We start from the raw sequence: 56861 nt of genomic DNA on the forward strand, positions 1-56861 counted from the left end.
ACAGTGAACGCCAGAAAATAGTTTTCGGTGTCCATGTACAACTGCGCAAAAAGGGCCGAGGTCACAAACAGGATCGCCCCCACCGAAATATCAATTCCAGCAGTCAGGATGATAAACGTCATGCCAGTTGCCATAATTGCTGTAACGCTTGACTGAACTAATATCGCTTGGAAATTCGAAAGCGTTAGAAAGGCAGGTGAAACCACTGCGAGCACACCCGCCAAGACAATCGTCGCCATTGCAATCGCGACCCACTTTTGGCGAGACATCAGAGATCTAATTCTTTGCAACACTACTGCGCCTCCGCTGAGGCACTGGCGGCCAACGAGATTATCTTCACTGCGTCATAATTCTCTCTTTTGAACTCCCCGACCATTCGCCCTTTTCGCATGACCAACATGCGATGCGTTGTGTGCAAAAGTTCAGGAAGATCGGATGAGACAATGACAATTGTTTTGCCCATTCGTGCGAGTTCGGCAATCGCTGCGTGGATGTCAAATTTGGCACCAATATCAACGCCCTTAGTCGGCTCATCAAACAGCAAAATCTCTGGTTCCGTCGCCAGCCAGCGCCCGAGAAGCACCTTTTGCTGATTGCCTCCCGATAGGTCACTGACATCATTTTCGATATGTGGCACCGCAACATTCATCTGCTCGACAACTTCAGCAGACTTTTTCCGTTCACCACCGAAACCAAGCCCCAAAAAGCGTTTTTTCACAAACGCCTCGATTGCAGATGCGGAAAGGTTCTCTCGCACTGGGCGGTTCAAAAACAATCCATTTGTGCGACGATCCTCGGTAATATAGCAAAGCCCCTTGGCCTTCATCGCTGCGACGGAACGGTTCTTGATCACATTTCCACCAATCCGAATCTCGCCAGTTGCAGGCCGCAAACCAAATATTGCCTCAGCAACCTCGGTACGCCCAGCACCCATAAGCCCCGAAATCCCCAAAATCTCGCCGCGATGCACAGTGAAATTTATCTCGCTGAAATCCGCAGAGGACAGGCCAATAACTTCAAGTTCCGGCAGATCGGTTGGTTCCGGTAACTCAACTTGCGCATCTTTCAGAGTTCGTCCGACCATCAATTCTTCAAGCGAGCGCTGCGGTACATCGGCCAGAAGTCCGCGCCCTACTTGTTGTCCATCACGCAAAACAAGAAAACTGTCACAGACGCGGTAAATTTCTTCCATGAAGTGGGAAATAAATATAATCCCCAGCCCGCGAGCCTTGAGCTTGTCGATTATTGCAAAGAGTTTTTCGCGCTCAACCGCTGTCAAAGAAGTCGTCGGCTCATCCAAAATCAAAACTTTGTTCGCATGCAGCAATGCTTTGGCGATTTCGACCACTTGTTGCTTACCTGCGCCAAGAGTTTCGATCAAAGCCCGCGGATCTATTTCGATACCCAGAAAGTCGATCTGCTCTCGGGCAATATTTTCTGCCGCAGCCCAATTCACGTATGCCGAATGGCCAGGTAACTCAGATACACAGATATTCTCGGCCACGGTCAAAGACCCAAACAAAGAGAGTTCCTGATGCACTGCAGAGACCCCGTGATCAGCTGCGTTAATGCGCTCTACAGGCTTACCCTCAACCAATATCTCGCCTTCAGTTGGCGTCAAAAGCCCGCAAAGCATATTTTTGGTCGTAGACTTTCCGGCTCCATTTTCACCGACCAGGGCCAAGGCTTCCCCTGGATAAAGGTCAAATTCGACGCCATCGACTACAACTTTACCGGAAAATGCTTTCTTAAGGCCCCGCACTGAAATCGCAGGGTTGATCGCTTGCTTCTGCATTATGCGCTCCTCGCAGAACCAAGCCGCATGGCCAACCAAGTCCCCAAGAAAATCAATACGCCCTGAATGATCAATTGGTCATAGAATGGTATGCCAACTAGGTTCAGACCGTTGGTTAGAATTGCCAGGATCGCAACCCCGAGCAGCGTGCGTTCGACAGAACCTTCTCCGCCATTCATACCGGTTCCACCCAGTACAACCGCACCGATGATAATCAATAAAAGCGTATCGCCGACACCCGGAATAGCGTTGCCCAAGTTTGCGATAGAAATGAAACCTGCAACGCCCGCAAGAGCGCCAGCAAAGAGATACACGCTAAATTGGATAAATTGCGTGTTGATACCTGCGTGTCTTGCCGCTTCGACATTCGACCCAACCAGCATCACATGGCGGCCCCATTTTGTTTGCGACATAGCAATGCCTGACGCAAGAACGACACCCAAGGCAACAAGTGTAACAGCTGGAATCCCCACCCAAACCATAAATCCAAAATCAAGCATCCAATACGGCGTGCCCTTCACAGCGATGCCATGGCTCAACACAAAAGCAATGCCCCTTGCGATCAATTGCGTTGCCATTGTCGTAATAAAAGGCGTCAATCGGAAATAGCCGATGAGCACGCCATTCAGCGCGCCAAAAGAAATTCCGACGATGACAGCCGTGATTAGGCCCAAGGTCACATTATCAGTCTCTGCCATAACGATACCTGCGATCACCGCACTGGCGCTAATAACCGTAGAAATTGACAGATCGATTCCACCTGCCAAAAACACTACTGTCATGCCAATAGCGGCGATCAAGACCACAGCATTCGCGCCAAGCATGGCTTCGAAATTGCCGGTCGTCAGGAAATAGGGCGACAATAGCGAAAACCCTACCAGCAATACCGCGATCATTTGTAGTGCCGGGTAGGACTTCAAAAACTTCTGAAACGACTGCACAGGCTCAAACCTTCAGGGAATGGCAATGCGCCAATATCTGGCACATTGCTTGATTGGGAGAATTTACTTAGGGGCACCCCAAATTTTAGCTTTGTTCGCTTCTGCATCGGCGGCCGTGTAAAGATTGCCACCAACATAGTTTAGGCGCTCGACGGCGACCCCAGCCAGTATATTGGCGGCCAAATCGACAGCTTTGCGGCCCGTAGCCTCTGTCCCCATAACCACGAAAGCATCAGCAGTACCCGACAATACCGCTTGATAGCCATCATTTGAACCGTTCACACCGGTAATTACAACATGCCCGTCATCACTCATCGGTGCCAGTTTACCGAGATCCGCAAGAACAGTTTCAACCGCGGGAATATGAGTGTCAGTCGCAGCAAATACAGCAGCAACTTCTGGATTCGCTTGGAATGCGTTTTGAGTGCCGGATAGAGCCCGCGCGGAATCCCAATCTGTTGGAACTTCAATTAAATTAACATTTTCTAGTTTTGCAATGCCTTCGCGAAATCCTTTAGAGCGGTCAATGCCATTCTGGTCGTTCAATGCACCTATCAGTTCCACAATTGTGATCTGACCGGTTTTTCCGGAAAGCGCCTTTGCGGTATATTCCCCTGCCAATCGGCCATCTATCAAACTATCCGGACCCACAAAGGCTTGTACCACCCGGCTGTCGGGCAGATCACGGTCATATGCCACGACAGGAATGTCGGCGCGCTTTGCTGCCAGCAGGGCCCGTTCGATTGTGTTCTGGTCTACAGCACAAACGAGAATCGCGTCGACACCCTGAGCGATCAAAGATTGGATCTGGGCATTCTGCTGTTGTGCATCACCGTCTGCGACGACCTCGATGACATCATACCCACGATCTGATGCTTCAGCTTTGATGCCGTCATTCACTGCCACGCGGCTTTCAAAAAGTTGGTCTACCGAAAGGCCAATTGTGATGTCTGCATAGACTGCACTTGCAGTCATCATTGCGCTGGTTACCACCGCGCCGAAAATCTTCTTCATGATCTGTATTCCTCCAAAAAAGATCAACCGCAAAGAACTTGCTTTGCGGATTTTGCCAAACTCAATCATTAGTTGGCCCATTTTCATTAAAGCAAGTAATTTTTATATATGCAATAGTCGATCCACACCTACATAACTTCAACGCTATTTTCTGGGTCCCCTGGTCAAAATCGTTCACGTGCAAAACGGAAACCGAACTTGAATTTCTGCGCACAAATTTGAGCCCATGACTGTCAATATTCCGTGCCTAAGCCCCAATTTCAGCAACGGGTCTATCTATCTGAAAGTGTTATGAAAGTTTAGGAGTTAAAGCTTTAGATTATTGCTCATGAGGATGTTCTTGGTCTGCTGGTAATCATCTACCACCATCTTATGGCTATAAGTCCGTGCGATACTCGATTGGCTTGTTCATTTCCAGGTATGGTGATCGATCGTTGTGCATCCTCAGGCGCACGGTGGCTTAAGGGATTCTTAATCCATGCAGTACCCACTGGGATGAATGCTGAGGCAACGACACATCGCACGCACCGAAAACTACGGGCGATGCTCCGGCACGAACGCGTACTTTACCTTGCATCCCTTGCGAAGTATGCGGCCGCTTTTTTAGAATGTCGCGCTCCTCCGTCATCCGTGCCGGCTCACGCGTGAGCCGTCGGTTCTCGGCTTCATGCTCCACAGATGATGCCTTTGACGCGGCCTTGGCGTACACCTTCATCCATTTGTATAGCGAGTAGATGCTAACGCCTAACCGCTCTGAAACCTCCCGAACTGGATATCCACGTACCGAGATTTGATGCACCGCATCACGCTTGAAATCTTCCCTGAAATTTGGCTTCCCCATAACGGCCTCCTTGCCTCAAAATTTGGGAAGAAAGCGTCTATAATACTAGGGGCTATTCACCTTGAACGTAGCATGGTTGCAAGCGGAACCTAAAAACTCGCTTAAAGCGCAGTAAAACAACAATTTATTCAAGAATTTAACTCAATTCTGTAGTTTAACCCATTTCAAGCCCGATAATTGTGCTCAATATCTTGGTCGCATACGCAAAGTTTTAACATTGATCCGCTAATCCGTGCCGCCACTTAGAGAGGACCTTGGTGCGCCATCGCTGTCTTAATCGGCGGTGATGTCGTCCGGAGCACCTGGTCGACGGGGCGGCGGCAGATAACAAGCGCGACGAATGGGACTACTGGAGTAACGGTGTTGACGATCGCCTACGATGACCTGTGGCGCAGGCCTTCAGGGGCCTCGGAAGGTCTTACGTAGCACCCCTGACACCCGCACCGTCAACAACTGGGGCATAAACCAGGGCATTCCGGGGCCCGCTGTGGCCCATGGCGTCTTATTCTGCAATGTCTGTGATTAATGGCTGGGGTGGTAGGAGGCGCGAAAAGCACATCATTTTGGGGCAGAATTGGTAATCAAAACACCCTAACACGAACAGCCTTAACTTTATGCTCTACCCGAGCTCCCGACTCCGCTCTGCAGCAGCTGAAAGGCATCTCTTAAACATCTCAGCCAATCCGTTGCCTTGCGCCAAGAGGACCTCAAGTCCGGCTGCCGTCGTGCCATTCGGGGACGTAACTGTCTCGCGAAGGTGGCTTGGGTGCTCATTCAGCTCTTTCATAAGCGCACCGGCTCCAGTGACAGTAGAGGTGGCAAGGCGATTACTGATATCTGTTGAAAGGCCCAGACCTATCCCTGCCGCAATCAATGCCTCAGTCATGGCAAACACATAGGCCGGACCGGAACCACTTAGGGCCGTGACTGCATGTAGTTGCTCTTCGTCTTGCAACAACACGGTGTCACCCACCGTTGCAAAGATCATTTCTGCCGCATTCAACTGCGAGGCAAGCACATTACCATTTGGCACAAGCACAGTGATGCCCTTCCCAACGGCTGCTGGTGTGTTTGGCATGGCACGGACGATTGGCGTTTCTGCGCCAAGTAGGGTTTCAAAGGTTTCTATCAATGTGCCCGCGGCGATTGATATGAATAGTGTCGCGCCATTCCCATAAGCTTTCACATCTGGGATTGCCTCGCTCATAATTTGTGGTTTTGTCGCGATAACGGCGACGCTTGGGGCATTCGCGGGGAGTTGATTTAAAGTCACCCCCATGTCTTGAAGGCCCAAGAGCCAATCAGAGGGGCGTGGATCCATGACCGTGACTTGGTCGCAAGGCAAGCCCGCGTCGAGCCACCCGCGCAAAAGAGCGCTGCCCATTTTGCCACAGCCAAACAATAAAACGCCGTTATCGCCTACATTCATGCCTGCGCTGCCTTTTGCGCTGCAACGTCTTCAGCGACCAATTTTTTATAAAGTTCGCGAATTCTCAGCGTCATCGGTCCGGCCCCAACCTTGGTGCCAATTGGCTTGCCATCAATTTCTGCAATTGGCGTTTGCGCGCCAAACGTTCCAGTCAAAAACGCTTCGTCCGCACCATAGGTTTCATACAGAGAATAGTTCTTTTCTTTGACGGGAATATCGTTTTCCAGGCACAGATTGATGACCTTTTGGCGCGTCACACCGTTCATGCAATAGTCACCGGTAGAGGTCCAAACCTCACCGCGCCGAACGATGAAGAAGTTGCACGCATTCGTCGTGTTCACAAAACCATGCGGGTCTAGCATCAACGCTTCGTCTGCGCCGGCTTGCTCAGCTTGAAGGCTTCCAATCACGCAATTCAATTTGGAGTGGCTGTTGTACTTGGCGTCTTGGCTCATCGGCAGACCACGAACTTGCGGGACAGAAGCCAAGCGGATACCGCTGTTTAGCAGTGTTTCTGCAGGTTTGGAATGCTCGATGATCGCAACCACGGTTGGGCCAAATTTGCTAAGACCAGGATGCTGAAACGGCTTAGTTTTACGGCCCCGCGTGATCATCAACCGACAATGCGCATCAGAGGTCATTTCATTTGCTGCTGCCGTACGATTGAGCAAATCTTTGATGTCGTCAGGCGTCATATCCAATTGGATCGACACGGATTTAAGCGAGTTAAACAGGCGGTCCATGTGTTCATCAAAGAATGCCCACTGCCCATCATACAGTCGGATCCCTTCCCACATGCCATCGCCCAACATGAAACCGCTATCATATACCGATACCACGGCTTCGGCCTTGGGCACGATTTGCCCGTTTACATAGATCTTGATGTTGTCATTGCGCGTGTCGTGTTCGGCATCATGCGTTGAATGGCTCGGGGCTTGTTCGTCTATCATACGTCTCTCAAGTTTGGTTAATGCCCGATGACTTGCTCAAGGAATGTCTTGGCGCGATCATGCTGGGGGGTGTCAAAAAATGTGTCAGGTTTGGCCTCTTCGAGGATTTCCCCGTCAGCCATAAAGATAACGCGATCAGCGACTTCTCGCGCAAAACCCATTTCATGGGTCACGCAAAGCATCGTGATGCCTTCTTCGGCAAGGCTTACCATCACGTCGAGAACTTCAGCGATCATCTCAGGATCAAGGGCCGATGTTGGTTCGTCAAACAAAAGGATTTCTGGGTCCATGCAAAGCGCTCGGGCGATGGCAACACGTTGCTGCTGGCCGCCCGAAAGCTCTCCGGGATATTTCTGCGCTTGGTCCAGAATGCGCACCTTTTCCAAATGCTTAAGCGCGGTCGCTTCTGCCTCTGGGCGGGGGACGTTGCGCACGATCATTGGGGCGAGAACGCAGTTTTCCAAGATCGACATGTGGGGGAATAGATTAAAGTGCTGAAACACCATTCCCGCTTCTCGACGGATCGCTTCGATGTTTTCCAAGTCGTCATCAAGCTCTGTGCCCAGAACGTTGACGGACCCAATCTGAAACTCTTCGAGTGCATTGATACAGCGGATAAGCGTCGACTTACCCGAGCCTGAGGGGCCACAGATCACCAAGCGTTCGCCCTTGGCTACACTTAGATTGATGTCTTTCAGTGCGTGAAATGTACCGTAAAATTTGTGCATTCCAGCAATTTTCACGGCAGGTTCTTGTTGAGAATTTCCTGACATATTTGCTCCCTTCAGATCGCGCCAAGAATGGCGTCGGCCGTCATTACATCAAGGTGAGCACCGCCACCGTTTTTGAAAATTGTAACTTCCTTTTCAGACGTTCGCCCGGAATGGCCAGCAGCAAAATCGTAGAAGTCCGCAAGGACGTCTGATTCAGAAATGACACCTGCAGCAATCGGGATTATCAATTCCCCGATGTGGTGGATGGTGGTCTCGCGGCTGTCGACAAATATGCGACCCTTTTGTAGCAATGCATCATCTGCCTCCCGCATTTCAGCGCGGAATGCGCCGATCAGATCGACATGTGTGCCGGGTTGCACCCACTCCCCCATAAGTACGGGAGTGTTGGACATGGTCGCGGTGACAATGATGTCAGATTGCGATGCGGCTAAAGGCAGATCCTGGATGGCCCTCACACTAACCTGATCACTTTCAAAAGATTGCGCCAGCGCTTCGGCTTTTGAGTGTGTGCGGTTCCATATCAAAACCTGCCGCAGGGATGGGAACAATTGCGAATAGGCTGAGATCACATTACGAGCCACAGCACCTGCGCCGACCACCAGCAAAGTTTCACTGTCTGGCCGCGCCAAGTAACGTGCGCCGAGTGCGCTATCAGCAGCAGTTTTCAGATCAGTGACCAGACCGCTATCGATAACAGCGCGAAGGCCACCGTTGGAATGATCAAACAACAGCATGGCCCCTTGGACTGAGGGCAAACCCTGCGCAGGGTTTTGCGCAAAAACCGTTACACTTTTCACGCCATAGCCAAGGCCTTCGATCCAGGCTGATCGACTAAGCAAAGAGCTACCGGGCTCTCCCAAGAAAACGTCCTCGACCTTCGCCTTGGGCAGGCGGTGGCCTGCCTTCAGTGCCTCGGTCAAATTCAGCCAGTCCACCGGCGTGCTAAAATCGGTACGAGAGACATAGCGTGGCTGATTAGAGTGGGTCATTTCTTCACCACATCCATGAACTGGCGTGTGACGGCATGCTGGGGGTTGTTGAACATTTGATCGGGTATGCCCTGTTCGACAATTTCACCATCGGCCATCAGCAAAACAGAATCCGCAACGGCTTGGGCAAACCCCATTTCATGGGTCACACAGACAATGGTCATTTTTTCTTTGGCGAGCTCCTGCATGACATCCAACACCTCAGAGATCATTTCAGGGTCAAGTGCCGAAGTCGGTTCGTCAAACAGCATCACTTCAGGCTTCAGGCAAAGAGCCCGCGCCAAAGCGACACGTTGTTTTTGACCGCCTGACAATTGATCGGGATACTTGTCAGCATGAATATCGACATGCATCTTTTTCAACTGATCCATGGCTTCGACTGTGGCCGCCGCCCGGCCACGCCCAACAGAACGCATCTGAGGAAGAACACAATTCTCCAAGATTGTTAGATGCGGGAAGAGATTAAAATTTTGAAACACCATACCAACCTTTTTGCGCACGGCTTCCAGGTTTCTCGTGTCATCAGCGATATCTAAGCCAAGGACTTCGAGCTGCCCCGAAGCGATACTTTCAAGGCCGTTCATTGTCCGGATCAGAGTCGATTTCCCCGATCCAGAAGGCCCGCAAACCACCAGAGTTTGACCTTTTGGTATATCAAGGTTGATCTCTTTTAGGGCATGATGCGTGCCGTAGTATTTGTTTACGGATTTAACCGAAATCGCGGTATCAAGCATGACCAACCCTCATTCTGTTTTCCAGCCAAGCGCCATAGCGCGACAGACCAAAGACGAAGACGAAATATACCAAGGCTAAAAAGACGTAGACCTCTACAAATTGTTCGGTCCATTCCCCACCGCCAATGGCGGCATTGCCCGACGCCATGACCTCAAAGAACCCGATGATTGTTACGATCGAGGTTTCTTTAAAGGTGATAACCGCTTGGTTGATGGTTGATGGCAACGTGTTGCGAAACGCTTGCGGCAGCAGGATGTCTACCACCAGCGACCAGTATGGCATGCCCAAAGCAGCAGCGGCTTCTTCCTGACCTTGCGACGTAGACTGTAAACCTGCACGAATGATTTCAGCTTGGTAAACAGCAAAGAAGACAGCAAAGGCAATCACAACACGCCCAAGTTTGTTGCCCTCAAGCCAATCGGGCACGAGCAATGGCACAACTACAGCAGCAGCGAACAAGACAGCCAAGAGTGGCAACGACCGAACCAAATCGATAAATAGCCCAGCTCCCTTTGCGATCACTGGCAAGCTAGAGCGTCGGGCCAATGCGAAGACAACAGCCAGCGGCATGCCGAGAACGAAAACCGCAGAGAAGATAAAGATCGTAAGTGACAATCCACCCCACTGTTCCGAAGTCACCAGCGGCAAACCAGCAAAGCCACCACGCATCAGCAGAACAAAAGCGCCGAACCCGATAACCCAAAGGGCTGGTAGCTTTTTAATTGACCATAAGGATGGCAGGCACGAAAGGCCAATTGTCAGGATCACGACCAAGCAGGCCAAGGTTGACCGCCACTGTTCATCGTAAGGATAGAGGCCAAACATTATCAAACGGCCTCGATCTTGGATAACGGCCCAACAGGCACCTGCGCCGTGACCGCAGTGTTCTTTGTCATCGACGGACCAGATGGCATCCAAGACGGCCCAATTGGAAAGCTTTACACAAATCCAGATAAGCAGGGCGCCAAAGAGGACGGAAAACACTGAGTTGAGCCAAGTGGAGAAGAAGTGTTTCTTCAACCAATTGCCAAAACCCTGTTTTGGTAACGGAGGGACAACTGAAGTAGACATGCTAGCTTCTCCCTTTGAGTTTTAGGCGTGAGTTCAACAGGTTCATTGCAAAACCGATGGAGTAGTTCACAACAATGAAGCCCCCCATTAACAGAGCCAAAAGCTCCATGGTTTGGCCGGACTGGTTGATCGACGTAGATACAATGGCAAAGTAGTCTGGATATCCGATGGCAATGCCAACGGTCGTCCCTTTCATGAGCCAAACATACTGGTTGGACAGCGATGGCAGCATCGCACGGAAAGCCAGCGGAATACGGATATAACGGTTGATCTGGAACGACGACATGCCCAGCGCAGACCCGGCTTCCAGCTTGCCCTTATCAACGGAGATAAGCCCGCCACGGATGATCTCACCAATGTAAGACGCGCCGAATAGAGTCAGACCAATCAAAAGCGCAGAAAATTCAGGTTTCAGGGAAACGCCACCGACAAAACGTAGACCTTTTAGCTCCGGCACAGACCACAAAGCAACATCAGCTTCCCGTCCGGTCATTAGCAAAACTACAAAAAGCGCGACAGCAGCCAGTATCGCAAGCGGTAGGCGCAATCCGGTTTTTTTGAATTTAAAAGACTTCAGTCCAAATCCGATCGCAACACAGCCGATCAAGAAAAGAACGATATCCAAACCAGACAAGCTAGGGGCCGGTAGCATTAAACCCCGATTGGAAAAGAACGCCATGTCTGCAAGTGAATATGCCTGACGTGGCCCTGGCAAATGCGTTAAAATAGCGTACCAGAAAAAGACTTGCAGAATGACCGGCACGTTGCGGAACACTTCAACATAAGTGGTGCCAACCAGCTTCATCAAACTGTTGCTCGAGATGCGCATCAACGCCAAAAACAAACCAAGCAGCGTTGCGAAAAATAGGGTCATGAACCCGACAAGCAGCGTATTCAGCAAACCAGCGAAAAGCACTTGCGTGTATGTGGATCTCGGTCCGACATCGGTTAGGGAAAAACTAACAGGCCATCCTGTGGTTTGGTTTAGAAACCCAAATCCGGTCGCAATACCCTGATCGGCGATATTCGTGCGCCCAACGATGATCATTGCGAGAATGAGCAATACCACTACAGTAACGAACATTACTTGCACTGCAGTTCTTCTGAATTTTTGTGAGGTAAAGAGCGTGGTCATGATGGCCCCTTTTTCTGGAAAAAAAAGGGCGCGCACGGAGCGCGCCCAATCGGGGATTAGTCAAGAACCAGCGGGTAAAGCAGACCGCCATTGTTCCAGAGGTTGTTCAAGCCACGTGGTAGTTTGTAGCGAGAGCCGTCGCCGACGGTACGGTCGTAAATTTGACCATAGTTACCAACGGTTTTAATCACGTTGTAAGCCCAGTCATCTTGCAGACCAAGACGCGTGCCCACGCCAGGTGTCACACCCAGCAAACGCTCAACCGTTGCCGACGGTGGGTTGGCTTTCATTTCGTCAACGTTTTCAGACGTGATACCGTTTTCTTCTGCCAGCAGCAGAGCAGTTACCATCCAGTTGATGACATCAAGGAAATCATCCTCGCCTTGGCGAACAACAATGCCTTCTGGCTCTAGCTTGATAACATCGCCAATGATTGTGAAATCATCCGGGTTTGGTGCATTTACGCGCGTTGACGACAGGAACGGGCCAAAGCCAGCTATCGCATCACAACGTCCAGCATATAGGGCAGCACGCAACTCTTCGCCTTTTTCAAACGACAGCGGTTGATATTCGATGCCGTTGGTTTCCATGTAGTCAGCCAGAACGCGTTCTACCGTTGTCCCCGCATTGACGCAGAATACGCCGCCTGCGAGATCAGAGATGCTTTCTGCACTCAAATCAGACCGGGACATCACATAGAAGGGGCCGATGAAGTATGGGCGGGAGTATTGCAGGCCCAGCTCGGTATCCCGTGTCATAGTCCAACCGGTCACTTTGATAATGACATCAATATCACCAGATTGGATCGCTGGGAAACGCTGCGCCCAGCTGATTGGAATGATTTGTGCTTTGTCAGGGCTGCCCAAGATGGCGGTTGCCAGCGCACGACACATTTCGATGTCAAAACCCTGCCATTCGCCCTGCGCGTCAACTTCGGCAAATCCAAGATAGCTGCCGTTGTGGCCCGTGCAAAGCAGGCTGTCGCGTGCTTTGATCTCGCCCAACACACCTTCATCTTGTGCCTGCGCAGAGGTTGCACCGGCAAATGCCAGCGATGCAACAGTTGCAAGTTTCATTAGTTTATTAAGCATGTAACTCTCCGTTGGTATTTTGAATTTTAGGATGGCCTTGTTGGCTCTTGGACAAATTGTCAGTGAGTGGTTTCAAAATGCACCGTCACCTGATCCTTAGGCAGGAAGCACCCAAGTCCTGAAATTTTCGGAAGTGAAAACTGACCAGGCGAGCCAGATGACGATACAAAGTTGAGCTGCTCGAAGAACACCTGATGAACGTAGTGACGTTCAACATGCGCAATGTCTTTGCTAGCCGCTGCCAAATGGCAGGCAGCGATCAGAGCAACTGAGGTCGACGAAACTTCGAGCGTTAAGCGAGTTTCACTATTGGCGATAAGGCGCTGCAATTCTTGAACACGGGAGATCCCTCCCACTGCAACCGGGGCCGTCTGAAGAAACGGAACCATAACCTCCTCGACTAATTTTTGGTGGAGCTCATCACGATATTCAGCCTCGGTGGCCATCAACGGGACTCCATTCTTAACCAGCGTTGTCATGCCTGCGTAATCATGTGCCGCGACAGGCGATTGAAATGCCTCGATGCGATCGCGCGGCAACGCATCAAAGAGCCGCAAAGCTTGGTCAGCAGAGTACTTGTAAACCCCATCGACAATGAGCTTGTAAGGTTCAGGCAGCGCTGCCAACGCGGCCATCACCCGCTGGACGTCATCCTCAATGGGCAGCGCACCAACCTTCATCTTCAAAACCTGAAAACCCGCATCAGCCATAGATCGCATTTCGGCCTGTAAATCTTGCAGGGTTTTCTGCTGACCATAGAGGCCACCACTGCCATACAGTTGGAACTCACCAGCCGCGTTCGGATCAATAGCTTGCCAAAGGGGTACGTCTGAACTTTGCGCTTTCAGATCCCAGATTGCGATATCAATGCCTGACAATGCGGACATCAACATGCCATGACGCGCCGTCAAAGTGGCGCGGACAATTTGTTGCTGCGCCACATCAAACGCGTCTTCAACAGCAATGCCAACGAAATGAGGAATAACTTCTGTGCGCAAGAACGCCATAAGCGCGTCGGGTGCTGTGTCAAAACACCAACACTCACCCAATCCCACCTGCCCATTGCTATCAACAATCTCGACAAAGACCGCATACTTTTGGGTCCAGCGGATTGCAGGATTCCAGATTTTACCACCCAGATCATTGCAATGAGAAGAGACTCGAATTTGACTGATCGTGGTCACGGGCGTGTCCTTGCGCCACGGGAATCGGTCGTTTCGAACTGAAAGTCATCGTCAGATCTATATTGCAAAGCCTTCAGAAAGCGGTCGTGGAATTGAAGCGTGTGTTCGTGCGCAATGCGATCTGCCAAGGCAACATCTTGCGCTTCGATGGCATCAACAAAGTCGTCATGTTGATCATCCAAGACATCCCAACGCCCCTGTGCATCCAAAAAGTTAATGTGGATGTGCAACAAACGTCGCGCCTCCGATAAGAGCTCGCCATACTGGCGCACGACGTATGGATTTTTTCCCGCAAGAGCGACAGCGTTGTGAAACTCAAAGTTCGCCTGAAGGGTTTCAAACGCTTTCGCAGAGTGAACAGCGTCACGATATTGGTCTGATAACTTACGCAAGTTGACCAAGTCACCTGCGCTGCGATTGCGAGCTGCAAGGCGGGTTGCATAGCGCTGTTGTAAATCCAACGCCTCTATGAAGTTTGAGAAGTTCATCAAATCAACAGGGGCAACGATGGTCGTTCGGTTTGGCAATGCCTCCACCAAACGTTCCGCCAGCAACCGATTGAGAACTTCGCGAATGGGCGACCGAGAAACGTTGAAACGCTTGGAAAGCCCTGTCTCATCAAGAGGCGTACCTGGTTCCAACGCCAACGTTAGAATCTCGCGACGCAGCACATTGCAAATCTCAGTCGCGGCCGAGCCACGTTGATAAGACTTGGTTTCAGTCATGTGTTTTCCACCCTCAAAGTAAAAATAAGCACGCGCTCGAATCATTGCATACAATCTGCATGCAATATGACAAGGCAGAGAACTTGTGTCTACCCAAGTTCAAATAAGAATTATTAGTTATTACTTACAGTAAGTTAAAGTAAAATCCCCCGTCTCTTTATATAGATAAGGCTTAGATCCACTCTTCAGCCGCGTTAATGAGTTCATCGATTCTTTACGATGAAGTTGCCGTTTAAACTTGAAATGCCTGCTTACTAGGATAGGCGAGCAAAGAGCATCGCCGACAGACAGCTGGTGGAAACAACAGTAGCAAAAGTAACTTCGCTCAATGCCCCCTTTGGGCCGACTACATCAACTTTCAAAAGGTAGAGACGGCTATTATTTGAATTCCGCTTCTTAGCGCGGAACTGAAACCGATGCGAAACGCAGCGAAAGTCAGCTATCCGCCCGTTGTGAAATTCGTTTGTGATCGCTTTGTGCTGGCATCGGCAGAGGAGAAGATCCGCATTGTGCTGGCTGGGATGCGCGGTGAAGAAAGCATATCAGCGCTGTGCCGTCGGGAAGGCATCGCGGAGAGCCTGTATTACAATTGGTTGAAAGAGTTACTCAAAGCAGGCAAACGCCGCCGATCTGACGCTTGAGAACCGCCTTCTCAAAATTTCACAAAGTTACTAAGTGCGCTTCGATAAGTGGTTTCAAGTCCGTGAGAGTGACCCCGAGAGTTTTCCAGCTGAAACCAGGGCTTGCACTTCGACGATCATTGTCTCGCGCACAGCCTGCACGGCCTCAGACATGACCCGATCAGGCAACCAGCACAACGAATGCACGCGGGAAACCGACGGCTCGATGACAGGCCGGGCCCATAAATGCCGCGCGGCGATCCGATCAAGCCAATATGTTGTCGGCACGATGCTACACGCAAGTCCCTTTTCGACCAGAGCCCCAATGACGTTGATACTGCCGGTTTGATATTTGACATTCAAAGTGGTGCCGATGCCACGTGCCGTATCTTCCAACCGGCGTCGCAAATCGTGGCTGTGAAATGGCAGGACAAGCGGTTGCGCTGCGGCCTCCGAGAAAGAAATGGGCTTGGAGCTTTCGCCTTGATTCGCGCGGCTAACAAAGTGGAATGACTCCTCAAACAACGGCACAGATTGGACTTCGGGCAGGTCCGTGGCGGCATTGGGGATGACAGCCAGATCGGCCGCCTCGCGCATCAAAGCAACCCCTGCCGACTCGGAAGAATGGTCGCCGATATGCAACGCAACCTTGGGATATTCTTTCTCTATGCGTGGATAGAGGTCCACGGCGAGCGCCGGTGCGAGCGACGCAACCACTGCGAGTTCTACACTTCCTGAAACGTCATCATCCCCGTATTGAATAGCTGTTTTTATGGCCTCGATACGACGAATAACTTCTGCCGCTTCGACGCGCAGTTTCTTGCCGGCTGTGGTAAGGGTGACACCCCGAGAGTGTCGCTCAAATAACGACACCTGAAGTTCGTGTTCAAGTTGCTGGATCTGCTTGCTGAGCGCGGGTTGTGCAATGCCCAACTCCAGCGCTGCGCCAGACATCGACCCTTCGCGGCAGATTGATAAAAACTGGTAGAGTTGGCGCGGACGCAAGTGACTTCTCCTATAACCAAAAGGGAATATCTAATATAGTAAAGTAATATTTCCAGGTCTATCTACTATTTAATAACGTCGGGTTTGTTCAACGTCGTTGAGCGAAAGGGAGGAACTATGAAAACGCTTTTATCTGCCGCCGCTGCGGCCATTCTAACCGTGTCATCAGCTTATGCCGACTGGGCACCGGAGGGACCTGTCAAGGTGCTCATCGGTTTCCGAGCAGGTGGCGGAGCAGATACCATGGCACGCCTGATCGCCGAGGATCTCAATACGGAATTTGGCTGGAGCGTCCTGCCAGAAAATGTCACCGGTGCGGGTGGCGCTGTGATGGCTCGTCAGCTCAGTGCATCGCCTGCCGACGGGTTGACCATCGGGATCGGAATTACGGACACATTTGCCTATGGCATGCTCGCGGCGCGTGATGCCGGGTATGAATTGGACGATTTCACTTATCTTTCAACGCTCGCCGGTACACAGATGGGGATCGTGGCCAAATCGGATCGAGGCTGGACGTCGATGTCCGACGTCATCTCTGCCGTCAATTCTGGCGAAGAAATCTCTTTTGGGACGATGACACCCCGTCTTGCTGATGGTGCCTATTTCATCGGCTTAACCAATGATGTCGAGTTTAACATTGTTTCTAGCTATACTGGCGGGCGGGATGTGTTGAACGCAATCAACGCGGATGATGTCGACATTGGCTGGGTGGCAGGTCCACAGGCGGCTGGCGTCACTTCAGGTGATCTTGTCAACTTGGCAAACGGCGAAGATCAACCGCTCAAAGCGTCTCCTGAGGCCCAGACTTTGGCAGACATTGGCGTGGATTACTTTTTTGGGGCGACGTTTGTCGCTGTCGCACCGGCGGGATTACCCGAGGATGCACAAACGGCCCTCAGCGAGGCGATTGCTCGGGTCGTTCAGCAAGAAGGCACCAAGTCCAATGAGTTTATCACGCGGGTATTTGCGCTAAAGGTCCGGACGGGTTCTGACGCATATGACTATGTGAGCGGTGAGCTCAGCGATGCAGAAGCATTGTTGGAAGCCACAGCAAACTAATTCAAACAATAGGGCGGCGAGGTCATGAACCAGTCAAAAAAACGCTATGATTTTTTTATCAGTCTTGTTGGAATTGTTCTCGCCCTCCTTACTCTCTTCGTGTGGATTCCCACCGACATCGACACAGGAGTAATCGACGTCTGGCGCCGCTCCGTGCGGATCGGCGATGCGATGCTGCCAACTTTTGCCGCCGTTGTGATTTTGGGATCAAGCACCGTGATTGGCTTACGTGCATTGCATGGTCGTGCCACTGGTGGCGCGCGCGCCATGTCATTGGAATTTATGGCGATGGTCTTGGCGGTCTTTATCGTCAGCATTGCCGTCATGTGGCACGCAGGACCTGCCTTGGTCAGCCTATGGTTCTCCGGCGACACGTCTTATCGGTCGCTGATTGATACGGTGCCATGGAATTTTACCGGCTTTGTCCTGGGGGGCGCACTGATGATCTTTGGCTTTATCGCTATCGCGCGCCATCGCGTTGAAAGGCGAGATCTAGGCATCGCGCTCGTGGCGACAATTTTTATTGCCCTGCTCTATGCTGTGCCCTTCGACAACCTGTACCTGCCACCGAACGGTGACTTCTAATGGGGGTCTTTGAGTATATTTTCGCAGGGGTGATCGAAGCCTTCTTTGGCAATCCAGCGATTGTTCTGGGGCCAATTGTCCTGTCTTGGCCGATCATACTTGTGGCGCTTGGCTTCTTTATCGGTGTTCTGATCGGTGCGACGCCCGGCCTGTCCGGCCCGTTTGCGATGGCGTTGGCGCTGCCTATTCTCATCTCGATTTTCGGATTTTCGCCCGACGCTCTGTTACCAGTTCTAGGGTTTCTGGTGGGTGTCATGAAAGGCGCAACAGTTGGTGGGGCCGTGCCCGCAATCCTGTTCAATACACCGGGCACGCCTGATGCGTTCATGACCACACTCGATGGATATCCAATGGCCAAAAACGCCCAAGGCGGCAAGGCGCTGCGGGTGGCGCATTTCGCCTCTGTCAGCGGGGATACTTTCTCGGACATCGTGTTGTTTGTCTGCGCCCCATTTCTCGCCATCACCATCGAAGTTTATTTGGGTTTGCCGGAAAAAGCCGCGCTCATGATTTTGTCCTTATCCTTTGTCGCCGTTGTTGTTGGAAACGATACATATAAGGGTCTTTTGGCCGCCTGCTTTGGTCTTTTGGTCGCGTCAATTGCCACGGGTTCTGACAACTACCCGCGCCTGTCTATGGGCAGCGATGTCCTCGCCTCTGGCTTGTCAACAATTGCGGTTGTGATCGGCGTTTTGGTTGTCGGCGAGATCTTTGTCAGTCTTGAAGACATGTGGCGTTCGGCGCGTGAAAAACGTGCAGAACTCGCGGCCCAAGATCCCGGTGATAGCACCCTTTCCATGGCAGAGCGGCGCAAACTTTTGCCCTTCATTGGCATTTCGATGACGATCGGAACAATTGTTGGCGCGCTGCCGGGTATTGGCACCACGCTTGCCGCCGCGCTTGGCTATACGACGGGGCGTAAAATATACAAAGGGACACCTGCGTTTGGTGAAGGAGCCCCAGAGGGCATCGCCGCGACTGAGGCCGCCAATTCTGCGGTCTCCGGTGCCAATCTTATTCCGGCCCTGAGCCTTGGCATTCCGGGCAACGTCGCCGCCGTCTTTATCATTCTGGCCGCAGACACCATCGGCGGGTTCAATCCAGGGCCATCCGTCTTTCGGTTCACCCAAGACAGTGTGAACCCTGAACTCGTGATCGCCTTTGCTTTGTTTACACTGATGGTTGTCGCAAATCTGTTGAACTGGACCACAGGGGCTTGGTTTATGCGGATGTTGAGCGGCTTGATCCGTATTCCAAAGCAGGTCCTGCTGCCTATTGTTCTGCTCCTGACCATCACATCTATCTATGTGCAGGGCAGCAATATGAACGACGTTTGTGTGCTGCTGGTTTTCGGGGCCATTGGATATCTGATGCGTTCCAGTGGGATCCCCGTCCTACCCTTCGTGATCGCCTATATCCTAGCGCGACCGTTGGAATCCACGATCCGCAACGCCTTTGAAGCGACCGGCAGCGATCCTTGGTTCCTCTTTCATGGCTTTATTGCCCCGACGTTACTCGTTCTGGCTGCCGCGATTGTCCTTGGCGCGGGCTGGTTGCGCGGCGGATCAAACAAAAAACAATAACAAAGGCCGCTGTGTAGCGCCCAACGGTGGAGACCCAAATGACTGAAACAAAATCCAAACCCAACATTCTATTTATTACCTCCGATCAACAGCGCGGAGATTGCTACGGGTTTCGTGGGCGCAATGTGTACACGCCCCATTTGGATATGCTCGCCAGCGAAGGCACCAGTCTTGAAACCGTGGTCACCCCCTGCGTTGTCTGTCAGCCCGCACGCGCTTCCATTCTGACGGGTCTTCTTCCTCGCACCCATGGGGTACATGATAACGGGATCGACCTTGATGCAGAGATTGGTGAGAAAGGGTTTGCTGGCTCTTTGTCCGCCGCCGGCTATCACACGGGTAAAATCGGCAAGGCTCATTTTGCGACCTATCATGTTTACGGTGATTCCGAAAAATACGAGAGCATCCCGGGTTCTGAAAACGCACCCTTCGGTTGGCGTGGGCCGTATATGGGCTTTGACCATGCCGAACTTGTGCACATTGGGCACAATTGGTGGCTACCCGAAAAGCCGCCAAAGGGATTGGCCTATGAGGAATGGTACTATGGCGACGGCCGCGGTGAGCAGAAGAACAAGCTGCTGTGGGAAAGCCATCGCGACCACAAAGGCGCTGCTCAGGTCTGGTCATCGAAACTGCCTGTCGCGTGGCACAATTCCACGTGGATTGCGGATCGCGCCATCGAATTTATAAAGCAAGATCATGACAAGCCTTTCTGTTTGTGGGTGTCATTCCCAGATCCGCATCATCCATTTGACTGCCCCGAACCATGGGCCTCATTGCACAAACCCGAAGACGTCGATTTGCCCGAACATAGAACACGTGACTTTGAGGGCCGACCTTGGTGGCACCAAGCAGCCGTCGAGACCAAGATCGAAGGTCAGGGTGCTGAAGTCCGAACCAACTATTCCCGCCTGCCAGAAGTGTCGGACGACCACTTGCGTGAAATCATCGCCAACACGTACGGCCAGCTCGCGCTGATTGACCACTCTGTCGGGCGCATCATCACGGAACTGGAAGCGCAGGGTCTCGACGATAATACCTATATTGTCTACACCGCCGACCACGGAGACTGGTTGGGCGATCATGGTTTGGTTCTTAAAGGACCCATGCCCTTTGAAGGCCTTTTGAACGTACGTGCCATCGTCAAGGGCCCCGATGTTCCCGTCGGCAAAGTCAGCCACGAGCCGCTTTCCACCCTCGATCTGGGGGCGACCTTCATGGATTGGGCCGGGGCCGATAGTTTGATGGACATTCACGGCACTTCGATGCGCGATGTTATTTCGGGCAACGGAACGCGCGAAGGCGCACTGAGTGAATGGGAGCTATTGCCCGGACGCGTTGGTGTTGGATTGTCTCTGCGCACGGTGCGCAGCAAAACGGCCAAGCTGACAATGGATCTGAAATCAGGCGCGGGTGAAATGTATGATCTGGCAACCGATCCCAACGAGTTAACGAACGTTTTCGACGACCCTGCTTATGCCACGTTGAAAGCCGACCTGACCGAAATCTTGATGTCTCGGCCCGATGACATGCGCCCAAATCAGACGCAAGTCGGTATGGCGTAAGGAGAAACAGAATGCCACCAATCACCTGCGTTGAGGACCTTCGCCAATTGTATAAGCGCCGCGTCCCAAAGATGTTTTATGACTATGCGGAAAGCGGCTCTTACACAGAGACTACATTTCACCGGAACGAAGACGACTTTAAGCAGATCAAGATCCGGCAACGTGTTGGTGTCGACATCTCTAATGTTGACACGTCCGCGACTTTGGCAGGCAAGGCCGCAAGCCTACCGGTGGCGTTTGCACCGGTAGGCATGCTGGGCATCCAGAATGCGGGCGGAGAGATAAAGGTCGCCAAAGCTGCCCGGGATTTTGGCGTTCCATTCATCCTGTCTACGATGTCGATATGTTCAATCGAACAGGTGGCCGAAGCGACCGGCGCTCCCTTTTGGTTTCAACTCTACGTGGTCAAAGATCGCGACTACATCCGTAACCTGATCCACCGCGCCAAAGCGGCAGGATGTTCGCAGCTGGTCGTGACGATGGACCTGTCAATGCTCGGTCAGCGGCACAGAGACGTCAAAAACCAGCTTTCGATCCGGCCAAATTTGAAAAACCTCATCAACATTGCAACCAAGCCCGCCTGGGCATTGGACATGGTGCGCACGCCCTACAAGACCTTTGGAAACGTCATCGGCCACGCCAAGGGTGTTGATGATCTAAGCAGCCTGTTGGTTTGGGCTGCTGAAATGGTCGATCCGGCGCTGGACTGGGATGACATCGCGTGGATCCGCAAGGAATGGGGCGGTCCGATCATCCTCAAGGGGATCATGGACGTGGATGACGCAAGGATCGCGGCACAGATGGGGATTGAAACAATTGTGGTGTCCAACCATGGCGGGCGACAACTGGACGGGGCCGCAAGCTCGATCAGCATGCTTCCTGAGATCGCGGATGCCGTCGGGGACCAGATGGAGCTGATGCTGGATTCTGGTGTGCGAACCGGCATGGATATCTTCCGCGCACGCGCATTGGGCGCATCGGGCGTGTTGCTTGGCCGGGCGATGGTTTATGCGCTTGGGGCGATGGGGCAGCCCGGTATCGCAAAGCTGCTCGACATTTTGCAAAAAGAGATGAAGACGACGATGGGGCTTGCGGGCAAAACAGAAACTGCTTCGATCGGCCCAGAAGACGTTTGGCGCTAAGTGCAGCCCAATTTGGGCATCGCTGAAATGGATGTTTCTCCTGTTGCATTCCACCTAGGGGCGGCACCGCGCCAGCGGTTCATCCAGCTCAAACGACAAACCATGTGTTTTTGAATGCATCCAGTACCTCCGCGCGCATTCCGGGCGAGCTTGCCTTGGTCGGGACCAATACGCCTTGGACCTGTCCCGTTTTCGTGCCGCCCCAAGTGCTCGTTTAGGCCACTTTCCGTTCGAATGCGAGGGGGCTTTTCCATCCGAGTGCTGAGTGACGGCGACGCGGAGTTTAGAAGCCGTTTATGTATTCCACCGCACGGCAGTTGATACGCAGTATCAATGAGAGTGGGAGATCGCCATTTCAGCCTTTCGCCGCGTATCCCAAGGGTGTTTCCAGATCAGTTCAACTTTGATGGTTTTAAAGAACGTTTCGACGGCAGCGTTGAAGCTCCTATATTCATCATGCGGCGATTTGAGCTGATTTGGGCAAGCGTGACCAGATCAGACCGTTGTCTGCGACTGGCGGGGCGACTACAGAAAGCACGAAGACCGCGCGTGCTGACGCCGACAACATCGCACAACCGATTGGCCGGGAAATGGGCCCTGTGTTCCTCTATTAACCTAAATCTCATGGCTTTAGGCCCGCAAAGAACTGCCCTCTTTGCAGATTACTGCTTAATCGCCTGATGGGTAATAGGTGGCCTTTTTTAAGATCGCCCTCTCCTCCTTGAGGAGCCGGTTCTCCCGTCGAAGTCGAGCATTCTCTTGAGCCAGGCTCAACTCCTCTTTGGAAACCACGTCTGTATCTCGGTGCGCGGTGATCCATTTGTTCAGAGTCGACTATCGACACGCAGGTCGTCAGCCACCTGCTTGGGTGTAAGACTGCCGGTCAGTGCAATACGCAACGCATCTTGGCGCAACTCGTCCGTCCGTTTCAGTCCCATAGTCAGTCTCCCTTGGTGCAGTAAATGCTATCAAAGGAGCGGCATCAAACCGCGATAGGTCCAGAACGCTACGGCGACCTATCCACCCTGTGGCATCACGTCTGCGAGGTTTGTTTCGCGAACGATGACTTTTACTTGTGCCAAATCAAGGATGCCCATGATGTCGTCCGTATGAATGCATGTCCAAGGTTTCTCAGCAGACAATGTTATTGCACTTTGGAACCTAGAATACCCAAAACACATTGCTGGTCTTGAAAAGCTGAGAGACAAGCACGGCATTGAGGACTTGCATACCGAAATTGTCGAACAAAAGGGACTGTCATTAAGGAATGGCTTAGCACCCGTCAGATTATCCTTGAAAGCCTGGGACCGGCTAACCGCTCCACCCCTGACACCCGTACTGGGGCATAAACCGGGGCATTCCGGGGCCCGTTGTGGCCCATGGCGTCTTATTCTGCAATGTCAGTGATGAATGGCTGGGGTGGTAGGAATCCTTGCCGAGCGTTGACAACCATCGAAAAACCCCGGCCACCACCGAAACTGGGGCGAAAGCTGGGGCAAAACGAGGGGGGCCGGGGCGGTTGGCAGTTGTCTTGGAGGACGTCAACCGCAACGACATGCAGAACTGTCAGCTATGCGCAGAAAGCTGACTTTGCAAAGTCGAGCGAACGGCCCAAACCTGCCACTCGTCTAGCGCAACTGATGCTGCGGCGCGGCCCGTCAGAGCCGCCGTTCGCCTCTGATGCAAGATTCAGCTCATTTTGAACTCACGATGGCTTGTTTCAGATTGTTCGCTCATTCTGCCCACAAACAGTTGAGACCGGGATAGTTTTGCGACCCCCGGATATTCGATCCAGAGGTCGCATTGGGCTCAATTGCTTGGCAAACATAGAACCCTAGAGGCTTAGGCCAGCAGCGATGGCTTCGATCAGTTGGTCGTGCACGGCGGCGCGATCCGTACCTTCAGGATCAGTGCAAATTGGGTCGTCTCTCTCCTCTTCCAGCAAATCTGCCGCACCGGGCTTGCAAGTGCCCAGAAAGGTGAAGTGGTTGGCGGGTGCAATCTCGATATAGCGCGCATCCGGCAGACGGTTTGCTAGATCATTGCCAGCCGGACCGACATCTGCCGCGCCAAGACGGTCAGCACCACCCAGATTGATGAGTGTTATTCCCTCAAGAACATCCTCAAGACTATCTGGATCAGCGGACCCTCCGAAACCCGGATCCACGATCACGGCCTCAGTGATACGTGCATCCAGCGCATCGGCCTCATAACCGGGGTAATCCGCAAAGCGAACGCCACCAAGCCGGAAAAACACGCAATCCGCTGCGTCCGGCCCTGCGGAACAGTTGAAATCCTGAACCTCACCGTCAAAGCGCAGACCGGCCATGCCAAGCGCCGTCGCGCCGCCTAGCGAAAACCCGACAACGCCGATGCGATCTTCGTCAATGAAAGGCACAAAGGCAGGGTCCGCAAGCACCATGTCCAGTGCTGCCGACAGATCATTGGCCCGGGCTTCAAGATCAACCGAGCGCCGCGGGGAGCTATCTCCGCTGGTTGATCCGGGGTGATTAACCGCGAGCACAATTGCCCCCTCGGCAACAAGTCCGCTGGTCAGCCAGCCGAGACTATCCGCATTGCCGCCTGAACCATGCGACAGAAGCACGAGCGGGTGCTCTCCATCGGCAACGGCCGGTCCAATGAACGCAAAAGTCGGATCAAAGATCGGCCCGTCCCCGACAGGCGCACGGTATGTCGGGTTCGCCGCCGGATACCAGATCGAGGCGGCAATAGGCCGTGCCCGATGATCCGCCGATAAATCAATCCGATCATAACCGGGAAGCAAATCCGCCGCTGCGGGAACAGCATGAGACAGTACGAGAATGGAAAGAAGAGCAAGACGTTGCATGGGAATCTCCGTTTGTGAACGCTGCCCGATCGATGCAGCAAAGGAGCACGTGCCCGCGTCCTGTTTTCGGGATTCAGGTCGTCACGATCCGGATTTCGTACAATAGTAGCGCCATGCCTATGCTTCCGATTCCCGCCTTTATCGCCCTCATCCTCGGCTATACTGCCCTGCGCACTTTTCTGTCCGGCGGCAAGCCACTTCTGGTGGCTTTTCTCACCGCATGTGCGTTGCAATCTATGCTTGTCACGCTGGTGATGGGCTACGGCGTTGAAGCGTTACGCCCCATCCTGCCTGTCACTGCGGCCATCATCCCACCGCTGGCGTGGGTCACGTTTCAGGACGCGCTGGTCAGCCGCCTTTCAGTGCGGGCAATGGCCGTCCATGGGATTGCTCCGCTGTTCGCTGCGTTCTGTCGCCTCTTTGCGCCTGAGACTACAGACTTCGTCATACCCATCGTCTTTGCGGGGTATGGAGGCGCGATACTCCTCCAACTGCGCGGTGCATCAGACATGCCGCTGGCGCGTTTGGATGCAGGGCCCGTTCCAGCGGTGATCTGGAAGGCTCTCGGTTGGGCCCTGATTGCATCAGCGATCAGCGACGTGTTGATTGCCGTGGCCTTCGCTACAGGCAATGCGGAATGGACCGGCTGGCTGATCACCGTGTCCTCATCACTGGTGCTGCTCTTTATTGGATTGCTCAGCGGCAGCCCGTCAGCTTCTGGTCCCGAAGGCGACGATGCTCGGGACATAGCCTCTCCTCCCCCTCAAACCAGCCTGGAAGATGTCGAGATTGTTGCGAACCTGGAAGCGTTCCTGAGGCGCGAGCCAATGCATCTCGATCCCAACTTGACTTTGGTGCGCCTCGCACGTCGGTTACGTCTGCCAGAAAAACGGCTGTCTTCTGCAGTCAACCGAGCCACCGGAGCCAATGTCTCGCGGTACATCAACTCCTGGCGTATCCGGCATGCCTGCGCATTGATTGAGAACGGGACAAGCGTAACCGAAGCGATGCTGGAAAGCGGTTTCAACACCAAATCCAACTTCAACCGCGAGTTCCTGCGTGAAAAAGGTGTTGCACCCAGCAAATGGCGGGGTGAAGAAAAAGAGGTTTCGAATGTGGCCTCTATGGCGAAGGCAGGTAGCCCACCTTGAGCCGATGCTGGCTCGAAAATAGTCTTCGGATCAGCTGAGTCGGCCCAAAGCCGACGATCGACCAATAGATTTGGAACGTCTGCTTTAAGCTTTTAGTGATCGATGCAGTAAAGAGCGCTTTTCCAGTGCTAGTCTGTAAGGCGTCACATCTTGGGTACGCCTGCCGAGGTGTTTGAACGTTAGGTTTGCTTCTTTCTTGTCAACAGAACCAAGACGCAAACAGTTGCGACTAACAGTGCAACCGCAACAGGGCTTTTGAACAGAAAGTACGGGTCGCCTCCCGAAGCGCTAAAGGCCTGACGAGCGGTATTCTCAAGTGGCCCCGCCAAAATGAACGCGATCACAAAAGGTAGAATGGATACCTGCATGATCCGAAGGAAAAACCCGAGGAACCCAAACAAGATTGCAATCCAAAGGGCGGCCAGACTGGTCTCTTGAACGTATATCGCAGTAATCGTGACCAGTAGGACAACAGGCAAAAGTATTTGGTTCGGTATTCGCGCCATAACACCCATCGATCTCATGACATACCCGCCGACAGTCCAGTTCAATAGGTTCCCAACCGCCATTAAAGTGAATATCCCAAAGGCAACAACAAGTTCTGGGTTGATTTCTGGTGAGGTGAAATTGAACACCGAAGGCCCCGGATTAAAGCCACCTATGCTATCGGCTGCTAGGATCAAGAATACCGCAGCCGCGTTTCCGGGGATGCCGAGGGAAAGCACCGGGATTAGGTTGGCTCCCGATACGGCAGAGTTTGCCGCCTCAGTGGCAGCAATACCTTCAGGAATACCGTCACCGAAGGTTTTTCCAGAAGGAGAGTTTCCGCTGTCGTGAACCTTCTTACCGATGGAATACCCAAGTGTCGCAGCGAGCGTCGATCCGACGCCCGGCAACGCTCCGACAACGCAGCCGATCAGAGATGATCTGCCAATAAAGGGCAAAATCCGGCGGATATCTCCGGGACGCAAACCATCTTCTTCACTCTCAAGTGATGCCTCACTCTTGGTTTTCTCGGCGTGATTGATCCACATATCGAATATCGCTTTGAAGACTTCACCCAGGATCAGAACACCTAAGACCGCAGCGATCAGTGGGAAGCCTTCAGACAATGCATCAAGGCCAATAGTCAAACGCGGATGAAACGTATTTCCGGTCGCCACAAAAGCGGCAATCAGGCCAAGGCTAACTGAAATAAGCCCCTTCGCGACTGATCCACCGATCACCGCTGCGATAAACGAAAGCGATAATATGATCAGCGCCGTTTTTTCTGGGAGATCCAGAACGGACTCGACCATGACCGCAAGAAAAGGCGCGCATACAAAAAGCACAATGTCAGAGATGGTGTCACCCGAAACAGACGAGAAATGAGCGATCTTCAGAGCTCTTTTCGGTGTGCCCCGCTTTGTCATCGGGTGCCCATCTAAGGTCGTCATAAATGCGTCGGGGGTTCCGGGCGTATTAAACAAGATGGCTGGAACCGCCCCACCAACTGTTGCGCCCTTCATAATTCCGATAAGAAACGCAAAGACTGGTAAAAGCGCATCTGCCGAAACCCCAAAAACGGAAATAAGGATCGGCAGTGACACAGCCATGGCCATTGGCCCAGCAAGGCCCGGCGTCGCGCCAACTGCGATCCCAGTCAAAAGCCCGAAAAATAGCATCGCCAAGGCCGTCGGAATCCCGAGGCCCGCGATTTCGAACATGACCGGGCCATTAAAGACAGAAAGGACCCCCAGCCAAATGTAATTTAAAACTTCGGTCATACGTCACCATTCGGGGGGAGTAGCAGATCTTCAAATGGAAGATCGTAAACGAGGATCATGGCAGCAGCGACACCCAGCCCAATAAGGAAGTGTCGAAGGCGCATTTTGCGTGTCGAAAGGCTGATAAAGGTGCCAACGAGTAAGCTACCACCAGCCAAATATCCTAGGTATTTCCAAGGCAAGGTATCGCGCAGTTCGCGATATCCCTGTCCGCTTTCGGCAAACAAGGCCACTGCCAATGGCCCAACCCACCTCATTGCCAACAGAGAGCATAAGAAGGTCAAAAAGGCGATCAGGCCAAAGGCAATGTGGCTGCGTTCGATTGACGCTTCTTGTTTCTTTGACCAGCTTTCGATGATCAAAAGCAGGCCAGAGGTTATGAGAAGAAGGAAACCAATCGTTGGTGCAAAGGCGTCACCAATGCTGAACTTACCGCGCGATTTGACGACAAATCCTGAGCCTGTATCAGCGGGTACCCACCAGAGAATGGCGACCACACCGAACAGAATGGCTAGGAGACCGAGAATAACATCCGGCTTTAGTTTGCGATGCATGACTGAGCCTCCCTGCAACTAGGTAGCTTATTCAGCCGCAGCTTTTAAAAGTTCTGCTGAGTCCGCAACTGCTTGAGACACCAAAGCATCCAGATCATCGCCGGTATAGATTGTGGCGCCACCGAAGGCTTTGCTCACAAGCTTCGCCGCATCTGTCTCAGGGTCATTCAAAACGTCAGAAATGGCACCTGAAATCTTATCCCGCGCAGCTGGGTCCATGTCGCCTGGAGCAATAAACATAAAGTAGCCATCCATATAGTATGGGCTGCCAAGATCAGTGATGGATGGGGCATCTGGGCTTTCGCGCAGCGGCGTTTGAATCGCGGTTGCGATATTGACCATTTCACCCTGTGCGACGAATTTCGCCTGTGCGCCTGCCACCCACCCGATGTCGATGTCACCTGCGCGCATGCCATTCATGATGGCTTTACCGCCTTTGACCGATACGATGTTGAAATCAATGCCAGCGTTCTTGCCGAAGACATATGCCAGATCACCCTGACGCGTTGTCGCGACGCCGATCCGGATCGACTTACCTGCATCATTTGCCGCTTTGACTTTGTCCCAACTATCAAAATCTCCGCCCGCCATGGCGACAAGACCCATTTGAAAAGCCGCAGTTGTGGCAATTGGCGTAAAGTCGTCGGCAGTCAGCCCAGATCCTGGTGCTGCCAGAAGATTATATGACAGAGTTTCGGAGATACCCATGCCAAAAGCCGTGCCATCACCTGGCTCTTTTTTGAGCGCAGTTAGCAGGTTCAGACCGCTGTTCCCGGTCACTTGCTCAGGTAGAATGGTCCATCCTGTTTTTTCTTCGATGGCTTCGGCAATCAGTCGCGCCTGCGTGTCTGCACCGCCACCTGCCGCAAAACCGACCATCATCTTAATCGGGCCTGGTGGCGTCCAGTCGGCCGCCATTGCAGTTGCAGGAATGGAAAGTGCAAGAGCCGCGGCCCAGCAAATTTTCAAGAATCGTTTCATGGTTTCCTCCTCTGTTGATCATCAATTCGCAGTATTTGGTGGAAAAGTCAACGAAAAGGTTGACAAGTCCACTAAAGTGCGCAAACTAGAACGGCAAGAAGAGGTCTCAAATGTCTAAGTTTACACGCGATAGTGCGATCGATTTGGATCTGCCATTATCATTTCAAATTGCTCAACTGCACTCTGCGCTGAATGCGCAAGCCAAAGCGATTATCGCCCGGCATGGCAATTTGAACATCGCGCAATGGCGCATTATCCGACTGGTTGCTTGGGACATAGCGAACACGACCACAACTGTCAGAAAAGCTGCTGGCATAGATAAGAGCCAGTTCAGCAAGACGCTAAGTGTTCTGGAAAGGGAAGGTTTCGTTGAAATCCTGCCTTATGAGGACGATAAACGGCAGCATTTAATCGTGCTGACAACCAAAGGCGTCGAAGCCCACGATCGTTTGGGCCCCGAATTGGATGCGCGGCATCAATATTTGCTTGCATCTTTAAATGACGACCAACGCGAAATGATCCACGAAGCAATCAAAGCGCTTTCTGAAGCGGCTGAAACAACCGATTTTTCAAATGTCTAAATTCTCGCAACACCATAGTTCTTCAAGGAGCTTCATCCTGTGAAACGCCCGCCCAATCTTCTTGTGATCTTATCGGATCAACATCAGGCCAAAGCGATGTCTTGCGAAGGTCATCCGGTCGTACAAACGCCAAATCTTGATTCTCTTGCAGAGCGTGGAACGCGTTTCACAAATGCGTATACTCCCTCGCCGATTTGCGTCCCGGCACGCGCGGCCTTCGCAACAGGTCGACATGTGCATGACATTCGCAACTGGGACAACGCAATGCCATATGTGGGTAATCCGAGAGGCTGGGGACACGCACTGCAAGAAAAAGGCGTGCGCGTTGAGTCGATAGGGAAGCTGCATTACCGCAAAGATGATGACGACGCAGGTTTTGATGTTCAGCATATCCCGATGCATGTCGTCGATGGAGTTGGGATGGTCTGGGGTTCAATCCGCAAAGAAGAAGACCGCGTTTTCCACGAAGGTGTCCGAATGATGGGCGACTACATTGGCCCCGGCGAAAGCTCCTACACAAAGTATGATCGCGCGGTCACGGAACGCACATGCGATTGGCTGAAATCGTCTGCAAACGATGAGGAACCCTGGTGCCTCTATGTTGGCCTTGTGGCACCGCACCACCCGCTGGTTGCACCGCAGGAGTTCTTTGATCTCTATTCGCTCGACAATCTCCCAGAAGACAAACTGCATCCACGTGACGGTTACAAACAGCACCCATGGATCATGAAGCAAGCGGCTTCGATGATCGGCGAGGAAGGCTGGACAAGCGAAGAAGAACGCAAAACAGCGATTGCTGCTTACCTTGGATTGACCAGTTGGATGGACCACAACGTTGGTCAAATCGTGCAATCTCTCAAAGAGAACGGCCTATATGATGACACGACCATCATCTACTCCAGCGACCATGGTGAAAACCTCGGCACACGCGGTTTATGGGGCAAAATGAATATGTATGAGGAGTCGGCAAAGATTCCGATGATCGTTGCGCCAGCGCCTCGTTTGGATCTGACTGAGCCTAAGCAAGTTAGAACCACTGCGACGTTGCTTGACGTTTCAGAGACCATTCTCGATCATTTTGACGCCAATTTGGCAGGTGAACGTCCGGGGGCATCTTTGTATGAGCTCGCTCAGAAACCAGATGATCGTGACCGAGCGGTGATCAGCGAATATCATGCGATCGGGTCCGTAAGTGCCTCTTTCATGTTGCGTAAAGGTGCTTGGAAGCTGATTGAATACGTCGGCTTTGAACCAGAGCTTTTCAACCTTGAAAATGACCCTGAGGAACTGGTGAACTTGGGCAGTGATCCTGAGTTCGCCCACATTTTAGCCGACCTAAAATCCGAGCTTAGTAAGATCTGCGATCCAGAAGAAGCAAATGCAATGGCATTTGCAGACCAAGAAGCAATGATTGAATCTTATGGAGGGACAGCCGTTGCTGCCACCTTGGGTGCGCCATCTGCTACGCCTCCTCCAAAACTCTAAACAACCTCAAAACAAGGCCTTCCTATGACACATGCAAAGCTTGCAGAGGCTCTGGCAGAGCTGAAAGACCTCTTGGGTAATCGTTTTTCACAGGGCGATACCATCCGCGAAATGCATGGCCGAGATGAAGCTCATACCAAGCCTGCGCTTCCAGATGCCGTAGTTTTCCCTGAGAATACCGAAGAGGTATCTGAGGTTGTGAAAATCTGCTCGAAATACGAGATCCCAATGATCCCGTTTGGCATTGGTACATCGCTTGAGGGCCATGTAATTCCGACAAACGGCGGTATCAGCATAGATACCAGCAAGATGCACAAGATCTTGGCCGTCAATGAAAGCGATCTCGATGCAATCGTTGAACCTGGCGTGTCCAGAATGCGCTTGAATGAAGAGCTGCGCGCAACAGGGCTCATGTTTACCGTCGATCCTGGTGCAGATGCCACTTTGGGCGGCATGGCAGCAACGCGCGCATCTGGTACGAATACCGTCCGCTATGGAACGATGCGGGAAAACGTACTGGCCTTGGAAGTGGTTTTACCGGATGGCACAATCATTGAAACCGGGTCCCGCGCGCGTAAATCATCGTCAGGATATGACCTCACACATCTATTTGTGGGCTCTGAGGGAACGTTGGGGATTATCACCAAACTTACGGTGAAATTACATGGCCAGCCAGAGAGGATTCTGTCGGCCACATGCGCCTTCGACACGGTTGATGCGGCTGTGAATACCGTGATCATGGCCATCCAAATGGGCATACCAATGGCACGCATTGAGCTGCTGGATGATGTTCAGATGAAGGGTATGAATAACTTTCACCCCGACATGAACTTGCCTGAAAAACCCCATTTGTTTCTTGAGTTTCATGGTTCTGAGAACGGCGTCCAGGAACAGGGCGAGCTTTTTAAGGGTGTCGGTGAGGAATTCGGAGTTTCTGACTTTAGGTGGGCCACGAAACTAGAAGAACGCAATGAACTTTGGGCAGCGAGGCATGAGGCTTATTATGCAGGAAAGTCGCTTCGGAAAGGCTGCGAAGGTGTTGTGACGGACTGTTGCGTGCCTATTTCGGCATTGGCGGACTGCATTGCTCAAACGAAAGATCTGATCGAGGAAGCCGGAATGATCGCTCCCATCGTAGGGCATGTTGGGGACGGCAACTTTCATCTGCTGATCTTATTTGATCCGAATGATGAAGAAGACCTCACAAAAGCCAAAGCACTCGCCTCTGCTGTCAACCGCGTCGCGTTATCTTACGGTGGCACCGTTACAGGTGAGCACGGAGTAGGTACAGGCAAGAAAAAGTACATGCGCGACGAGCATGGCGCGGCTTACGATCTTATGGGAACAATAAAGCGCTCCATTGACTCCGGCAATCTGATGAACCCCGGCAAGCTCGTTGACGTGGTCTAAACTGAAGTTTTTCTTCGCTCTTGAAGACTTTCAACAATATAGCAGCCTTTGCTGGCCGGAAAACGGATTGCGGACAGTTTTCGCCATTGCAGCGAAAGTCAGCTTTCCGCCCGTCGTGCTATTCGTTTATGACCGCTTTGGGCTGGCACCGGTCGTCTCTGAGCCGCTCACCCCCTACCCCTGATACCCGAATAGCTGAACTTCCTTCGGCTTGATTACTGACTTCAAATTGTCAAATGCGTCCCGATCAACAAACTGGTGCGCTGCAAGCAACGGCTGGAAGTCGGAGGGCAACCAGTCGGAATTCCAGATCTGAAGCTCTCGGTCATGCAATGCCAAGCACAGTGGCTCGTTGAAATCATCACTCAATCCCATTGGAGCAACAAACCTATTAAGCCAAATATGCAGGTGACCCGAGTACGGCACCCTTTCGAACTTCTTCAGAATACGACCAAGCAGCTCCTCGCTCTCGTCGAATGTGGTCAGAGAAAGAAGCTTGCTCAAGATTGCTGCATAAAGTGGATAGATCCGAGGGTTCTCAAGGGCAACGTCTGTGAGCGCAGCCACAATTGAGTGAATGGACTCGTCGGTTTCCTTTAGCTTGTGTATGCGTTTTTGGAATTTGGATAGCGCAACAGCGATACTGCCGGAATTTGGGTGGGCCTTGGCAAGCTCATGGATAAGCAACATGTGCTTCACTAGGCTCTTCTTTTTCTTTTCCTTACCAATCCAAAACAATTTATCTTCCTTGACCGAAGATTGGATGATCTCGCGGGAAGCCGAGGTTTTATCGACACTTAACTTCATGCCAAGGTCTCGCAGAACATCCGTGAGCAACCGGGCGATGGTCTCGGCATCAGACGAGCTGTTGGTGAATATCCGGTAGTCATCGCGGTATCGCAGAATTTTGAAGTCAGAAACCCCGACCTGAGAAATCGCCTTGGATAGCTGCGTATCAGCGTAGCCCAAGATAATTTCCGCGATAAGGTTCATGGAATTTGAGCCCTGCGGAATCCCATTGGTCTGATTGTGCATGCAGCTTCTGATTAGGAAATCCAGTTGATTGCCCAACAGCATCTTGTCGTGGCGGCCTTCCTTGCTCTTTGCCAACTCTTTGCCGTGTAGCGCCCAAGCGATCGAGTGGGTGTAAATTGAGCCATAGCAGTCGGCGACGTCTGTGTTCAGCACAAAGGAGTAGTCGAGGCTTAAATCAATAGACCGCTGCTCCATGGCCTGCCACCACGAGAACACCTGAGCGGCCTTATCCTTCTGTTCATTGTTTGACTCAACGGGAAGACTAACACACTCTATCCGGGGGTCCTGGGCAAACTCGCTGAACTTCGACCGGACTAAATCCCAACCTTCAGGCTCGGTGATCGCATTGACCAGCGCGACATAGATTACCGGATGAATAATCTGTTGTGGTCGCCATGCGTATTTACCATCTTTGTTGTGCAAAAATAACGTGATTTAAGCCCTCAAGGTCACCCGGTTTCTGCGTCCAAATACCGTTGATGTGCCTTCCGTCGAGCTTCCAGTCGATCGCTGTGAGCAGGGCATCGAAATTGTAATACTTGGGCAGATCGAAGTCGAAATAGTTTTCGGACTTCAGAAGGAAGCTTCGCGCCTGACCACAGGTCATTTCAGTCAACTGTTTCGGTTTAGCGCTGCCCATAGTTTCAATCCATTTTTTGATAATCCAGAGCTATATAGGACTGGCCAGGGCAGTTATCACCCTCGAGGCCGAATGTTTTGGCTCAGGGCATCAAGGCGGCGACGCGATCCAAGCCCATGTGACATCCGCCCTCGCCAGAAAACCGAGCTCTTTTCCGTATCTAAATCGGAAACAACAAAGGAGTTCCGTTATGACCACGCCAGCCAATCTTGGGAGGTTTCTCTCCCGCACACCCCCGAAGTCAGTCCTGACAACCATGCTCTGGATCGGCTCCCGCAGCCACCCAGCCGTTACCACTCTCGTCACCCTTGTTGTCCTTGTGTCCTGGATCCGAGGAGCCCGTGATGACTGAGTTTAAACCCGGTGACATCGTTGTCCTTGCCGCCACCGACGACTGGCCAGAGCATCGCTTCAGGGTCGACTACGTCTTTGATGACTGCCTTGGCGGCTACTCGCTGACCGGGCCTTTCGCGGGACAATACGGCGAGCCAGAGTGCGCTCTCGTGATCCGCACAGACAACCCACAAACCAAGGAGTGATCCATGTCAGCACAGATTAAATATGCCTACCTCAAGGGTCACACGTGGCTCTATCGACGAAACTACCCGCGTGACGTGGCCGTCGCCCTTGGGTCACAGGCCCTGAAGCAGTCGCTAAAGACCGGGGACCCCGCCACCGCTCGAGTGAGGGCCGCCGAGGTCAACTCTCGCTGGGAGACCCAGGTTGCCCAGGTGCGTCAGGTGTCTGAAGAGGCGCTGTCTGATGCACAGGCGACCGCTCAGCAACGTCCATGGGAGCAGGATACAACCACTGCCCTCGCGCACCTACGGAGCACTCTGGAAGCCTCTGGCGTTGCTAAGCAGCGAGACTTCTCAGCCGTTCGAAAGACGCCCAAGACAGCCATCGGAGCCTCCAGTAGGGTATACCTTCGACGGCGCAGCAACGAGCTACGTCCCGGTGGCTATAAGTCCGTGCGATACTCGATTGGCTTGTTCGTTTCCAGGTATGGTGATCGATCGTTGTGCAGCCTAACGCGCAAGGATGGGCAGGAGTTTCTGGGGCTGATTGGTCAGCTGTCTCCGGTCATCGGCAAGTCGGAGACAACACGTGGGCTGGGGCTGGATCAACTGGTGCGGTTCTCGGCGCAGGGGTCGGCTCGCATCACCGCTCGGACGCAGAAGCGCATCTGGGCGCAGGTCAATCACTGGCTGGACTGGGTGGTCTATGAGGGGCAGCTGGAGGTCAACCCCTTCCGGTCTGTTCGCTTTGAGCCTCGGGTGCGCCCCAAGCCCTATGCCGTTCCCACCGACGAAGAGGTCAGCACTCTGCTCAGGACCGAAGACCAGGTGCTGCGACCGGTGATGTTGACTTGCCTGTTGTCAGGAATGCGTGCCGGAGAGGCGGCTGGGCTGTTGCGGCGGGATCTGGTCCACAAGGGCAACCTCGGGACCTTTGTGCACGTCAGGCCCAATGAGTTGCGATTGCTCAAGACCGACGCTGCTGAGCGATTGGTGCCGGTCCATCCCCTGCTTGAGGAGTTGTTCCTTGGGTTGCCATCGAGAGGCCCGCTGTTCCCTGACGTCTCAGTCAATCTGGTCACCAAGGCCTTCACCAAGCTCAGGGCGCGTCAGAAGCTCAAGCGTCCCGGTCTGGTGTTTCACTCAACAAGGAAGTGGTTTGTAACCCAGTGCGAGCGTACGGGCGTCCCAGAGCATTGGACGGCATCGCTGGTGGGCCATCAGTCGGCGCGGTCTGAGAACGGGCTCACCTACGGCATCTACAGCGCTGGCATTAGCGACGCCCAGAAGCGCGGCATCGTGGACCAGATACGGTTGCCTTGCGTTGTCTAGGGTGGACAAGAAACAGACCCCCGGCTGGCGTCGTGCTGGCCGGGAGACACTTTGCTTTTTTTATCGTGGTGAATGAAACTTTTGAGTCCATTTTGACCAATGTTGCAAAGTGTTTGAATGTCGGCTTTGGCACGAGTTGACCTCGTATTGAGCGAGAGTAAATTGTTCTGTATTGTCCGCTTATGGCAATGCTAATCCGGCGATACTTTTCGCGACTTTTCCTTCTATCTCTCAGGCATCAACGCTAGCCCGCTCCGCCAAAATAGACGCGAGGTATCAAACTTGCGACTTTGCTGTACGAAAACACTGCGAAGTGAATTCAATAAAGGCATCTACCTTTCGTGAATCCTTGAGGTTCGAGAGACGTAAAGTTGAAATCGGAGCTTCGTTTGATTTCAAGACGTTGGGCAATACCTCTACTAACTGTCCGGACGCTAGTTCATCTGCGACCGCGAGCTCGGATTTCACCGCTATCCCAACTCCGCACTTGGCAGCATCTGTCAGTGTATCTGAGTTAGAGACCATCACGCTAATCTTGGGCATGTGCTTGCCTAATCCCCAATCCCTTTGCCAGGGGAGGCAAACCGATAGGTGGTTGGCCAAATCTGCTGACACCTCGGGCCTTCCGTGAAGCTTCAAATAGTTTGGAGAGGCACATAAAATGCGCCGATTGTCAGCCAATTTCTTTGACAGAAAACTGCTATCATTCAAAGCCCCAACCCGAATGGCGCAGTCTTGTCCCTCTTCAGCCAGATTCACAAAACGGTCGACCGCAAGAAATTCGAATGTCAGACCTGGTTCGGCTAGTTGAAGTTTAGTTAATTTGGGCAGAATGAACCGCGACAGAATCCACGGTGCCATTGTGACACGCAGGTGCCCTCGCAATTTTCCACCGTGACTGCCTATGTCTAGTTCGGCTTCGGCTAAGTCTTCCAAAATGCTTTCGACTTTGTCGAAAAAAGCGTTCCCTTCTGAACTCAGCATGACAGTCCGACTGTTGCGGTGAAACAGTGTCACTCCAAGATACTTTTCAAGTTTGTTCAGTCGATGGCTGACTGTCGCGGGAGACAGCCCCTGACTAGAGGCAGCCGCCGTAATGCCACCGCGCTGCGCAATTTCGACAAAAGTTTGGAGATCTTCGATGCTATACATTTGAAATATTCGAACGATGGTTTCGATTTATGCCCTATTATATACATTTTTTTCCAATGCTACAGCCTCAAGTCATCAAAACGGTCATGATGGAGGAAAACATGTCCAGATCACTCTTTGCAGCTACGATTCTAGCTTCGGCACTTAGCACCGCGGCGATTGCCGAAATTGAAACCTACGCCACGTTTGACGCCGATATGCCTCCGGGCAATCTAGCAATTGCGCCGAATGGGCGGATTTTCATGTCAGTACATGAATTTTATGGCAAAGACTTGCGCATTGTAGAAGTCATGCCGGACGGAACAACGACCCCTTACCCCAACACAGAATGGGCAAATGCACCTGTAGGTGACGGACCCGGCTTAAAGGGTGTTCTTGGATTACGGGCAGATCGTGAAGGCATCCTGTGGATGCTTGACGGGCAGGCGGAAGGACAAACAGGGCGCGTTGTCGGATGGAACACCAATACCGAAACGTTGCATGCGATCCACTATCTGGGCCAGCCTGCAGCAAAACCGACCAGCTTTCTGAACGACCTTGCCGTTGATCGCGAACATAACGCGATTTACATCACAGATACTGCAAACGCTGAAACGACGGCGTTGATCGTCCTTAATCTCGACACTGGCCGTGCACGCCGCGTTTTGGAAGCCTCCACATTCACCGTGCCGGAAGACACTGACATGGTGATTGACGGCAAAGTCGTGAACCTTGGAGGCTCTCCCGCCAAGATTGGCGCTAACCCCATTACCATCGATCCGACAAATGAGTGGGTCTATTTTGCGCCGATGACTGCAAGTGCGATGTATCGTGTACGCACCACAGATCTGCTGGACGAAGGCTTGTCCGATGCTGAGCTGAGCGCGCGTGTCGAGCGCTATGGTGACAAGCCGATTTCGGATGGATCCACCGTAGATGCGGCGGGCAACGTCTACATTACTTCTATCACTGAAGACGCGGTTGGCGTCACGAAACCAGATGGCACTTATGAGATACTTTATCAGGCTGACAACATGTCCTGGCCCGATGGTTTTGCTATGGGCGCTGATGGCTATGTCTACGTCACCATCAACGAATTGCATCGCTCGCCGGTCCTCAACGGCGGTGAAGACGCAACGCAGGGCGAATTCAGCATCATGCGTTTTCCAGCTTTGGGCGGTGCGGTTTCTGGGAGATAGCATCATGCTATATCGCTTGGATTTCACAGTCGAGTATGACGCGACCATGCAGCAACAAGGACTATTGGGCATCTGGGCTGAAGAGGCTGACCCCGCACTTGGGGCCAAATCAGCAGGAGTCGTCGTCGACCATTGGAAAATCGTCCGTGAACGTAGAGTTCTGGCCATCGTTGACGTCGAAACGCCTGACGCATTGGACCAAATCCTGTTTGATCTACCGATCATGCAAAAGATGGGCCATTTCGTGCAGGTCGATGTCAAATCACTGCGTCGCTACGAGGATTTTGCAGCTGACGTGAAAGAGCGAGTTGGTCGTTCTTAAAGCAATAGCGAAGCGTGCGCGTTTGCGCGCGCTTTGACCAGCCATAGGACCCTGAAATGACAAAGCTCATCCACTCTATGATCCGCGTCGCCGATGACGGCGTATCTACACAATTTTACGCCGACGCATTCGATCTTACGATTGCAGATCAACTCGATTTCGAGAATTTCCGGCTGACATATCTCAGCAATCCCAATAGCGATTTCGAACTTGAGTTGACGCTGAACAAAAGTCAGGATGAACCCTATGAACTTGGTACAGGTTATGGCCATCTGGCAGTCTCAGTGGATGACCTGGAGGCCTCGCATGCCAAATACACCACTCTTGGCATCACAGTCGGGGACATCGTGGCATTCGCACCCGATGGCGAACTCTTCGCACGGTTCTGCTTCGTGACTGATCCGGATGGCTACAAAATCGAAGTCATAGAACACGCCGGACGCTTCAAATAGTTGCCAACTTTTGGCAGGCTCGGGATCACCGTTACCGCCGCACCGGTACATTGGTGCACATGTTATTGGTACAGACTGACAAAACCCGACATTGGGTTGCAAGTAGCAAAAGGCGGCAAAGTCCGCTTATCCGACATATGGCGATGGCATGGGCGGCCCGACGACTACCGCTCACTCTTCATCAATTGCGCGTCCTAGCTTCAGGAGGAGCGCAAGCTTTTCGTCATCCAGGCGGCCAACCATTGAGTTCAGCACCAACAGCAGCTCCTGTCTTGCGGGGCCGACCTCGGCGTCACCAAAGTCAAAGAAGTCCTTCAATGGAAGCTCAAGCGCTTCAGCGATGTCGGCCAGCGTCGAGAAATTCGGAGCAGTTTTTCCGCGTTCAATGTTCGAAATTGTTTCAAAAGCCTTGTTAATAGCATCAGCGAGATCTGCCTGGGTCAGGCCTCTCTGAAGCCTGGCTGACTTTACGCGCTGCCCGATGTTTCGTTTCAATTGATCATTCATAACTTGATCTATAAAGCCGTGTAATTCCCTTTCCCATGATGTCTAGTTTCGTTATTAGTCACGCGACTCGAGTTTTCAAGCCGAGTTGCGAGAGCCGCTTCGAAATTACGCGGCGCGCTTGGTAGCAAAGCTGGGCAAATTGACGGCCTGTTGGAATTCAAGGAGGAACACATGAAGAAATCTTACGTGGTTTTAGCGAGCGTAGTCGTGCTTGGCGTTGTTGCATTTTCTGTCATACAGCAAAATGCTGCTGCCGAGGTCCAAGCGACTGCCGAGGGCAACTGTCAGAAATTCATCAACAAAGAACTAAATCCGCGCAGAAAAACAGATCCAGCCTACGTCATCGGCACCTGGCGCAAGGGCGAGAGGATCGTCGTGGAAGTTGCTTGGAGAACATCTAGTTATGACACAGCATACGAGTCCCGGCTGTGCGTCTACGATCCGAACTCGGGCCGAATGAGTGTTCCCAACGTGTTTGGTAGGTCTGTCTGGGAGAACACCTAAGAGCCTCGAAGTCTGGGAGCGTTTCCAGGGCCTCAACCGCCCCGCCCCCCCCTGTTTTGCCCCAGCTTTCGCCCCAGTTTCGGTGGTGGCCGGGGTTTTTCGATGGTTGTCAACGCTCGGCAAGGATTCCTACCACCCCAGCCATTAATCACAGACATTGCAGAATAAGACGCCATGGGCCACAGCGGGCCCCGGAATGCCCCGGTTTATGCCCCAGTGCGGGTGTCAGGGGAGGAGCGGTTAGCCGGTGTAATCTGACGGGTGCTAGAGGGCTCTCTAGGCGGAGGGATTATTAGGCTAGGGGAATAGGTATAAGTAATGAATAGAAGACAGTATAGAGAGACCCTAGATTACCTTATTGTTACCCACCCATAATAGAAGAAAGGGAGACCTATGGGAGACATTGATAACCCCTGGAACTCCCGCCCAATAGACGTCCACCGCTGGTCAGACCATCCTGAGGTCTCAGGGCTGTGTGACCGGATTTGGGACGCGTTCTTTCCGAGTGATCAGACCTCGGGACCTAAGCCTAAGACTGCCTTCAGGCATCAACTCCGGGTACTGATTCTGGATCTATATGTCGCTTGGCTGGAAGACCCTGAGCTGTGTATCGGCGTCTCAATGTCCTCAAACTACTGGGACACTTCCTCCCGCTATAACGCAATGCATCTTTCTAAGAAGATCATCCCAATTATCCAATCTCTAAATGAATCTGGACTACTCGACTTGGCAAAAGGGAGTTATTCAGGTCCTTTCGCTCGAGGCAACAGAACCACACGTGTTCGGGCGTCTGAACAACTTCGGGGTTGGTTTGCAGAGCTGGAAGTTAGCCGGAATGACGTGGGGCGCGTCGCAGGCGAAGAAATTATTATTCTTCGTGATGGTAAGGAAGCCAATCAAGTCGAGTATAACGATACCGATGAGACGCATCGTATGCGTGATGATCTTGCAAGATACAATGCTGTCATCGACCGAAGCTTTATTGATATCCCCCTTCTTGAGGAGCCTCGGGTCGAAGGCGTAGCAACTGATCAGCACCACAAGCTAACGCGCCGTATCTTTAGTCGTTCCGATTGGCTGTGCAACGGACGTTTCTATGGTGGCTGGTGGCAACAAATTAATAGCGATTGGCGGTCCAAGATTTTCATCAACGATACTCCTGTGGTCGAGGTAGACTTTCGGAGCCTGCATGTTTCCTTGCTGAGCATTGAGACCGGCAACCAACTTGCTGATGATCCTTACACCCTGAACGATCACTTGCTCAGGTATATGCCACTTTCTTTGCAACGTAAGTTTACCAAACGCCTAATCCTGACTGCGATTAATGCCGCCTCAAAAGACACAGCATTCAGAGGCTTCCGGGACGGCTACCCAGCCGATCATGAAGGTAAGAGACTGACGAACGAGCAGCTCGAACGTCTTCTGGCTGGATTTTTGGAAAAGTCTCCCCATATGGAGGACCTTCTTTTTGCGGATCATGGCATTCGTCTGATGAACTTAGATAGTAAGATCTCAGAAAGGGTTCATCGGCACTTCACAGATCAGGGTGTACCTGTGCTATCGGTACACGATAGCTATCTCATCGATTATACTCGGGTTGGCGAGCTAAAGAGGGTAATGGCCAGCGCCTCAGAGGAGGTGGCCGGAGTTTCGTTACCCACATCGAATGTTTTTTTTGGGCTCGATGAAATAGAACCAGAGGCCGAACACCTAAGGGATTATGTTGATTGGCGTCAAACCGCTCGTTCTGAGGGTTATCTGCGTCGTCTGGAAGAACACGAGCAAGCCACTGGTCAAGAAATCATACCCTATCGTGTCGCCCCTAAGCGGCCCTAAACAATTGCAAGGGAGAATTCCCTGTCTGACCAGCGGTGGACGTCTATTGGGCGGGAGTTCCAGGGGTTATCAATGTCTCCCATAGGTCTCCCGTTCTTCTATTATGGGTGGGTAACAATAAGGTAATCTAGGGTCTCTCTATACTGTCTTCTATTCATTACTTATACCTATTCCCCTGGCCTAATAACCCCTCCGCCTAGAGAGCCCTCTAGCACCCGTCAGATTACACCGGCTAACCGCTCCTCCCCTGACACCCGCACTGGGGCATAAACCGGGGCATTCCGGGGCCCGCTGTGGCCCATGGCGTCTTATTCTGCAATGTTTGTGATTAATGGCTGGGGTGGTAGGATTCGAACCTACGGTGCACGCTACCAAAAAGCGTTGCCTTACCACTTGGCTACACCCCAACTGTGGGGCGTGAATACGACTTGTCGTAATGCTGCGCAAGACCCGAAAAGCAATTTTTTTGCAGAATTTTGATTTTTTCTGAACCGCTGTTTTGCGGCGCGGAAAATCAGCCAAAAACCCGAAAAAAGGGCCCAAAGGCCCTTGTTGTAACCGCGGTTATGTAAGTGGAATCCAATTTCCCAACCCCCTAAGCAGTTGGAATAATAGAATAACCTAGTTCAGACGGTCTTTGACCAAGGCCCCAACACGGCCAAAATCCATTTGCCCGGTGTATTTGCTCTTTAGGGCCCCCATGATTTTACCCATATCGCGAATGGACGAGGCCCCAACCTCAGAGATCGCCGCATCAATCGCTGCGGACACTTCATCATCTGTAAGCTTTTTGGGCAGAAATTCTTCGATGATCGTGATTTCGTTGGTCTCGCGCTCTGCCAGATCCAGCCGCCCGCCTTCTTCGTAAGTGCGCGCACTTTCCTGACGTTGCTTCACCATCTTTGACAGGATTTGCAAAACATCTGCTTCGCTTGCGCCATCGTCGCGCCCTTCGCCGCGCAAAGCAATGTCCATATCTTTGATCGCCGCACTGACCAATCGCAAAGTTGACAGCCGATCCGCGGCCCTGTCTTTCATCGCCTGTTTCAAGGCATCCGTGATATTTGCACGCAGAGTCATCAGCACATTTTCCCATTCTCACATAGAGGCTTGGACCATAATGAATTACCTGTCGGTGCGCAACCGCAGAGAAAAAATGTTAAGATATTGAAAATCCTAAATTTTCGCTCAACCACATGCCCTTGACCTCGCGGCCCCTGGGCCTTAGTTTCCCGACAATTTGTCCATCCTCCCGGAGAGTCGCTGCCATGACCCAGGTGTCAAACAACACCCCCACCGCTTGCCTTGCCCTTGCTGACGGAACGATTTTCTATGGCCGAGGTTTTGGGGCCGTCGGCGAAACAGTCGCAGAGCTTTGTTTTAACACAGCGATGACAGGCTATCAGGAAATCATGACCGATCCGTCTTATGCTGGTCAGGTGGTCACCTTTACCTTCCCCCATATCGGCAACACCGGCGTGACATCCGAAGATGATGAAACAGCCGACCCAGTGGCCGCAGGCATGGTGGTGAAATGGGACCCAACAGAACCGTCAAACTGGCGCTCGTCTGGCGACTTGCCACAATGGTTGGCCTCGCGCAATCGCATCGCCATTGGTGGCGTAGACACCCGCCGCCTGACCCGCGCCATTCGCGCCCAAGGCTCGCCGCATGTCGCTTTGGCCCACAACCCTGAAGGCAAATTTGACATCGCCGAACTTGTGGCCAAAGCGCGGGCCTTTTCTGGCCTCGAAGGTTTGGATCTTGCCAAAGAAGTCACCTGTGCCCAAAGCTATCGCTGGAACGAAAAACGCTGGGCATGGCCGGACGGCTATAGCGTTCAAGACGACCCGAAATACAAAGTTGTTGCCATAGATTTTGGCGCAAAGCGCAACATTCTGCGCTGCCTTGCCTCGGTTGACTGCGATGTGACTGTTTTGCCAGCGTCCGCCACTGCCCAAGACATTCTTGCGCATAAGCCTGATGGGGTCTTTCTATCCAACGGTCCAGGGGACCCCGCGGCAACCGGCACATATGCTGTGCCAATGATCCAAGACATCTTGAAAGCAGATTTGCCAGTGTTTGGCATTTGTCTTGGTCACCAAATGCTGGCATTGGCGCTTGGCGCTAAAACCATCAAGATGAACCACGGCCACCACGGGGCCAACCACCCCGTAAAAGATCATGAAACCGGCAAAGTGGAAATCACTTCGATGAACCACGGTTTTGCGGTGGATTCCCAGACCCTGCCAGAAGGTGTGGTTGAAACCCACACTTCGCTGTTTGATGGTTCTAACTGTGGCATTCGCATTGCAGATCGCCCGGTGTTTTCCGTACAGCACCACCCCGAAGCCAGCCCCGGCCCGCAAGACAGCTTTTACCTGTTTGAACGGTTTGCTGGCTATATGGCAGATCGCAAATCGGCCTAAAGCCCAAAACTTAACACTGTTTTAACTTTTGCCCCCCAGCTTCAACTGAACGCTGGGGGGCAATTGCATGAGCGATCCACGGATCCGCCTATTTGAACCTGTGGCCGCACAGGACCGGGACAGCCAAACCTGCATTGGCCGTTTGCTGCTGGAATCCGGGATCATCACGTCGTGGCAGCTGTTGTTTGCCATGCAACGTGAAAAACACTGGAATGCCACGGTGACAGATATCTTATTGTCGCGCGGCTGGATTTCCGATGCACAGGCGCTTGCGGCCCGCGCCTGGTATTTTGGCGCGCAACAGGTTGATCTTGTGTCCGCCCCTCCGGACCGTCGCCTCCAAGGGCTTTTGTCCCCAGAGTTTTGCTTAAAACATGCGGTTGTACCCTGGATCAGCATGAATGGGTTGCTAATATTTGCCACCAGCCGCCCCGAAGATTTTGAGAAATTGCGACCCGAATTGCCCTCTGGGCCCTCTGGTATCATGATGGCCATCACCAGCGAGGCGCAAATTCAGACCTATGTCAGCCAGATACATCGCCGGGTTTTGACCGATCGCACCGAAACCCGCGTGCCACTTTCCCAAAGCTGCCGTGGCTGGGGCCAATCCCCTGCCTTGCGCTATGGCTTCTGCGCTGCGATCTGCCTGATGATCCTGACCTTGATGGTGCTTGATCTTCGCATCGCCTTTCTAACTGCAATCGGCATCGCCGTTATCACGCAACTTAGCGCTTCTTTGATGAAATTCTCCGCTCTGTTGGCCAGTCAAAAATTTCAGCATCACACCCCAAGGCCCGAAGTGCCGCCGCTTAGTCGCTTGCCGCGCATCTCTGTTTTGGTGCCGCTATTTCACGAACGCGACATCGCCCAAGCATTGGTGCGCAGACTATCGTTGCTGACATACCCCAAGGCGCTGTTGGACGTTATTCTTGTTTTGGAACAAAAGGATACGCTTACCAAGACCACGCTTTCGGTTACAAAACTACCGCGCTGGATGCGGGTCATCGAGGTGCCCGAGGGATCAGGGCTAACGACCAAACCACGCGCACTGAATTTCGCGCTCGATTACTGTCGCGGTGACATTATTGGTATCTGGGACGCCGAAGACGCGCCTGCGCCCGACCAGCTACAAACCATCGCCGCACATTTTGCACAGGCTGATCCAGACGTCGCCTGCCTGCAAGGCGTGCTTGATTACTACAACCCCTATACCAACTGGATGTCGCGCTGCTTTACACTGGAATATTCCATGTGGTTTCGGGTGGTTTTACGCGGCATGTCACAGTTGGGATCGGCGATACCGCTTGGTGGAACAACGCTATTTCTGCGGCGCGATGTGATCGAAGAGGTCGGGCGCTGGGACGCCCACAATGTCACCGAAGACGCAGATCTGGGCATTCGACTTAACCGCTATGGCTATCGCACCGAACTGGCATTCACGGTCACACAAGAAGAGGCCAACTGTCATCTGGGTCCTTGGATCAAGCAACGCTCGCGCTGGCTCAAGGGATATATGGTCACCTATTTGGTGCATATGCGCCGCCCCCTTCTGTTATGGCGCGAACTTGGGGCCCGTAAATTCATCGGTTTTAACCTGATTTTTGCCACCACCCTGTCCCATTTCATGCTGGCCCCCATCATCTGGAGCTTTTGGCTTTTGATGTACGGCGTTTCTGTGCCGTGGCTTGACGCGATGCCCTTTGCCGCCCGCACCGGTACCGCAGCGCTCTTCATAGCGGTTGCTATCTTGGATATTGCTCTGGCGGTCATTTCGATGCGCGGACAAAACCGGCGTGGGCTGATGGCCTGGGCCATCACATTGCCAGTCTATTTCCCACTGGCCACCTTTGGCCTTTACAAAGGGCTATACGAGTTGGTGGTAAAGCCATTTTATTGGGACAAAACCGCCCATGGCAAAACGCCAGAGGGGCAATCTGCGCAATTCTCAGCCGTCAGCGCTTAGCTTTAGCCTGGTCTCAAAGGCCTGAGAAATGTGTGTTTTCAATGCGTTATCAGCGCCATCTTCGTCCCGCGCGTCAATGGCACGCACAATGGCCGCATGTTCTGCCAACGCGACCTCACCCCGTCCTTCCACCGCCAAGGACGTCGTTGCCATCAACGCCATTGACCGATGCACCAGATCCAATTGCTGCACCAAATAGCGGTTATGGGACGCCAGATGGATCATCCGGTGAAACCGCCGATTTGCGCGTGCTAGGGCATTTGGGTCGCCAATCAGACCAACGTCTGCTGTGACCATCTCGTTTAACACGCGCACTTCTTCAGGGGTTGCATGGCGCGCGGCCAGCCGGGCTGCCAGACCCTCAAGTTCACTGCGCACCGCATACAACTCTGACATTTGATTATGGTCCAGCGACGCAACAATCAGGCTGCGCCCGTCACGGGCCAAAAGTGACTGCGTTTCGAGCCGCTGCAAAGCCTCGCGGATCGGTGTGCGCGACACGCCAAAGCGCTCTGCCAGATCGCTTTCCACCAACCGATCCCCCGGTCGATAGACCCCAACGTCAATCGCCTCAAGGATCAGAGTATAAGCATCTTTGTTCTGTGCGCGCGGTTGGCTCATTCTGAACTCTCCTAGGGATTGGCGACCAGACTATGCACCAGTCTGCAAAACATGCAAGCCAAGCATTGACTTACCCAGCATTCGGCCTAGCTTGCACCCATGGTCAAATCAAGCTTCTCACATGTCACAACCTGGGTTTTTGACCTGGACAACACCCTGTACCCACCCGAGGTCAATCTGTTTGCCCAGATAGAACAACGCATGACCCAATATGTGATGGGGGCGCTTTCCGTGCCGCGTGACATCGCCAACAAACTGCGCACGGAATACTGGCATACCTATGGCACAACCCTTTCCGGCCTCATGCGCGAGCACGATGTTGATCCGGTGCCATACCTGCAAGATGTGCATGATATTTCGTTTGAAAACCTCACACCCGACCCGGATTTGATCGCCTATATTTCCGCCCTGCCCGGACGCAAGATCGTCTATACAAATGGCACGGCCCCCTATGCGGAAAACGTACTGGATGCCCGGGGGCTCAGCCCGCTATTTGACGCGGTTTATGGCATTGAGCACGCGGGCTATTTGCCCAAACCTGAACGGGCCGCTTTTGATGCGATTTTCACAGCAGATGGGCTGCGGACCGAACAGGCCGCGATGTTTGAAGATGACCACCGCAACCTGCAAGCCCCACATGACATGGGATTGCGCACAGTGCATGTGGCCCCCGCCCCTGTGACAGCGCAGCATATCCATCATCACACGGATGATCTGACGGGCTTTTTGCGGCAACTTGTCTAAGGCAAATCACGCGTTTGGTGCTTGGAACTTCCGGGTTCTGGGCGTATATGCTGCGTAGGAAAAAAAAGGTGCCGCAATGGTCAAAGCTGTGTTTGACATCGTGATTTCCGGAGGCGGAATCGCTGGGCTGACAGCAGCAGCGGCCTTTGGGGCTGCTGGGTTTAAAGTACAGGTTGTCGACCCTGCCCCGCCCGTCACGCAGCGCGATCGCGCCGGGGCTGATCTGCGCACCACAGCGTTTTTGCAACCGGCACAAAAACTTTTAGAGCAAGCAGGCCTTTGGAAGGCGCTGGCCGCTCATGCCGCCCCGCTGCAAATCATGCGCATTGTCGATGCTGGCGGACCTGAACCAAAGGCCCGCTTGGTCAAAGACTTTGATGCCAAAGATATTTCAGAGCAACCCTTTGGATGGAACCTTCCCAATTGGCTGTTGCGCCGCGAGTTCATCGCCCATTTACAAACCCTGCACAACGTCGATCTGCGCCTTGGCGTTGCCACCAGCGAATTGTTCACCCGCACAAACGAGGCAACCGTGCGCCTGAGTGATGGCAGCACAAGCCGCTGCAAATTGGTTATCGCCGCTGATGGACGCAATTCAAAGATACGCGAAGCAGCCGGGATTGGGGTAAAGACCACGCGCTATGGCCAAAAGGCGCTGGCACTGGCGGTCACTCATCCGATCCCACATGAAAATGTTTCGACCGAAATCCATCGCAGCGGCGGCCCCTTCACCTTGGTGCCCTTGCCAGATTACAACGGCATGCCTTCTTCGGCGCTTGTATGGATGGAACGCGCCGCCACCGCAAATGCCTTGTTTGAGCTGGACGACACGGCCCTAGAGGCTGCGATGACCGAACGCAGTTGTGGCCTTTATGGGCCGCTCAATTTGGCCTCGCAACGCACAATCTGGCCAATCATCAGCCAGTTGGCAGATCGTTTGACCGCGCAGCGCGTGGCATTGGTGGCCGAAGCAGCACATGTGGTGCCACCCATTGGCGCGCAGGGCCTGAATACCTCGTTGGGAGATATGCAAATTCTGCTGGATCTGGCCAAGGCAACACCCGGCGATCTTGGCAGCGCCGAAATGCTTGAGACGTATCAGAAAAAACGCATGTCCGAGGTCCGCTTGCGCGTCAAAGGCATCGACTTGTTAAACCGGGCCTCGATGGTCGAGCAGCCCGCGCTGCGCAATATACGCGCTCTTGGGCTAAATGCGCTTTATGGCATGGCCCCGGTGCGCAAAATGCTGATGCAAATGGGGCTTGGTGCGCGCTGAGTGATTGATCGGTTTTTCATAGGGGCTTTGCCCCCAACGTTGAAATTGCATTTCAACGTCTCCCCCAGAGTATTTTTTGAAAGATGAATAGGCGTTAAAGCGGTCCGGGGCGGCGTTCGTCTGATAAAAGCACATTGGCTTCGACATCGCCAATGCCGGGCAATGTCATCACGCGGCGGCGCAGCACGCGTTCAAAATCAGAAATGTCGCGTGCCGTGACCCGCAACCGATAGTCATACATGCCCAGTACATGTTCGACGGTCTGCACTTCGGGGATTGCCGCCACTGCGCGCTCAAAATCCTCCAAGCTCACCCGGCCTTTGGTGGCCAGTTTCACACCGAGAAAAACCGTGACACCAAAACCCAGTTTCTCGGCATCCAGATCCAGTTTGTGGCCCGAAACCACCCCCGCCTCTTGCAGTCGTTTGATGCGACGCCAGGTCGCCGGTTGGCTAAGACCAAAGCGCCGCCCCAACGCGCCCGCATTCTGACGCGCATTCAGCGCCAGAGCCTTCAGGATTTGCCGATCTATGTCATCCAAAGCAATCATATAGGCAGGCTTTCGTCCGCTTTGATGCGGGCCACATGCATCAAAGCCTCGATATCGGCAATATGAGGCAATGCCAGAATATGGCGGCGATAGATTTCCTGATAATGCGCCATGTCGCGCGCAATCACCGAAAGCCGCACATCCACCCGCCCCAAAAAGGTTTGAATTTCGATCACCTCGGCAATTGCACGCGCTGCCTCGATAAAGTCGTCAAACGCCCGCGTCTGGGTTTTGTCCAACGTCACGCGCAGACTGACTTCAACCTCATAGCCCAGGGCCCGCCAGTCAATCACCGCGCACACGCCGCGTAGCACTCCCCCCTCGCGCAGCTTATCCAGCCGCCGCGACAGGCGGGTGCTGGTCAGGCCAATTTGCGCGGCCAAATCAGGCAACGCGCGGTCGGGGTCGTTTTGCATATGACGCAGAATGCGCCGATCCAGATCATCAAGCATGAAAAGATCAATATATAAAATTTTGACGAATAGAAATGGCATTATTCGGGCAAAATACATTCAATAAGCTCTCGCACTTCGCGCCAATCTATCTATATTCGCCGCAAACAACATTGAAAGGACGCTGACATGCGCGTTTATTACGACCGCGATTGCGATATTAACCTGATCAAAGACAAAAAAGTCGCCATCCTGGGCTATGGCTCCCAAGGCCACGCACACGCGCTGAACCTGCGCGACTCTGGTGCGAAAAACCTTGTTGTTGCTCTGCGCGAAGGCTCTGCCTCTGCGAAAAAAGCCGAAGGCGAAGGCCTGCAAGTTATGGGCATCGCTGAAGCGGCCGCATGGTGTGACGTGATCATGTTCACAATGCCAGATGAGCTTCAGGCAGAAACATATAAGAAATACGTACACGACAACATCAAACCGGGGTCTGCGATTGCATTCGCGCACGGTTTGAACGTTCACTTTGGCCTGATTGAGCCAAAAGAAGGCGTCGACGTGATCATGATGGCACCTAAAGGCCCGGGTCACACTGTGCGTGGCGAATACACCAAAGGCGGCGGCGTGCCTTGCTTGGTTGCGGTCAACGAAGACGCGACAGGTAAAGCGCTTGAAATCGGTCTGTCCTATTGCTCTGCCATCGGTGGCGGTCGCTCTGGCATCATCGAAACCAACTTCCGCGAAGAGTGCGAAACTGACCTGTTCGGCGAACAAGCGGTTCTGTGCGGCGGTATCGTTGAACTGATCCGTTGTGGTTTTGAAACGCTGGTCGAAGCCGGCTACGCGCCTGAAATGGCCTATTTTGAGTGCCTGCACGAAACCAAGCTGATCGTGGACCTGATCTATGAAGGCGGCATCGCCAATATGGATTACTCGATCTCTAACACTGCAGAATACGGCCAATACGTCACCGGCCCACGCATCCTGCCATACGACGCCACCAAGAAAGCCATGAAAGAATCTTTGGCAGACATTCAGTCTGGTAAATTCGTGCGCGACTTCATGCTGGAAAACGCGGTTGGTCAGCCAACCATCAAAGCATCCCGTCGTGCAAACGACGAGCACCAGATCGAAGTGGTTGGTAAGAAACTACGCGACATGATGCCTTGGATCTCTGCCGGTAAAATGGTTGATAAAGCCAAGAACTAAGCTTCATAGCTTGGTCTGAATTGAACGCCCCGCCATCTAGCGGGGCGTTTTTTTGTCTAATGTCGGCTTAAGGGTTCCGCTGGATGGGCTGTTTCTCGGCAACCCATAGCGCAATGGCAACTTCGAGCCCAAAACAACCGATGCTGCAAGTCGCACGAAAGTCGGCTTTGTTTGGTGTCATTTTGCAAGATCAAGGCTTCTAAACAGGGCTCACGCCTATTCGGCTTCCTCTCTTTTGGAAGCGCTGCCGTAAAACGCTGGTTTCCTCTTGCCTGTCGCATCGAAAACTTTACGGTCACAGTATGGGATCAAAGAGCCTTCAATCGATGCAATCATCCGCCAAGAACGCAACCATGCGTTTGCTGGCCGTTCGGTCAAAGCGTCCGGGTCGCATTCCTTTTTCCAGAATGCGTGCGGGTCCAGGTCACAAGTAACCCGACCCACCACATCAAGCATTCAAAAGGAAGTATCATGTCATCACATGACCGTTCACTCTATCTGCGGTACGCAGAGGCACTCAAGCATCCAAACAATTTTTCTGGCGCAGTTGCCGCATTCTTTGCTGCAGACGCCAACATCAACGTTGTCCACCCGTTCAATGAACTGCAAGGGGCAGACACGTACCTCGAAAAATTCCTGCGTCCGTTACAACACTCGTTCGAGGGGCTTTACAGGCGCGACGACATTTTCATGGCTGGCCAATTTGATGGGCAAGATTGGATCAGTTCCACGGGCTACTACGTAGGGCGCTTTGCGCAAGACTGGATCGGCCTCAAGGCAACCGGCACGCTCAGCTATCTGCGTTATGGTGAATTTCACCGTATTGAGAACGGAAAAGCGGTCGAAAGCTATATCTACCTCGACATCCCGGAATTGATGATCGCCTGCAATCAATGGCCGCTGCCCATTGGGCCGGGTCTGTCGCGCGGCTATACTGGGTTGATCCAAGGACCGGCGAGCAAAGACGGCGTCATCACGAATGAACCCGATCCAGCCGAGGGCCAACGCAGTTATCAGATCGTGACGGATATGCTCACAGAACTTGCAACCAAGGACGAAGCATGGCGACCTTATTGGCACGACAATATGATGTGGTACGGTCCGGGCGCCTTTGGAAGTTTTGTAGGCATTGAGGAATTTGCATCGTTTCAGGTTCCATTCGAGTCCCAATTTGACGGATGGTCAGGCGGGTCCAAGGGCAATGGGATGACCAACCACTTCACAAGATATGGTGACGGAAATTATACGTGCTCGGGCGGTTGGCCATCCCTAACCGGTGTCAACGTGAAGCCATTCCTAGGGCAAGGCCCCACGAAAGAGCGGGTATTCATGCGTGTCTGTGACTGGTGGCGGCGGGAAAACGAGCTGCTTGTCGAGAACTGGGTGTTTGTTGATGTCCCGCATGTTTTGCTGCAGCTGGGATATGATCCGTTACCACACTGGCAAGGTTCCTAGGATGAGTACCACTGGACTACTTTGCTGACTTTTGAGGGAATGCTTTCGTATTAAACATCAGAATGTCTGCAGTCATTGCGGACATTCGAATTGCTTTGGGCAATAGCAGTTTTGTCCGCACAGCTGTCATCTGATCAACTTGTTTCCTGCGCATCAAAGCTAATCCCCAACCACCTTTCGTCCCCATATCATTTTGAGAAAATGTGCCGCTGGGCTAGGCTTGATCCAGAATTTATTAGGGAGAGAGCAAAATGGATATAGAAACCCGCGAATTTGAAGCCCAGCATTACATCTATATCGACGGATCAGCACCGATGATGGATGGAGCTGCCATCGCCAAGGCCATGGGGGCCGGGTTTGGCCAAGCCTTTGGATTTTTGCAACAAAACGGCATTACCCCGCTTAGCGCCCCGATGACGGTCTATACAGAAATGCCCGGTGAACAGATGACATTTCGCTCTGGTTTTCTTGTGACCCAAGAGGATGCCTCCAAAGCCAGTGGCGATGTAAAAGCGGACCAATTGCCCAAAGGCAAAGCCCTACATGCAATTCATGTTGGACCATATCCCGAGCTGAACAAAACCCATGGAGCTATCTGGGGCCACGCCAAGGCCGAAGGCCTAAGCAATGTCATGCCGGTGTGGGAAATCTATATCGACGATCCTGAGGAAACCGCACCCCAAGCGCTGCGCACAGAGGTCTATCACGCGTTGGCCTAGGTCATAAGGCCACCGCGCAATCAAGCGGGCGTTACAGGTTTGGCACTAAAGCCTTCCGGCGTAACAATCGGCAAGCACATGGTCCCATCCGCTGCTGTAATGGGCGCGCATGTCAGCGGCACGTTCCGCCAAGGCCGCCCAACCGCTGTGGGTCAATGTCACCAAAGTGCCATCTGTGGCGGCGTCAAAGCGCATGGTCAGCTGCGTTGCCGTGTCCATAGACTGCCCCGGATGCCAGGTCATTGTGAACCCGTCTGGCTCTGACCATTTGGTGACCTGTCCCCATTCACAGCGTTCGCCATCGTGCTTGATCTCATAGACCGCGCCGCCCAAACCCGGCTCTATTACCACCTTTTGCGGGATCTTGCCCGCCCCTGCAGAAACCGAGTGTTTGTCGATCGGCCACCAGCCCATGATTTCGTTGGTAAATCGGGTAAAGGCACGCGCCGGCGTCACGGGCACGGTCACGGTTTTTACAATCGCTTCTGTCATCTAAATATCCTCTTTGAAACTGTCAGAAAAGGCTGTCAGAACGTCCCCCCAAAGCCCATCCAAATACTGCCGCAGCGCAACCAAGCCTTGCGGGTCAGCGGAATAGATACGCCGATTGCCCTTTTGCTGAACCACGACCAAACCCGCATCTGATAGAACTTTCAGATGTTGCGAAATCGCTGGGCGGCTCACTGGGAACCCCTGCGCGATTATCCCAACAGGCGCGGGCGCACGTATGATGCGTTCATAAATTTGGCGGCGCGTGTCATCTGAAAGCGCCACAAGTGATTCTTGGTAAGTCATAACTTACCGTAAGTAATAACTTACACTCTGTCAATCGCACAGGGTCAGTTCGCCATCGCACAGTGCCCAATATTGCAATGTCAGCTGCCCTCTCCGATCTAGGACGCATGACACACTATGACATCAACGTCAGACAGGGGCTGCCCCAAGACATGCAGCTCCTGCTTCGGGACTACCCGCGCGACGCATGGCCGGGTCACCCGAATTTCGCGCGCGCCACCCAAAACTGGATGCGCGCGCATCAAATGTTTAGAAAACTGGCCGAAATCTTAGAGGCCGACACAAAAGGCATCCTGGACAAGCAAACAGATCCAGAGCGGTTTGCGGCGCGTTTGGGCCATTATGGCAACCAATTAATTGGTAACTTGCACGGCCATCACGGCTGGGAAGATCATTCGTTCTTCCCGGAACTGCAGGCTGCCGATGACAGGTTTGAGCGCGGCTTGGAGATGCTGGAAAGCGACCACGTAGAGATGGACGGCCTGCTTGATAACCTGACGCGCAATGCCAACAGGTATCTTAAACTGTCGGATTTGTCGCCAAAAGACGCGGAAAACGAATTGCCCGCAATTCTGGCCAATACCCAAGCCATAGGCCGGTTTCTAACCCGGCATCTGGCGGACGAAGAAGATCTTGTGGTGCCGATTATTCTGCATCACAAATTACGTGGATAAACATTTAAAGTTTGATCCGCATCTCAGCTTTAGGCGTTGACCCTGACCGCATGGCGGGGTCAAGTGCCGCCAAGCGAGGACATGACATGCAAGAGATTTCCGGTCGGCATTGGGCGATGATCGCCACTTTGGGTTTTGTTTGGGGATCGACATTTCTTTTGATCGAGCTGGCGCTCGACGGCATCACCCCGGTTTGGCTGGCCGCATCGCGCATCGGCTTTGCCACCTTGCTTTTGACCGTCTTTTGGGGGTTTCGCGGCTTTCGCTTGTTTCACGACAAAAAGGCCTACGGACCCTTGGCAATCGCCAGCATCGGCAGCTCTGCGTTGCCGTTTTTCCTTATCAGCTGGGGGCAGCAATATGTCACCTCGGGCTTTACCGGCATTTGCATGACCGCCATCGCGCTGATGATTTTGCCGCTTGCCCATTTCTTTGTGCCCGGCGAACGAATGTCACCGCGAAAAGTCGGCGGCTTTGTCATTGGCTTTATCGGCGTGGCCATGTTGATTGGTGGCAATGCATTTGAAAGCAGCGGCGCAGAACTGGAAATCTGGGGGCGTTTGGCAATTCTGGGGGCCACAGTCAGCTATGCCTGCTGCTCTATCATCGTGCGCCGCCTGCCCCCTGTCGATTCCGTGGGTCTGGCGACGATGCTCTTGTGGTTTGGGGCCATTGTGATCATGCCGCTTGCCTTTTGGGCCGAAGGCCCGCCACCGGCTGTTGATCAAAATACCTTTGTGATCATTGCTGTTTTGGGCCTGATCCCCACCGCCGCCGCCAATATTTTGCGGGTCATGGTGGTGCGCGAAGCAGGGCCAACTTTCATGAGCCTTACAAACTATCAGGTTCCGATCTGGGCTGTACTGATGGGTGCACTCATTCTGGGCGAGCCCCTGCCCCCAACTCTACTGATCGCGCTGGCGCTGGTATTGGGCGGCGTTGGCCTTAGCCAATACGGCGCGTTGCGACGGCTGTTTGGCCGCAAAGCCTAGGCCTGACTACACGCTGGCTTTGACTTCGGCCACGATGCTGGTCACCACATCCTGCAACAGCGCGTTGTCTTCGCATTCCGCCATCACCCGGATCAATGGCTCGGTGCCGGACTTGCGGATCAACAAACGCCCACTGCCATTCAAACGCGCCTCTGCATCCGCAATGGCGGCTTTAACAGAGGGTGCCTCAAGCGGCTTCTGCCCCGTGCCATAGCGCACGTTTTGCAAGAGCTGCGGCACCGTTTCAAAGCTTTTGGTCAAGGCGCTCGCAGGTTTGCCAGTCTCCACCATCGCGGCCAGAAATTGCAAACCCGCCAACAACCCATCGCCGGTTGTGGCATAATCTGTCATCACAATATGGCCCGATTGCTCGCCGCCCAGGTTGAACCCGCCCTTGCGCATGCGTTCCACAACATAGCGGTCGCCGACAGCGGTGCGCTCTAGTTTCAGACCCTTGCCCACAAGGAAACGTTCAAGCCCAAGATTTGACATGACGGTTGCTACCAAGGCTCCCCCCTTCAACCGCCCGGCCTGTGCCCACCGATCCGCAAAGAGCGCCATAAGCTGATCGCCATCCGCTACGCTGCCGTTTTC

At 53.0% G+C, this 56861-nt stretch carries 55 protein-coding genes, 1 tRNA gene and 3 pseudogenes (2 of these 59 cut by a window edge); 26 read left to right on the forward strand and 33 right to left on the reverse strand.

Features of this window, described 5'->3' with window-relative positions:
- From ABXG94_RS09030 to ABXG94_RS09100, 15 genes and pseudogenes are all read right to left on the reverse strand, one after another.
- A protein-coding gene (locus tag ABXG94_RS09030; protein WP_353533641.1) for an ABC transporter permease crosses the window boundary here: on the reverse strand, positions 1-269 show its beginning. Its footprint begins 760 nt before the window's first position; only the first 269 of its 1029 coding nucleotides appear in the window; it begins with the start codon at positions 267-269; the stop codon falls past the left edge of the window.
- 23 nt (positions 270-292) lie between these two features.
- Positions 293-1795, reverse strand: coding sequence for a sugar ABC transporter ATP-binding protein (locus ABXG94_RS09035; protein WP_353533642.1), 1503 nt, complete (start codon positions 1793-1795; stop codon positions 293-295).
- Positions 1795-2691 carry an ABC transporter permease gene (locus ABXG94_RS09040; RefSeq protein WP_353533644.1) on the reverse strand — a complete coding sequence of 299 codons (897 nt, stop codon included), beginning with the start codon at positions 2689-2691 and terminating at the stop codon, positions 1795-1797. Before ABXG94_RS09040 ends, ABXG94_RS09035 begins: the two co-directional genes overlap by 1 nt.
- A 108-nt stretch (positions 2692-2799) precedes the next feature.
- Entirely contained in the window at positions 2800-3750 is a 951-nt protein-coding gene (locus ABXG94_RS09045; RefSeq protein WP_353533646.1) for a sugar ABC transporter substrate-binding protein, read from the reverse strand.
- A gap of 431 nt (positions 3751-4181) precedes the next feature.
- Positions 4182-4591, reverse strand: a pseudogene (locus ABXG94_RS09050) (transposase); the annotation flags it as partial.
- A 619-nt stretch (positions 4592-5210) separates the two neighbouring features.
- Entirely contained in the window at positions 5211-6020 is an 810-nt protein-coding gene (proC, locus tag ABXG94_RS09055) for a pyrroline-5-carboxylate reductase (RefSeq protein WP_353533647.1), read from the reverse strand.
- Positions 6017-6970 (reverse strand): aminotransferase class IV, encoded by a 954-nt coding sequence (locus tag ABXG94_RS09060; protein ID WP_353533648.1) that lies wholly within the window; start codon positions 6968-6970, stop codon positions 6017-6019. Before ABXG94_RS09060 ends, proC begins: the two co-directional genes overlap by 4 nt.
- Before the next feature lie 17 nt (positions 6971-6987).
- Entirely contained in the window at positions 6988-7743 is a 756-nt protein-coding gene (locus ABXG94_RS09065; protein WP_353533650.1) for an amino acid ABC transporter ATP-binding protein, read from the reverse strand.
- Between the two features lie 11 nt (positions 7744-7754).
- Positions 7755-8693, reverse strand: a complete 939-nt coding sequence (locus tag ABXG94_RS09070) for an ornithine cyclodeaminase family protein (RefSeq protein WP_353533652.1) — start codon at positions 8691-8693, stop codon at positions 7755-7757.
- A complete protein-coding gene (locus ABXG94_RS09075) occupies positions 8690-9427 on the reverse strand; it encodes an amino acid ABC transporter ATP-binding protein (protein WP_353533653.1) in 738 nt (245 codons plus the stop codon). The genes ABXG94_RS09070 and ABXG94_RS09075 overlap by 4 nt, the downstream gene beginning before the upstream one ends.
- Positions 9420-10499, reverse strand: a complete 1080-nt coding sequence (locus ABXG94_RS09080; protein WP_353533655.1) for an amino acid ABC transporter permease — start codon at positions 10497-10499, stop codon at positions 9420-9422. Before ABXG94_RS09080 ends, ABXG94_RS09075 begins: the two co-directional genes overlap by 8 nt.
- Before the next feature lies 1 nt (position 10500).
- Positions 10501-11634, reverse strand: coding sequence for an ABC transporter permease subunit (locus ABXG94_RS09085; RefSeq protein ID WP_353533656.1), 1134 nt, complete (start codon positions 11632-11634; stop codon positions 10501-10503).
- A gap of 56 nt (positions 11635-11690) precedes the next feature.
- Positions 11691-12725: a transporter substrate-binding domain-containing protein gene (locus tag ABXG94_RS09090; protein WP_353533657.1), complete on the reverse strand. Its 1035-nt coding sequence runs from the start codon at positions 12723-12725 to the stop codon at positions 11691-11693.
- Positions 12726-12784: 59 nt separating this feature from the next.
- Entirely contained in the window at positions 12785-13909 is a 1125-nt protein-coding gene (locus tag ABXG94_RS09095) for a mandelate racemase/muconate lactonizing enzyme family protein (RefSeq protein ID WP_353533659.1), read from the reverse strand.
- Entirely contained in the window at positions 13906-14634 is a 729-nt protein-coding gene (locus ABXG94_RS09100) for a GntR family transcriptional regulator (RefSeq protein WP_353533660.1), read from the reverse strand. Before ABXG94_RS09100 ends, ABXG94_RS09095 begins: the two co-directional genes overlap by 4 nt.
- A gap of 485 nt (positions 14635-15119) precedes the next feature.
- Here ABXG94_RS09100 and ABXG94_RS09105 point away from each other — a divergent pair.
- A pseudogene (locus ABXG94_RS09105) lies at positions 15120-15260 on the forward strand (transposase); the annotation flags it as partial.
- Between the two features lie 69 nt (positions 15261-15329).
- Here ABXG94_RS09105 and ABXG94_RS09110 read toward each other — a convergent pair.
- Positions 15330-16259, reverse strand: coding sequence for a LysR family transcriptional regulator (locus tag ABXG94_RS09110; protein ID WP_353533661.1), 930 nt, complete (start codon positions 16257-16259; stop codon positions 15330-15332).
- Positions 16260-16376: 117 nt separating this feature from the next.
- On the opposite strand from ABXG94_RS09110, the gene ABXG94_RS09115 reads away from it, so the two are divergent.
- Genes ABXG94_RS09115 through ABXG94_RS09135 form a run of 5 tightly spaced genes read left to right on the forward strand, consistent with a single transcriptional unit; the run spans position 16377 to position 22193 of the window.
- The gene (locus ABXG94_RS09115; RefSeq protein ID WP_353533662.1) at positions 16377-17318 is read left to right on the forward strand and encodes a tripartite tricarboxylate transporter substrate-binding protein; all 942 of its coding nucleotides are present in this window, start codon (positions 16377-16379) and stop codon (positions 17316-17318) included.
- 24 nt (positions 17319-17342) lie between these two features.
- On the forward strand, positions 17343-17903 hold the full coding sequence (locus ABXG94_RS09120; protein WP_353533664.1) for a hypothetical protein: 561 nt from the start codon (positions 17343-17345) through the stop codon (positions 17901-17903).
- Complete coding sequence (locus ABXG94_RS09125; RefSeq protein ID WP_353533665.1) at positions 17903-19486, forward strand: tripartite tricarboxylate transporter permease; 1584 nt, start codon at positions 17903-17905, stop codon at positions 19484-19486. Before ABXG94_RS09120 ends, ABXG94_RS09125 begins: the two co-directional genes overlap by 1 nt.
- Before the next feature lie 38 nt (positions 19487-19524).
- Positions 19525-21051 carry a sulfatase-like hydrolase/transferase gene (locus ABXG94_RS09130; RefSeq protein ID WP_353533667.1) on the forward strand — a complete coding sequence of 509 codons (1527 nt, stop codon included), beginning with the start codon at positions 19525-19527 and terminating at the stop codon, positions 21049-21051.
- Between the two features lie 11 nt (positions 21052-21062).
- Positions 21063-22193, forward strand: a complete 1131-nt coding sequence (locus ABXG94_RS09135) for an alpha-hydroxy acid oxidase (protein ID WP_353533669.1) — start codon at positions 21063-21065, stop codon at positions 22191-22193.
- A gap of 286 nt (positions 22194-22479) precedes the next feature.
- Here the strand turns inward: ABXG94_RS09135 and ABXG94_RS09140 are convergent.
- Positions 22480-23131 (reverse strand): annotated as a pseudogene (locus ABXG94_RS09140) (transposase); the annotation flags it as partial.
- Positions 23132-24027: 896 nt separating this feature from the next.
- On the reverse strand, positions 24028-25041 hold the full coding sequence (locus ABXG94_RS09145; RefSeq protein WP_353533670.1) for an alpha/beta hydrolase family protein: 1014 nt from the start codon (positions 25039-25041) through the stop codon (positions 24028-24030).
- 119 nt (positions 25042-25160) lie between these two features.
- Here ABXG94_RS09145 and ABXG94_RS09150 point away from each other — a divergent pair, with 119 nt between their 5' ends.
- A complete protein-coding gene (locus ABXG94_RS09150) occupies positions 25161-26192 on the forward strand; it encodes a helix-turn-helix domain-containing protein (protein WP_353533672.1) in 1032 nt (343 codons plus the stop codon).
- A 179-nt stretch (positions 26193-26371) separates the two neighbouring features.
- Here ABXG94_RS09150 and ABXG94_RS09155 read toward each other — a convergent pair whose 3' ends face one another.
- Genes ABXG94_RS09155 through ABXG94_RS09165 form a run of 3 tightly spaced genes read right to left on the reverse strand, consistent with a single transcriptional unit; the run spans position 26372 to position 29493 of the window.
- Complete coding sequence (locus ABXG94_RS09155; RefSeq protein ID WP_353533674.1) at positions 26372-27958, reverse strand: tripartite tricarboxylate transporter permease; 1587 nt, start codon at positions 27956-27958, stop codon at positions 26372-26374.
- Positions 27955-28512 carry a hypothetical protein gene (locus tag ABXG94_RS09160; RefSeq protein WP_353533675.1) on the reverse strand — a complete coding sequence of 186 codons (558 nt, stop codon included), beginning with the start codon at positions 28510-28512 and terminating at the stop codon, positions 27955-27957. Before ABXG94_RS09160 ends, ABXG94_RS09155 begins: the two co-directional genes overlap by 4 nt.
- 27 nt (positions 28513-28539) lie before the next feature.
- A complete protein-coding gene (locus ABXG94_RS09165; RefSeq protein WP_353533676.1) occupies positions 28540-29493 on the reverse strand; it encodes a Bug family tripartite tricarboxylate transporter substrate binding protein in 954 nt (317 codons plus the stop codon).
- Positions 29494-29603: 110 nt separating this feature from the next.
- On the opposite strand from ABXG94_RS09165, the gene ABXG94_RS09170 reads away from it, so the two are divergent.
- Genes ABXG94_RS09170 through ABXG94_RS09180 form a run of 3 tightly spaced genes read left to right on the forward strand, consistent with a single transcriptional unit; the run spans position 29604 to position 32969 of the window.
- A complete protein-coding gene (locus ABXG94_RS09170; protein WP_353533677.1) occupies positions 29604-30074 on the forward strand; it encodes a MarR family winged helix-turn-helix transcriptional regulator in 471 nt (156 codons plus the stop codon).
- A 39-nt stretch (positions 30075-30113) separates the two neighbouring features.
- Complete coding sequence (locus ABXG94_RS09175) at positions 30114-31559, forward strand: sulfatase family protein (protein ID WP_353533679.1); 1446 nt, start codon at positions 30114-30116, stop codon at positions 31557-31559.
- Positions 31560-31583: 24 nt separating this feature from the next.
- On the forward strand, positions 31584-32969 hold the full coding sequence (locus tag ABXG94_RS09180) for an FAD-binding oxidoreductase (RefSeq protein ID WP_353533680.1): 1386 nt from the start codon (positions 31584-31586) through the stop codon (positions 32967-32969).
- A gap of 174 nt (positions 32970-33143) precedes the next feature.
- On the opposite strand, the gene ABXG94_RS09185 is transcribed toward ABXG94_RS09180, so the two are convergent.
- Positions 33144-34427, reverse strand: coding sequence for an RNA-directed DNA polymerase (locus ABXG94_RS09185; RefSeq protein WP_353533681.1), 1284 nt, complete (start codon positions 34425-34427; stop codon positions 33144-33146).
- Positions 34408-34644 (reverse strand): hypothetical protein, encoded by a 237-nt coding sequence (locus ABXG94_RS09190; RefSeq protein WP_353533683.1) that lies wholly within the window; start codon positions 34642-34644, stop codon positions 34408-34410. The genes ABXG94_RS09185 and ABXG94_RS09190 overlap by 20 nt, the downstream gene beginning before the upstream one ends.
- A gap of 344 nt (positions 34645-34988) precedes the next feature.
- On the opposite strand from ABXG94_RS09190, the gene ABXG94_RS09195 reads away from it, so the two are divergent.
- A complete protein-coding gene (locus ABXG94_RS09195; RefSeq protein ID WP_353533684.1) occupies positions 34989-35183 on the forward strand; it encodes a hypothetical protein in 195 nt (64 codons plus the stop codon).
- Between the two features lie 3 nt (positions 35184-35186).
- Positions 35187-36494 (forward strand): DUF6538 domain-containing protein, encoded by a 1308-nt coding sequence (locus ABXG94_RS09200; RefSeq protein WP_353533685.1) that lies wholly within the window; start codon positions 35187-35189, stop codon positions 36492-36494.
- Positions 36495-36770: 276 nt separating this feature from the next.
- On the opposite strand, the gene ABXG94_RS09205 is transcribed toward ABXG94_RS09200, so the two are convergent.
- Complete coding sequence (locus ABXG94_RS09205; RefSeq protein WP_353533686.1) at positions 36771-37646, reverse strand: LysR family transcriptional regulator; 876 nt, start codon at positions 37644-37646, stop codon at positions 36771-36773.
- 101 nt (positions 37647-37747) lie between these two features.
- On the opposite strand from ABXG94_RS09205, the gene ABXG94_RS09210 reads away from it, so the two are divergent.
- Genes ABXG94_RS09210 through ABXG94_RS09220 form a run of 3 tightly spaced genes read left to right on the forward strand, consistent with a single transcriptional unit; the run spans position 37748 to position 39598 of the window.
- A complete protein-coding gene (locus ABXG94_RS09210; RefSeq protein ID WP_353533687.1) occupies positions 37748-38824 on the forward strand; it encodes an SMP-30/gluconolactonase/LRE family protein in 1077 nt (358 codons plus the stop codon).
- A gap of 4 nt (positions 38825-38828) precedes the next feature.
- Positions 38829-39146: a muconolactone Delta-isomerase family protein gene (locus ABXG94_RS09215; RefSeq protein ID WP_353533688.1), complete on the forward strand. Its 318-nt coding sequence runs from the start codon at positions 38829-38831 to the stop codon at positions 39144-39146.
- Between the two features lie 56 nt (positions 39147-39202).
- A complete protein-coding gene (locus ABXG94_RS09220) occupies positions 39203-39598 on the forward strand; it encodes a VOC family protein (RefSeq protein ID WP_353533689.1) in 396 nt (131 codons plus the stop codon).
- A 171-nt stretch (positions 39599-39769) separates the two neighbouring features.
- Here the strand turns inward: ABXG94_RS09220 and ABXG94_RS09225 are convergent, their stop codons facing one another.
- Positions 39770-40105, reverse strand: coding sequence for a helix-turn-helix domain-containing protein (locus ABXG94_RS09225; RefSeq protein WP_353533691.1), 336 nt, complete (start codon positions 40103-40105; stop codon positions 39770-39772).
- A gap of 171 nt (positions 40106-40276) precedes the next feature.
- On the opposite strand from ABXG94_RS09225, the gene ABXG94_RS09230 reads away from it, so the two are divergent.
- Both ABXG94_RS09230 and ABXG94_RS09235 read left to right on the forward strand, forming a co-directional pair.
- Positions 40277-40609, forward strand: a complete 333-nt coding sequence (locus ABXG94_RS09230; protein WP_353533692.1) for a hypothetical protein — start codon at positions 40277-40279, stop codon at positions 40607-40609.
- Positions 40610-41002: 393 nt separating this feature from the next.
- Positions 41003-42445 carry a hypothetical protein gene (locus ABXG94_RS09235; RefSeq protein ID WP_353533693.1) on the forward strand — a complete coding sequence of 481 codons (1443 nt, stop codon included), beginning with the start codon at positions 41003-41005 and terminating at the stop codon, positions 42443-42445.
- A gap of 332 nt (positions 42446-42777) precedes the next feature.
- Here ABXG94_RS09235 and ABXG94_RS09240 read toward each other — a convergent pair.
- Both ABXG94_RS09240 and ABXG94_RS09245 read right to left on the reverse strand, forming a co-directional pair.
- Positions 42778-42852: transfer RNA gene (locus ABXG94_RS09240), tRNA-Gln, on the reverse strand.
- A 214-nt stretch (positions 42853-43066) separates the two neighbouring features.
- Positions 43067-43525, reverse strand: coding sequence for a GatB/YqeY domain-containing protein (locus ABXG94_RS09245; RefSeq protein WP_353533695.1), 459 nt, complete (start codon positions 43523-43525; stop codon positions 43067-43069).
- 188 nt (positions 43526-43713) lie between these two features.
- On the opposite strand from ABXG94_RS09245, the gene carA reads away from it, so the two are divergent.
- Positions 43714-44874 (forward strand): glutamine-hydrolyzing carbamoyl-phosphate synthase small subunit, encoded by a 1161-nt coding sequence (gene carA, locus ABXG94_RS09250; RefSeq protein ID WP_353533697.1) that lies wholly within the window; start codon positions 43714-43716, stop codon positions 44872-44874.
- A gap of 67 nt (positions 44875-44941) precedes the next feature.
- Positions 44942-46837, forward strand: coding sequence for a glycosyltransferase family 2 protein (locus ABXG94_RS09255; RefSeq protein WP_353533698.1), 1896 nt, complete (start codon positions 44942-44944; stop codon positions 46835-46837).
- Here ABXG94_RS09255 and ABXG94_RS09260 read toward each other — a convergent pair.
- A complete protein-coding gene (locus ABXG94_RS09260; protein ID WP_353533699.1) occupies positions 46820-47458 on the reverse strand; it encodes a GntR family transcriptional regulator in 639 nt (212 codons plus the stop codon). The two genes, ABXG94_RS09255 and ABXG94_RS09260, sit on opposite strands and share 18 nt — an antisense overlap.
- Positions 47459-47557: 99 nt before the next feature.
- On the opposite strand from ABXG94_RS09260, the gene ABXG94_RS09265 reads away from it, so the two are divergent.
- Positions 47558-48202: a pyrimidine 5'-nucleotidase gene (locus ABXG94_RS09265; protein WP_353533700.1), complete on the forward strand. Its 645-nt coding sequence runs from the start codon at positions 47558-47560 to the stop codon at positions 48200-48202.
- Positions 48203-48278: 76 nt separating this feature from the next.
- Positions 48279-49478, forward strand: coding sequence for a UbiH/UbiF family hydroxylase (locus ABXG94_RS09270; protein ID WP_353533701.1), 1200 nt, complete (start codon positions 48279-48281; stop codon positions 49476-49478).
- A 94-nt stretch (positions 49479-49572) separates the two neighbouring features.
- Here the strand turns inward: ABXG94_RS09270 and ABXG94_RS09275 are convergent, their stop codons facing one another.
- Together ABXG94_RS09275 and ABXG94_RS09280 are read right to left on the reverse strand one after the other, a co-directional pair.
- Positions 49573-50028 (reverse strand): Lrp/AsnC family transcriptional regulator, encoded by a 456-nt coding sequence (locus ABXG94_RS09275; protein WP_353533703.1) that lies wholly within the window; start codon positions 50026-50028, stop codon positions 49573-49575.
- Positions 50025-50480: an Lrp/AsnC family transcriptional regulator gene (locus ABXG94_RS09280; protein ID WP_353533705.1), complete on the reverse strand. Its 456-nt coding sequence runs from the start codon at positions 50478-50480 to the stop codon at positions 50025-50027. Before ABXG94_RS09280 ends, ABXG94_RS09275 begins: the two co-directional genes overlap by 4 nt.
- A 129-nt stretch (positions 50481-50609) precedes the next feature.
- Here ABXG94_RS09280 and ilvC point away from each other — a divergent pair, with 129 nt between their 5' ends.
- From ilvC to ABXG94_RS09295, 3 genes are all read left to right on the forward strand, one after another.
- Positions 50610-51632, forward strand: a complete 1023-nt coding sequence (gene ilvC, locus ABXG94_RS09285) for a ketol-acid reductoisomerase (protein ID WP_353533706.1) — start codon at positions 50610-50612, stop codon at positions 51630-51632.
- Between the two features lie 471 nt (positions 51633-52103).
- Positions 52104-53087: a nuclear transport factor 2 family protein gene (locus tag ABXG94_RS09290; protein ID WP_353533707.1), complete on the forward strand. Its 984-nt coding sequence runs from the start codon at positions 52104-52106 to the stop codon at positions 53085-53087.
- A 251-nt stretch (positions 53088-53338) separates the two neighbouring features.
- On the forward strand, positions 53339-53806 hold the full coding sequence (locus tag ABXG94_RS09295) for a GyrI-like domain-containing protein (protein WP_353533709.1): 468 nt from the start codon (positions 53339-53341) through the stop codon (positions 53804-53806).
- Between the two features lie 45 nt (positions 53807-53851).
- On the opposite strand, the gene ABXG94_RS09300 is transcribed toward ABXG94_RS09295, so the two are convergent.
- Together ABXG94_RS09300 and ABXG94_RS09305 are read right to left on the reverse strand one after the other, a co-directional pair.
- Positions 53852-54298: an SRPBCC domain-containing protein gene (locus ABXG94_RS09300; protein WP_353533710.1), complete on the reverse strand. Its 447-nt coding sequence runs from the start codon at positions 54296-54298 to the stop codon at positions 53852-53854.
- Complete coding sequence (locus tag ABXG94_RS09305; RefSeq protein WP_353533712.1) at positions 54299-54601, reverse strand: ArsR/SmtB family transcription factor; 303 nt, start codon at positions 54599-54601, stop codon at positions 54299-54301.
- Positions 54602-54708: 107 nt separating this feature from the next.
- Here ABXG94_RS09305 and ABXG94_RS09310 point away from each other — a divergent pair, with 107 nt between their 5' ends.
- Positions 54709-55275, forward strand: a complete 567-nt coding sequence (locus tag ABXG94_RS09310) for a hemerythrin domain-containing protein (RefSeq protein ID WP_353533714.1) — start codon at positions 54709-54711, stop codon at positions 55273-55275.
- Between the two features lie 86 nt (positions 55276-55361).
- Positions 55362-56267: a DMT family transporter gene (locus ABXG94_RS09315; RefSeq protein ID WP_353533716.1), complete on the forward strand. Its 906-nt coding sequence runs from the start codon at positions 55362-55364 to the stop codon at positions 56265-56267.
- A 6-nt stretch (positions 56268-56273) separates the two neighbouring features.
- On the opposite strand, the gene glmM is transcribed toward ABXG94_RS09315, so the two are convergent.
- Positions 56274-56861, reverse strand: the end of a protein-coding gene (gene glmM / locus ABXG94_RS09320; RefSeq protein ID WP_353533718.1) for a phosphoglucosamine mutase. It continues 756 nt past the right edge of the window; the window shows 588 of its 1344 coding nt (coding positions 757-1344); its start codon lies beyond the right edge, outside the window; it ends in the stop codon at positions 56274-56276.

The organism is Cognatishimia sp. WU-CL00825 (assembly GCF_040364665.1).
Lineage (GTDB): Bacteria > Pseudomonadota > Alphaproteobacteria > Rhodobacterales > Rhodobacteraceae > Cognatishimia.

Coding starts and splice junctions, on each gene's coding strand:
- ABXG94_RS09125 (WP_353533665.1), top strand. CDS start 17,903: ATGGGGGTCTTTGAGTATATTTTCGCAGGGGTGATCGAAGCCTTCTTT.
- ABXG94_RS09120 (WP_353533664.1), top strand. CDS start 17,343: ATGAACCAGTCAAAAAAACGCTATGATTTTTTTATCAGTCTTGTTGGA.
- ABXG94_RS09305 (WP_353533712.1), bottom strand. CDS start 54,601: ATGACTTACCAAGAATCACTTGTGGCGCTTTCAGATGACACGCGCCGC.
- ABXG94_RS09245 (WP_353533695.1), bottom strand. CDS start 43,525: ATGACTCTGCGTGCAAATATCACGGATGCCTTGAAACAGGCGATGAAA.
- ABXG94_RS09235 (WP_353533693.1), top strand. CDS start 41,003: ATGGGAGACATTGATAACCCCTGGAACTCCCGCCCAATAGACGTCCAC.
- ABXG94_RS09275 (WP_353533703.1), bottom strand. CDS start 50,028: ATGATTGCTTTGGATGACATAGATCGGCAAATCCTGAAGGCTCTGGCG.
- ABXG94_RS09295 (WP_353533709.1), top strand. CDS start 53,339: ATGGATATAGAAACCCGCGAATTTGAAGCCCAGCATTACATCTATATC.
- ABXG94_RS09200 (WP_353533685.1), top strand. CDS start 35,187: ATGTCAGCACAGATTAAATATGCCTACCTCAAGGGTCACACGTGGCTC.
- ABXG94_RS09310 (WP_353533714.1), top strand. CDS start 54,709: ATGACACACTATGACATCAACGTCAGACAGGGGCTGCCCCAAGACATG.
- ABXG94_RS09170 (WP_353533677.1), top strand. CDS start 29,604: ATGTCTAAGTTTACACGCGATAGTGCGATCGATTTGGATCTGCCATTA.
- ABXG94_RS09205 (WP_353533686.1), bottom strand. CDS start 37,646: ATGTATAGCATCGAAGATCTCCAAACTTTTGTCGAAATTGCGCAGCGC.
- ABXG94_RS09080 (WP_353533655.1), bottom strand. CDS start 10,499: ATGTCTACTTCAGTTGTCCCTCCGTTACCAAAACAGGGTTTTGGCAAT.
- ABXG94_RS09280 (WP_353533705.1), bottom strand. CDS start 50,480: ATGCTTGATGATCTGGATCGGCGCATTCTGCGTCATATGCAAAACGAC.
- ABXG94_RS09045 (WP_353533646.1), bottom strand. CDS start 3,750: ATGAAGAAGATTTTCGGCGCGGTGGTAACCAGCGCAATGATGACTGCA.
- ABXG94_RS09230 (WP_353533692.1), top strand. CDS start 40,277: ATGAAGAAATCTTACGTGGTTTTAGCGAGCGTAGTCGTGCTTGGCGTT.
- ABXG94_RS09135 (WP_353533669.1), top strand. CDS start 21,063: ATGCCACCAATCACCTGCGTTGAGGACCTTCGCCAATTGTATAAGCGC.
- ABXG94_RS09160 (WP_353533675.1), bottom strand. CDS start 28,512: ATGCATCGCAAACTAAAGCCGGATGTTATTCTCGGTCTCCTAGCCATT.
- ABXG94_RS09260 (WP_353533699.1), bottom strand. CDS start 47,458: ATGAGCCAACCGCGCGCACAGAACAAAGATGCTTATACTCTGATCCTT.
- ABXG94_RS09190 (WP_353533683.1), bottom strand. CDS start 34,644: ATGGGCAGCGCTAAACCGAAACAGTTGACTGAAATGACCTGTGGTCAG.
- proC (WP_353533647.1), bottom strand. CDS start 6,020: ATGAATGTAGGCGATAACGGCGTTTTATTGTTTGGCTGTGGCAAAATG.
- ABXG94_RS09210 (WP_353533687.1), top strand. CDS start 37,748: ATGTCCAGATCACTCTTTGCAGCTACGATTCTAGCTTCGGCACTTAGC.
- ilvC (WP_353533706.1), top strand. CDS start 50,610: ATGCGCGTTTATTACGACCGCGATTGCGATATTAACCTGATCAAAGAC.
- ABXG94_RS09070 (WP_353533652.1), bottom strand. CDS start 8,693: ATGACCCACTCTAATCAGCCACGCTATGTCTCTCGTACCGATTTTAGC.
- ABXG94_RS09165 (WP_353533676.1), bottom strand. CDS start 29,493: ATGAAACGATTCTTGAAAATTTGCTGGGCCGCGGCTCTTGCACTTTCC.
- ABXG94_RS09075 (WP_353533653.1), bottom strand. CDS start 9,427: ATGCTTGATACCGCGATTTCGGTTAAATCCGTAAACAAATACTACGGC.
- ABXG94_RS09265 (WP_353533700.1), top strand. CDS start 47,558: ATGGTCAAATCAAGCTTCTCACATGTCACAACCTGGGTTTTTGACCTG.
- ABXG94_RS09100 (WP_353533660.1), bottom strand. CDS start 14,634: ATGACTGAAACCAAGTCTTATCAACGTGGCTCGGCCGCGACTGAGATT.
- ABXG94_RS09035 (WP_353533642.1), bottom strand. CDS start 1,795: ATGCAGAAGCAAGCGATCAACCCTGCGATTTCAGTGCGGGGCCTTAAG.
- ABXG94_RS09290 (WP_353533707.1), top strand. CDS start 52,104: ATGTCATCACATGACCGTTCACTCTATCTGCGGTACGCAGAGGCACTC.
- ABXG94_RS09130 (WP_353533667.1), top strand. CDS start 19,525: ATGACTGAAACAAAATCCAAACCCAACATTCTATTTATTACCTCCGAT.
- ABXG94_RS09270 (WP_353533701.1), top strand. CDS start 48,279: ATGGTCAAAGCTGTGTTTGACATCGTGATTTCCGGAGGCGGAATCGCT.
- ABXG94_RS09180 (WP_353533680.1), top strand. CDS start 31,584: ATGACACATGCAAAGCTTGCAGAGGCTCTGGCAGAGCTGAAAGACCTC.
- ABXG94_RS09040 (WP_353533644.1), bottom strand. CDS start 2,691: ATGATCGCGGTATTGCTGGTAGGGTTTTCGCTATTGTCGCCCTATTTC.
- ABXG94_RS09150 (WP_353533672.1), top strand. CDS start 25,161: ATGCTTCCGATTCCCGCCTTTATCGCCCTCATCCTCGGCTATACTGCC.
- ABXG94_RS09300 (WP_353533710.1), bottom strand. CDS start 54,298: ATGACAGAAGCGATTGTAAAAACCGTGACCGTGCCCGTGACGCCGGCG.
- ABXG94_RS09155 (WP_353533674.1), bottom strand. CDS start 27,958: ATGACCGAAGTTTTAAATTACATTTGGCTGGGGGTCCTTTCTGTCTTT.
- carA (WP_353533697.1), top strand. CDS start 43,714: ATGACCCAGGTGTCAAACAACACCCCCACCGCTTGCCTTGCCCTTGCT.
- ABXG94_RS09115 (WP_353533662.1), top strand. CDS start 16,377: ATGAAAACGCTTTTATCTGCCGCCGCTGCGGCCATTCTAACCGTGTCA.
- ABXG94_RS09315 (WP_353533716.1), top strand. CDS start 55,362: ATGCAAGAGATTTCCGGTCGGCATTGGGCGATGATCGCCACTTTGGGT.
- ABXG94_RS09255 (WP_353533698.1), top strand. CDS start 44,942: ATGAGCGATCCACGGATCCGCCTATTTGAACCTGTGGCCGCACAGGAC.
- ABXG94_RS09220 (WP_353533689.1), top strand. CDS start 39,203: ATGACAAAGCTCATCCACTCTATGATCCGCGTCGCCGATGACGGCGTA.
- ABXG94_RS09225 (WP_353533691.1), bottom strand. CDS start 40,105: ATGAATGATCAATTGAAACGAAACATCGGGCAGCGCGTAAAGTCAGCC.
- ABXG94_RS09195 (WP_353533684.1), top strand. CDS start 34,989: ATGACTGAGTTTAAACCCGGTGACATCGTTGTCCTTGCCGCCACCGAC.
- ABXG94_RS09085 (WP_353533656.1), bottom strand. CDS start 11,634: ATGACCACGCTCTTTACCTCACAAAAATTCAGAAGAACTGCAGTGCAA.
- ABXG94_RS09090 (WP_353533657.1), bottom strand. CDS start 12,725: ATGCTTAATAAACTAATGAAACTTGCAACTGTTGCATCGCTGGCATTT.
- ABXG94_RS09065 (WP_353533650.1), bottom strand. CDS start 7,743: ATGTCAGGAAATTCTCAACAAGAACCTGCCGTGAAAATTGCTGGAATG.
- ABXG94_RS09215 (WP_353533688.1), top strand. CDS start 38,829: ATGCTATATCGCTTGGATTTCACAGTCGAGTATGACGCGACCATGCAG.
- ABXG94_RS09060 (WP_353533648.1), bottom strand. CDS start 6,970: ATGATAGACGAACAAGCCCCGAGCCATTCAACGCATGATGCCGAACAC.
- ABXG94_RS09145 (WP_353533670.1), bottom strand. CDS start 25,041: ATGCAACGTCTTGCTCTTCTTTCCATTCTCGTACTGTCTCATGCTGTT.